Origin of the sequence: Microbacterium sp. A8/3-1, from assembly GCF_040267695.1 — a bacterium.
Lineage (GTDB): Bacteria > Actinomycetota > Actinomycetes > Actinomycetales > Microbacteriaceae > Microbacterium > Microbacterium luteolum.
In genome coordinates this window covers 4336230-4392825 of the sequence record NZ_CP158357.1, presented here as the reverse complement: position 1 = coordinate 4392825, position 56596 = coordinate 4336230, and the positions used below count along the sequence as shown (strand labels likewise).

The window sequence follows — 56596 nt, the reverse complement described above, 5'->3', positions numbered from 1 at the left end:
ACTTCGGCAAAGACAGTACGAGTCACGAGTCCATCGCGCTCCAAGCCTCGAAGGGTCTGCGTGAGCATCTTCTGGGAGATCCCCGCGACCGAGCGTCTGATATCCGAGAATCGCGCGGGCCGGTCGGCCAGCGTTCCCACGATGAGCACGGTCCACCGGTCACCGATCCGATCGAGGAGCCTCCGGCTGGGGCACCCCGCTCCGTACGGGTTCAGATAAGGGATTGAATTCTCCGCCGCAACAACAGAGTCGCCATTGGTTACCAAAAGGTGCCTACTTCCCAGAAGAGACTATGAGTCGTAGCCTAGCAACCGCACGAGCAATATGCACTAGTCAGGAGCACGCACATGACCCGTATCACCGTCCTCGGAGGCACCGGCTACGCCGGCAGCGCCGTCGTTCGCGAAGCACTCTCGCGCGGCCACACCGTGACATCATTCAGCCGGTCTCTGCCGGAGAGAGACACGCGAGTGAAGGGCGTCACGTACAAGACGGGATCGTTGCTCGATCCGGACGTGCGTGACCGCGCCGTCGAGGGTGCCGACGTGATCGTGTCGACCCTCTCCCCTCGCGGCGAGCTCGACGGGCGAATCGTCGAGGTCGACTCGGCGCTCGCAGACCTCGCCGCCCAGCACGGCGTCCGCCTCGTAGTTGTGGGCGGATTCAGTTCACTACGTATCGAGGCCGGAGGTCCGCGTATGGCGGAGGGCGATGACATCCCTCCTCAGTTCGCCAGCGAAGCCAGGCAGATGAACGAGGTACTTTCGGTACTACTCGCTGCTCCGGAACCACTCGACTGGGTGTTCTTCTCCCCCGCTGCCCAATTCGGCTCCTATGTACCGGGCGACGCTCTCGGCCGGTATCGTCTCGGCGGCGACGTGGCCTTCTATGACGAGGCTGGCGTCTCCGCGATCAGCGGCGCTGATTTCGCGCTCGCGATCATCGACGAGATCGAACGGGGAGATCATCGCCGCGTTCAGGTGAGCGCCGCCTACTAAGCCGCCTCTGCTGATCACACCTGGTCGGCTGAGCCCACGCACAGCGCCGGCGGACGAGAACGCATCGTCTCGTCCGCCGGCAAGATGACCTCAGGTCGCTCAGCGATTAGACAATCGCCGCACGAAGCTCCGCGGCAGCGGCACCCACGTCGGGGGCGCTGTAGATCGCGCTTCCCGCGACGGCGATCTGAGCGCCGGACTTCTGCACGGCTCCGATGCTCGCCGCGTTGACGCCGCCGGCGACAGAGAACGGCACTCCGGATGCTTCTCCGTCGCGGAGCAGCGTGTCGAAGGTGAAGCCGTCCTCGGCCTGTTCGTCGAGACCGGCGTGCATCTCTACGAACTCCGCGCCCAGTTCGAAGACTTCCTTCGCCCGCGCGGGCTTGTCCTTGACGCCGATGAGGTCGACGACGATCCCCTTGCCGTGCTCTTTCGCTGCCTTGACAGCTCCGGCGATGGTGCTGTCGCCCGCGGTGCCGAGCACGGTGACGAGGTCGGCGCCTGCCCGGAAGGCGATGTCTGCCTCGAGCTCGCCGGCATCCATCGTCTTCAGGTCGGCGAAGACGATCTTGTCCGGGTGAGCATCCTTGATCGCGGTCACGGCGCTGAGACCGGCGCTCTTGATGAGCGGGGTTCCGAGCTCGAGGATGTCGACATGGGGCGCGGCAGCTTTCGCCAGCGCGAGGGCCGCCTCGGTGGAGAGGGTGTCCATTGCAAATTGCAGCTTCATTGGGTTTCCTTTCGTTGCTGCGGTTATTCGAGATTGGAGTGGCGTGGCCACAGTTCGTCCGCGTCCTGCGCGCTCCTTTTCCAGAGCGCGTGGAACAGCGCGTCGCCGATGAGCACGATGGCCTGTTCGAAGAGGCTGCCCGCGTACTGGGTGGACGCCTCACCCGAGCGGTCGAGCTTGCCTGCTGCGGGCACGATGAGTGTCGCCGAGTCCGACAGCCGGGCGAGCGGGGACGTGCCGTCCGTGGTGATGGCGACCACTGTCGCGCCGACACGGGCAGCTGTTTCTGCTGCGCGAACGATTCCTGATGTCGTCCCGGATCCGCTCGCGACAAGGAGGAGATCACTCTTCGCGATCGCCGGCGTTGTCGTTTCGCCGACCACATACACGTCGAGCCCCAGGTGCATCAGTCTCATCGCGGTCATTCGGAGTGCGAGGCCCGACCGTCCTGCGCCAAGTACGAACACTCTCGGTGCGTCCGCGACTAGATCCGACACTCTCCCGAGCGCCACGGGGTCGGTTCGGATGACCGATTCGAGGACAGAGCTGACTTCCTTCGACACAAGCCCGAGGGAATGCCCCAGGCCGATTTCCATCACATCCATGACTTCATCTTGGGCGCGCTCAGTGCGTGAGGCACCCGCCCGCCAGCATGGTTTTCACTACCCGAAAGTATGGGTAGTGCATGATGGGTAGGTGTCTTCTCTCGAAACGACCCTGAGCATCGACTCGCCGGCCCTTCGTCGTGCACATCAGGAGCGCGCTCGAGCCCTGTCCGAGCTCGGCGACAGGCATGCCGTCGCCCTCGAATCGCTGCTCGCCATCCTTCGTTCCGAGAGACTCGACGACCGCGCGGCACGTACGCTCGCGATCGAATCGGCAGCGAACGCCCTGGTGGAACTTCGAGTCGTGAATGACCAGCAGAAGGAGGCAGCGCTCGAACCGGTCGTAGGCGCCTTTGCACGATTGCAATCTGACCTTCGGCCTCTGGAACGGTTCGGGAACCTTGATGTCCAGTTCGTCGAGCCGCCCGCGACCGGCCGCGCGCTCCCAAGCGAGATCGCGCACGCCGCCCGTGCGATCGTCCGGAACTCCGTGCTGGCTATCGTGGACGATGGCACTGCCCGCCGCGTGCGTATCCAGTGGGACTGCGATGGCCTGAACCTGCTGATCGGGATCCGTGACGATGGCCGCGGTGACCTGTCGGTCCGCGACGACTCACTTCGACCAGCCGCCGAAAGCGTGGTGGCGTTGAACGGCGACCTCGCCGTGTCGTCGACCGAGGGTTGGGGATCTGCCATCGACATCCGCCTCCCACTCGATCCTCCAGTCGCTCCCGAACCGCTTTCTGACATGACTCAGCTGTCGAATCGGGAACGCGAGGTGCTGCGCCTAATTGTGAACGGTTCACGTAATCGTGAGGTTGCCTCCGCGCTGGGGATCAGCGACAACACCGTGAAGTTCCATGTTTCCAACCTGTTGAAGAAGACCGGATGCCGATCTCGCAGCGAATTGGCTTCGCTCGCCCGCTGACTGTTCACCAACACCCAGGGTGGGCGGTCCGGAGATCGCCCTCTCTCGACGCTGCGGCTCAGCAAACACATCTCGGATGAGCCATCGACCCCTCGGCGGTCGCATCCGCCAAGCCGCAGCATTTTGGTCGGCCGCCGCGCTCCTCCCGCAGCGGGCGGCACTGACCGGTCTTGCGCTCGGGCGCCGGCGCGTTCACACTCGCCGCGAGATGCGCAAAGGGCTCACGGCACCGATCAGCGAACTCTCGCGCTGACGGATGTCGCCTTCTTTGCGCACCAGCACGTCGCGCATATCACCATCTCTCCATTCACGGAGCATGCGATGGAACACGACCGGCCCAGGAGAGAACGTGAATCCGGTGATCGCCTGGCTGCCCTCAGCGTTGTAATAGCCCGGCGTGCACTCCGCTTGGAACGCTGACACATCTCTCGCTGTCGCGTGGACGGTCTCGATCCACTGCCGCTCGGCTTCGGCGGACGGTTCGACGCGCAGTGCCCCCACCGACTCCGCGCGGCTGATGACGGCAGCGACGTGCTGAGCCTGCTCCTGAAGAATGTGTACGAAGTTGACCGAGTTGGCGTTCTGGATCGCGCCGAGCTGGAAGAGGTTCGGGAACCCATGCGTGTAGAACCCGTGCAGAGTTCGCGGGCCCTGGCCCCACGCGTGCAGCAGCGGCACGCCCGCCCGACCGATAACCGGCAGCGTGCCGGAGATGACGCCGGATACGCCAGCCTCGAATCCGGTCGCCATGATCACGCAGTCCACCTCGTACTCGTCGTCTCCCACGACGACGGCTGTCTCGGTCATAGCCGTGATGCCATGGAAGTCGGCGGTGTCGACGAGCGTGACATTGGGACGGTTGAACGCCTGCAGATACGTGTCGCTGAATCCGGGGCGCTTGCACATGTATCGGAACCAGGGTTTCAGCGCCTCGGCAGTGATCGGATCGGAGACGATCTCGCTGATGCGTGCCCGAATGCGGTTCATCGCCGCCGCATCTGCGAACTCGTCCCGCACCTCTCGCTCCTCCTCACTGACGCTGTCGTCGACGGAGCCCGAGAGGATATGTCGCTGGAGGGCCGGTGTCCGAGTCCATCCGTCCGTGACGAGAAGCTCGTCGACGGGCTCCCCCGCGAGCACGTGAAGGAAGTTGTCCATGCGCCTCTGCTGCCACCCCGGGGAGAGTGATGCGACCCACTCCGGATCGGTTGGTCGATTGTCCCGGATATCGACCGTGGATGGCGTGCGCTGCAGCACGATGAGCTCCTTCGCGCTCTTCGCCAGCTCGGGGATGACCTGTAAACCGGTCGCGCCGGTGCCGACGACGGCGACACGTTTGTCTGCCAGATTGTCGAGCGGGTCGCTCGGTGAGCCGCCGGTGTACCCGTAGTCCCATCGCGAGGTGTGGAACGTGTGCCCTTGGAAGGTCTCGATACCGGTGATACCCGGAAGCTTCGGCTGACTGAGCGTCCCGGAGGAGGTGACCACGTAGCGTGCACGGAAATCGTCTCCGCGGTCGGTCGTCACCTGCCACTCGTTGCTCTCCTCGTCCCAGGTCAAGGACGTGGCCCGGGTCTGGAAGAGCGTGTCTCGGTACAGGTCGTAGTGCTTCGCGATACGAACGGCATGCTGTCGAATCTCCTCCCCCGTCGCGTAGCGCTCAGAGGGCATCGCGCCCGTCTCCTCGAGCAAGGGCATGTAGAGATACGACTCGATGTCGCATCGCACACCCGGATACCTGTTGAAGTACCAGGTGCCACCCACGTCTCCCGCTTCATCCATGAGGCGGATGGATGCGCTGCCGGCATCGCGCAGGAACGCGCCGGCCAGCAGACCGCCGAATCCGGCGCCGATGATCAGAACGTCCACCCGGTCCTGTCTGGGTGCGCGCTCGGCTCGCTCGGAGTACGGGTCCTTGGCGTAGTAGCCGAAGTCTCCGGCAGCGCGACGATACTGCCGCGCACCATCTGGGCGGATCCGCCGGTCGCGCTCATGGCGATACTTCTCCCGGAGCGTGGCAAGCTCCTCTGGCGTGACGGGAAGGTCGGACTGCGGCATCATGCTCTCCTCCAGGCAGGGTGAGGTTGAGCTGACGCGAACCGTGTCGAAGGCCGTGAGCCCAACGCGACACCGAATTGGATCATCGCAAAAAGCTTAACCTCATGGAAACTAGTTTCTTAGGAGCTGGCTGGGAACGGCTAGCGTGAGGCCTATGCGAGACGACGAACGCCAGGCGCGGGAGAACATCGAGGCGCTCACCATTGCGATCTCGGTACGCTCGGTGCCCCTGATTCTCGGCTCCCTGCTGGAGACCCAGCTCACCATCCAGCAGCTCAAAGTGCTGACGAGCATCGTCGTCGATGACGGCGCCAGCATCAGCGCTCTCGCTGCGTCCTTCAATACCTCCCTCGCTGCGACGTCGAAGCTCGTAGACCGGCTCGAGGCGCAGGGCTTGGTGTGCCGGGTGACCGACTCGGAAGACAACCGGGTCAAGCGTCTGGAACCCACCCCTCTCGGTCGTGGTGTGGTGGGAACGATCGTCGCCGCGCGCCCAGAGCTGGGCAGCGACGTCCTCGACGGCCTGTCGAGCGACGAACTCCACGCGCTGGTCGTCGCACTGCGCGCAATCAACCGCGAAATGAAAACCAGTCAGACAGGCGATTCTCACTAGAGGACTGCCAGCACGGATCCGGCTGTCGAACTCAGGCTCACCTCGTGGCATCGATTCATTCTGCTTTGCGCGCTCGCACCCATCGCAGGGCTTTGACATCCGCCCGCACCCGTCGCATTCTCTTCGACCGGTCCGACGCGTAGTTCGTATCCGGTTCGACGACCTGCCCTGACAGGCGGCGCACGATCGCGTCCTGCAGCTCTTCTGACGCCGCCTCGCGTGATTGCTGAATCAGACGCGCCATAGGGTCGGCTTCCGAGGCATGAGATCGCAACGCCTCGGTGAGGGCTCGATACACGTCAGGTCCGCGGTCGACGGCGGCTCGATGCATCCTGGTCAGCGCATTGGTTCGTGAGAGCACCGGCTGACTTGACCACTCCATGGAACCAGCCTTCTCCGCCATCTCGGTCGCCACCCGGAGCAACTCCGATTTCGCAAACTCATGTACTCGTTGCTCGTCGTAGTCGCGGCGGTCTCGCAGTGCAGTGACAATGAGGAAGTTCTTCACCGAGAGCTTGACGCCCGCCAGGGCGATCAACAGACCGTCGGCGACCACACTTTCGATCGGAGGGAGTGCTCCGACCCCGCCCTCCTGATGTGCGCGCGACACCTCCGTCATCCTCGGTGGAGGCTCCGTATCACCGCGTCTGCACGGATTGTGTGGCCAAAGCCATCAGCTTGTTCGGATCGATGGCTCCGCCAGAGACGCCGACCAGCTGGATCATCGGCATCAAGCGCACCACGTCCGGCATCACTGGAGCTTCGGCGACCTGTGCGGCGACGGCGGAACTACCATCCTCGCGGTCCGAGGCTTGCTGCAGGAGAGCAGACAGCAACGGTCCGAGCGCGGGTCCGGCGACCGGGTGGCTCAACCACTCGCCAACCGATGACTGCAACGACAAGGCAGGGAGCAGGTCGTCGCCGCGGAGATCGATATGCTGCCGCGCAACCACCGTCGAGGCATCGGCCCCGATCTGGATCTCGTATACGCCCGACGCTACGACCCACCCGTCGCGCTCAATATCCCAATATGCAAAAGCGCTTCGATCCAGGTCGATCGAGACGACCTTGGTCTGACCGGCATCGAGATCGATCTTCGCGAAACCTCCGAGCGTTCGTACCGGCCGCCGCACCGGGCCCGCCTCGGTCCCAACGTAGACCTGCACCACGTGCTTGCCGCGCCGCTCGCCAACGTTGGAAACCGTGACCTGCACGGATGCTGTGTCGGGCCCGGTGGTGACCGTAACGAGCTCGCGGGTTTCGAACGCCGTGTAGCTCAGGCCGTGCCCGAACGGGTAGCGGACAGCAGCATCGACGGTCTCGTAGTGCCGGTACCCGACCATCACCCCCTCCCCGTACCGCACGTGCCCCTGCTCGCCCGGGAAGGTGGAGTAGGACGGGGTATCCTGCAGGCGCAGAGGAATGGTCTCGGCCAAATGGCCGGATGGGTTGACGACGCCGAAGAGGATGTCCGCCAGCGCGGCTCCGCCGCCCTGTCCGCGCAGGAACCCCTCGAGGACCGCATCCACTTCGTCGTGCCATCCTTCGAGAGTGACGACGCCTCCGTTGGAGAGGACGACCACTGTTCGTGGCGCGGCAGCGGCCACTTCACGGATCAGCGCGATCTGGTCCGACGGCAACTCGAGGCGGGTCCGGTCGTAGCCCTCCGATTCTTCGGAGTCGGGGTTGCCTGCGAAGACGATCGCGACATCGACATCGACCTCGGCTGCGGCAGCTACGGCAGTCGCGCGAAGCTGAAGTTCGTCATCCCGTTTCGTGTCGAAGCCGCGCTCGAACCGTACCTCGCAGTTGCGTTCGGAAGCGTGCGCACGGATGTGCTCCAGGGGCACGTCGACCTGCGTCGCGTTGACGTGGGAGCTCCCCCCGCCTTGATAACGCGGCGACTCGGCGAACTCGCCGATGACGAGGAGCCTCGAGTCTGCGGAAAGCGGAAGCGCACCCTCGTCGTTCTTCAGCAGCACCGCACAGTCCGCCGCCAGCTCACGCGCGATCGCGTGATGCTGTTCGACGTCGAAGGGTTCGACGGGTTCGTTCGAATACTCGCGCGACAGCGCCGTCACCCGCGAGGCGGCAGCGTCCACTTGATCGAGTCCTATGCTGCCGTCCTCCACAGCGGCGAGTACAGCCTGGGTCTGCCTGTCGCCGGGACCAGGCATCGCGAGGTCCAGACCCGCAGCCAGAGCGGCGACACGATCGTGCACCGCTCCCCAATCCGACACCACCACACCCTCGTATCCCCAGTCTCCGCGCAGGACATCATTGAGCAGCCAACGACTCTCAGAGGCATAGACCCCGTTCACCTTGTTATAGGAGCACATCACCGTCGCCGGGGTCGCGTTCTTGACGACGTGTTGGAACGGGGCGAGGTAGATCTCGCGAAGTGTGCGCTCATCGACATCCGAGCTGATGACCATCCGGTCGGTCTCCTGGTCGTTGGCGGCGAAGTGCTTCAACGACGCGCCGACTCCCCCGTTCTGCAGGCCCCGCACGTGAGCAGCCGCGAGAACGCCTGTCAGCACCGGATCCTCCGAGTAGTACTCGAAGTTGCGGCCGCCCAGCGGAGAGCGTTTGATATTCACACCGGGACCCAACAGCACACCCACGCCGAGTGAACGGCACTCGCGTGCGAGTGCCGTTCCCACTCGTTCTGCCACCTCGACACTCCAACTCGATCCGACCGCGACTGCAAGGGGGAAGCAGGTCGCGGGTTCGCTATGGTGCAGACCGAGGTGGTCGGTACCCTGCATCTGGCGACGGACCCCATGCGGGCCATCAGACAGGACGATCGGGGCAACATCACCTGCACGCGCCGTCTCCCAGAAGCCGCCCCCGGTGAGAAGAGAGGCTTGCTGTGCGGGGGTCAGGTCGGATGTCTCGGCTGAGGTCATGATGATGTGTCCTTGGATGGCGGGTGGTCGCACATGACTTTCACGTGTGCGTCGGTGAGGCGTAGGCGACGGTGTCGCGAGCTACCGGACGGCTTTGATGCGCTGGATGAGCAGCGCGCCGATCACTGCCAGGACCGCCGCGGCGATGTAGAGGACCACGTAGTTCTTCTCGTTCCCGGTGGCGCCGATCAGGATGAGTGCAGAGCCCAGCGCCGGGGCGATGGCTTGGGGCAATGACGTCGCGTACGCGAAGATGTTGACGAATCGCCCGGCGTCGGTCGCCTTCTCGGGCAGGACATCGAGCATGAGAGCCTGGTCGACTGCGCCGAACGCGCCGATACCCAGGTTTGTGATGACAGAGCCGATGACCAGCAGGAGAAGGGAGTCGGCGCTGATCAGGACGATGCTCCCTGCGGCGAAGATGATGCTCGAGGCGAGGACGAAGGGCTTACGTCGGCGCAGCTTGTCTGAGAGCCACCCGCTCAGGATCGCGCCCAGCGCGACTCCGAAGATGCTGATGATGCCGACTGTGGCGACGGCTCCCGCAGTTTCATCGACGGGGATGTCGAGGCGGCTGGCGTAGAAGAATGCGGTGAAGGTGCTTCCGAGCGTGATGCCGAAGAAGAACAGTACGCGCCCGATCCAGTTCCATCCGAAGTCGCGGTACTTCATGGGGTTGAAGACGAAGCCTGCGAGGGCGGTTCTGAGGGTGAGTGGCGCTTTGACCTCGAACTGGCGGCTGTCGGGGTCGCCCATGATCAGGATGAACGGAGTGAGCATCACAAGGGCGATTGCCGCGGGGATCATCATCAGCAGGACGGGATTGGCGGCAACGACACCGCCGATGATCGCTCCGAAGACCGGGGCGATCCCGGTCACGGCGCCGGTCATTCCGGCGACACGGCCACGCTGGTCCTCAGGGAGCTTCTCAGCCATGACGGTCGTGATGTTGTTCAGCACCTGGCTCCAGCCGAGCTGACTGATCACCCAGCCCACACCGATGACGAAGACGTTCGGGGCGAGGCCGATGACGAGGAGTCCGATGGTGCCGACGAGCGCTCCGCCGACGAGCCACGGGCGGCGGCGGCCGAAACGGCTGCGGGTGCGGTCGCTGAGCTGACCGGCGATCGGCCCGAACAGCACGGAGGCGAGGGCGCCGATGCTGATCACGTAGCCGAGGTATTCCTCATGGCCGGGCGCCACGTTGTCGACGCGATATGCGAGGGAGATCGCGATCGGCGTGACGAAGGCGATGTAGGCGCCGAAGAGGCCGACCACCAGGAGGGTGATCCAGCTCTTCTTGGCCCGAGGAACATCGAGTCCGGCATTCGGAATCGTGGTTGTCGCGTCTGCGGTTCCAGCGAGGTGCGCGGCTTTCTCAGCGGCACGGAACCCTTCGGGGATGGTCATTTAGGACTCCTTTGTCGGTGCCACAAGGGTGGCGGATGCACTGCGGGTGGAGAGAGCGAGGGTGGCGGATCCGTGCCGGGCGGATGACACCGAGAGAGTGATGTCGCCTGCGATGCTGTCGCCGCGGACGATGGCCAGCGCCCGTCCGCGGTATGTCGTGTGATGATCGCTGGTGAATGACTCGGTGGTGGACGGTGCAGCGGTGCCGAGCCCGTGCAGGGTGCCGGCGCCTTCGACCGTGACGGTGACGAGGTCGTTGGTATTCATGTCGACGGTTCCTGCGTCGTCAGCGAGCTCAATCCATACGTAGGCAAGGTCGTCGGGACCGTGTAGGCCGTTGGTCTCTGCTCGGAGCCGGAGGGTGGGAACGCCTGAGGAACGGAGAGCGGCCCGCCCGGCTTCCTTTCCGCGGCGGTAGCTGACCGCTACGAGCTCACCCGGTTCGTACGGGGTTCGGAAGCGCGAGATGAACCGCTTCCGCTTCCCCGCCTTCTTACGACCGAGGGAGCGTCCGTTGAGGAACAACTCGACTTCGTCGTCAGCAGAGTAGACCTCGATCTCGGCGGTTCCCGCAAGACCGCGCCAGGACCAGCTGGGGATCGCGTCGGAGGTTCGCCAGGGAGTCTTGTTCGCGCGGTTCCGGGATGTGTCCAGTGGTCGTACGGCGATACCCGGGGCGGCGCCTTTGTCCCACACGGCCCGGGCAAGGAGCGCGGCAGCGCCGGGGAGGCCGGTGATGTCGAACGCGCCGGACCCGGCGACCAGGTGCGGGTAGGGCTTGTTGATGCCGCCGGGTTCGGAGCCATAGCTCCAGGTGCCGATGCCGGCTTCGCCGAGGTAGTCCCACCCCGTCCACATGAAATCGCCGATCACTCCGGGTACAGTGACGGCCCGTTTCCAGATCTCGGGCAGGTCACCCGGCATGGATTCGCTGCCGACGATGACCCGCTCGGGGTACCGCTTACGATCGGCGGCGTACCGACCGTAGGCGTAGTTGTATCCGGCGACGTCGACGGCGGCGAATGCGCCGCGGCTGGCCTTGTCCGCTGCGGGCAGGCGGGCGGCCAGTTCCATGACCCGTCCCAGCTTGGCCGTCAGCATGTTCGCGGCGGTACTGGTCGCCTCTTTCTTGTTCTCGGACTTCTTTTTACGTTCAGGCTTCTTCTCACCGAGATACTGTTCCCGCTCGAAGGGCGAGGACCCTCGCTGAGCCATCATGTTCAGCAGCAGATTTACGGCCAGCGTCGTGGGGCGAGTCGGGTCGTTCTTCGCGAAGTACTCATCGATCTCGCGCGCAGCGGCGATGCCGGCCCCGCTTGAGGTTTCAGCGATCTCGTTGCCGATCGAGTACATAATCACCGACGGGCGACTGCGATCTTTCTCGATGAGAGAGGCGGCGTCACCTGGCCAGACCTCGACGAAGTCGTCGGCCGCGTCGTACTGGGTTTTGTGCTTGAGCCACACGTCTGTGAGTTCGTCCATTACGTACAGGCCGATCTCGTCGCATGCGTCCAGGAAGGCCCGCGAGAGCGGGTTGTGCGAGCTGCGGATCGCGTTGAACCCGGCGTCCTTGAGGATGCGCGCCCGACGGTGCTCTGCCGCACTGAATGTTGCGGCACCGAGGATGCCGTTGTCATGGTGCACGCACGCCCCGCGCAGTACCTCGGTGATGCCGTTGAGCTGCAGCCCCCGCTGTGCATCGACGGTGACGGTGCGCAGACCGGTGCGGATGCGCTGTTCGTCGATGTTGTCCTCGCCGACGACGGCTGCGACACGGACGTCGTACAGGTGCGGCGAGTCCGCGGACCACAGCTGCGGGTGCGGGATCGTGACGGGAATAGTGACGACGCCGTCGGCGGGGATGGGTGCGTGCTGTCGGGCGACGGAGTCGCCGGCGAAGAAGAACTCCACCTTCACTATCGCGCCGTGCGGGAGGGGACCCTCGATATGGGCGGTGACGTCGACGATCGCCTCTTCCCCGATCGACCGAGTGACGAGGCGAATGCCATCGCGAGAGATTCCCACCGGTCCCGTGTTCTCCAACCAGACGGGGCGGTAGATACCGGAGCCTGTGTACCAGCGGCTGTTGGGCACCTCTGTGTTGTCGACGCGTACTTCGATGACACTTGTCGCACCAGGGACGGCCCCGACCAGAGGAGCGGTGAACTCGCGGTAGCCACTATCGCATCGCGCGATCTCACGCCCATCGAGAAGCACGACCGCGCGGCCATAGACGCCTTCGAAGAACAGCGTGTAGCTACGCTCGTCAGCGTCAGTTGGGACGGTCCAGGGCTTGGTGTAGATGTATGACCCGCCGGGGAAGTAGCCGCCGTGGTTGCCGGTCGCAGCGTCAGCGGATCGTTCCTCGGAGATCATCGCGTCGTGTGGGAGGCGGACCTCCTGGGCCGACTCAGCGTCGGCGCGTCGGAAGCTCCAGCCTGCGGTGAAGAGGTCGCGCTCGCTCATGAGAAGTCTTCGACTCGCCATTCGTCGGCCCACTCGATCACCGGGTAGTCGCCGTCGAAGCGGATCGGGAGCCAGACGTAGTCTGCGATCGCGGTGTTCTCCTCGAGATTCGCCACCATCGAGGAGCGCTCGTCCGGTGCATCGGCAGATCCCGATCCGCTGTCCTCGGTGGGAAGCGTTCCGGCCGCTGCCATTCCTGCGATGACATCGAACACGTTGGGCATGTTCTCCGGCAGTTGAGGCAGCCACCGGTCGGCCATCGCGATGTAGAGGTCCTTCTTGTGCGGGTGCTTGAAGATACAGCTGATCTGCGATCGGAACGACGTTCGGGATGCGTCGGTCGGATGTGGGTCACCGAGAACTGTCCACGGCCCGTGATAGTCGGTCGCGGATGCGACTTCGCTGAAGTTCGGGAAGTAGCCGGTGGTGCCTGACGTGATCAGGTAGTGCAGCCCGTCTCGTTCGAAATGTGCAGGAGCTTCACGGGTGAACGGTGCGCCCGGCTGTGGGAAGTGGCTGGTGTATTCGCCGGTGACGTCGGTGTAGTCGTCGGTGAGGTCCGCGCAGATCAACTCGGTGTGGATCTTCTCGAAGTAGTAGTAAGCCTTCTTCGTTCTCGGGTCGACGACCAGGTCGAAGTCACCGGCGCTCATTCCCAGCGGCTCCAGTCCCTGGCGGACGATCTCGTAGGGTCCGAGCAGGTTGTCTGCGGTGAGAATGGTGGAGCGCTGAGTGTCGTGGCTGCCGGTGCCCATCACCTTGATCCAGCAGACGTACTTGCCGGTCTCTTCATTGAAGATGATGTGCGGCCGGTCGGTCTTCTGCGCAGGATGCAGAGGGGAATCAGGGTCGTCCGAGACGGGAGGAATGATCAGACCGACATCCTCCCAGTTGTAGAGGTCGGTGGAGGCATAGGCCCGGATGCCCCAGTGCCAGTTGCCGCTGCCGGGGGTGGTCTTCTCCTTGTTCTCGCCGTACCAGTAGAAGGTGCCGTTCTCGTAGAACATCGAGCCGCCGTGGGCCTGGATCCGCTCGCCCTTCGTGTCGAGCCAGACCTGGCCGGGACGGATGGAGTTCAGAGCGTGTGTTTCAGACATGGCTTACCTCTCGGGGACTGATGGCGGTTTCTAGATCACGGGCGAGGTCTGCACCGGCAACGCCGGGCATGCGCTCAGCTACGGCACTGAGCGGCATCGCTGCCAGATGGGCTCCGGCCGCGTCGATGGGAACACCGGGGAAGTACCTTTTGAACACTTCGACGACGGCTGCCCACACGTCCGGGTTGCTGGAGATCTCCTTGACGGGCGTGTCCATCGTGAAGATGGCCTCGCGTCCATAACCTGCCGGAGCTGGGTACCGCCATGAGTGTGTGCCCGCGGCGACTTCCTCCGTCGCATCTGCGGGGTGCAAAGGGAGCTTGACCGTGGCCGTTGCCCCCTCCGGGACGGTGACCTCGAGAAGCACCTCGCCATCCGTAACCCGCCAGTCCACGTCCGCCAGCCCCAGCGGAGTCTGGTGCGCGGTGCGCGCGAAGGTCAGCGAGCCCCCGGGCTGTGGTGCGATCAGGATCTTCTTCCAGCCTGGCTCGAGCTTGCTGAGCCCGCCGACGACACGGTGCAGCCAACTCGCGACAGCGCCGAGGGCATAGTGGTTGAGGGACGTCATGCCGGTGGAGTTCAAGCTCCCGTCCGGAAGGACGGAATCCCAGCGCTCCCAGATCGTTGTCGCCCCCATCGTGACCGGGTACAGGAAGGATGGGCAGTGCTTCTCGAGGAGGAGTTTGTATGCCTTTTCCAGATGCCCCGTGCTGCTGAGCGCATCGGAGACCAGCGGGGTGCCAGCGAAACCGGTGGAGATCGTGTAACCGGCGGCTTCGACGATCTCAGCCAGCCGCTGCCCGGCCTTCTGCTTCTGGTCCTCGTCGAGGATCTCGAACATGATCGTCAACGCATAGGCGGTGGCGGACTCGTTCACCACTCGACCGGACTCAGTCACGAATTCGCGGCGGAAGGCCGCCAATACCCGCTCGTGCAGCTCGGCGAAGTGCGCTGCGTCGTCGGTATGGCCGAGAAGCTCGGACGTCTTCGCCATCTCCCGTGTCGTCTTGCACAGGTAGGCGGAGGCCACCAGATGGCGATCGGTCTTGCCGCCGGCGGGGTTGTTGGCAGGGGCATCCGGGTCGAGCCAGTCGCCGAACTGGAACCCTTCGCTCCACAACCCGCGAGCGTCCAGAAGACCTTCGACCTGCCTGGTGAACGCCGTCATCGATGCATAGCTGGCACGGAGGATGTCCAGATCGGCATGCTCCTGATACAGCTCCCACGGCAGGCTCACCGCGACGTCGCTCCACACCGCGGTCGGCGATGAAGCTGTGGGCAGCACGTCCGGCACCACCCAGGGAACAGTGCCGGACGCCTGCTGTTCAGCTGCGAGGTCTTTCAGCCAGGACTGCAGCAGTCCCCGGGTGTCGTACAGGTAGTTGGCAGTGGGAGCGAAGGCGTTCAGGTCGCCTGTCCAGCCGAGACGTTCGTCGCGCTGCGGGCAGTCGGTGGGGACGCTGACGAAATTGCCGCGCATCGCCCACACGGTGTTCTCGTGAAGCTTGGACACCAGCGGATCAGACGTCTCGAACCATCCGGTGCGGACCATGTCGGTATGCACCACGATGGCGGTGACCGATGCAGGGTCCAGCTCGCCCGGCCATCCATCGATCTGCGCGTATCGGAACCCGTGGAAGGTGAATTCCGGCTCCCAGGTCTCCTCCCCAGCACCGCGGAGGGTGTATCGGTCTGTTGCATCCGCCTGTCGGAGCGTCTCTCGTTCGAGCTCCCCCTCGGGGGTGAGCAGCTCTGCGTGACGGAGGGTGATCGTGGTTCCTGCAGGACCATCGACGGTGAAACGCACCCAGCCGGACAGGACCTGACCGAAATCGACGATCGTCGCGCCGGACGGAGATGTGGTGATCTCTACCGGGCGAAGTTCTTGGATGCGTCGCACCGGTGGGGCCGCATCGAGCTCGAGCACAGAGAGGTCCCAATCGAACCCGGTCGCTTTCGTCCAACCGGAGGCGTCGAACCCTGCGCGATCCCATCCGGCCTGCTCGAGTCGAGCGTCGTAGTCTTCGCCGCGGTAGATCCCGTTCGCGCGGACCGCGCCCTCCCCGACCTGGAAGGCATCGTCCGTGCCGATGATCTCCACGCGGTCGGGGTAGTGCAGCGTGAGCTCTGCCCACAGCGCCGGCCGGTCCGCGTAGTTTCCCCGGGTGAGCTCCCAGGTGAGCGGACCGACGGCCCAACCTTCGCCGACGACCGCACCGAGGGCGTTCTCGCCTTCGATGACCAGATCGGTGACGTCGTACTCGCTGACATGCAGCCGATTCTTATAGGAGGTCCAGCCGGGCGCGAGCACCTCGTCACCGACACGGCTGCCGTTCAGGCGAGGCACGACGATGCCGAGCGAGGTGATCTTCAGCGTGGCTCGAACCAGCCCGACAGCGACAGGGAAGTCGCGTCGAAAGTACACGGCCGGTCCGTCGGCGGCGTACTCAGGACTGGTGATGAAGGAAGGGGTGCTCATCATGGAGTCTCTCTCTTGGGACACGTGCTCAGGGGGTTACCGTGATGCGAGCGCGGGCAATGTTCTGAACGCGGGTGTGCGAGTCGGATGCTGCATCCTCGCCGGTGTGTGCGGTGACGCGGGCGGCGAGGAAATACGTGCCGGGTGTTTCAAACGTCACGGCTTGCTCGAAGGCGACAGAGAGCGCCGGATCGACCTCGATAGGAGCGCCGAGGGCACCGTTCCCGGTTAGGTCGGTTGCAACCGACACGATCGATCCGACGGGCGCCTGCGCTGTGATGCGAACCTGCGCAGTGCTGCCGACAGCGACCGTCGCGTGCCGTGAACCGTCGACAGCGAGAACCACCACCGGCTGCACCCCTCCCCGCTTCGGATCGCTCGCCGAAACGATGACCTGGCTGTCAGCGATGTCGTAACTCGTGGAGGGCGCAGGTTCGATCCCGTGTTCGACCCAGCCGCTCAGCTGGCGAAGAGCGGTCTCGAGCACACCTACGTAGCCAACAGTGCGGGTTTCATGCTCCTGGATTCCGGTGTCATCACCGTGCAGAGCGTTGTCGGTGTACCAGAGGCGGAACCGGTCATCGGCTGCATCTCCCAGAAACGCCGTGACCTGACTCCGGTACCAATCCGCCTGCCACGGGAACGCTTCACGGTCCAGCAACGAGGCGACCACGATCATCTTCCCGGTGATCCGGCCAGTCTGGACGGTGCCGGAGGCCGCTGCGGCGAACATCGGACCGAGAAGCATCGGACGCTGCGGGTACCGAGGATCGCCCCGCTCGTCGCGAAACTGATCCCATGCAGCGAAGCCTTCCGGCGGCACCTGGTGCCGGTGATAGGTCTGCGCCGCGAGGAAATTCGAGTTGTCCACCAGGACCTCGGTCCCGACGGTGAGCGCCTCGATGGCCTGACCCGGCTCGAAGAACACTCGGTCTCCCTTAACATCCGAGAGTCGCAGCACGGCGCCGGCGGAGGTACCGGAGGACACTGACAGCTCTGCGCCGAGGGCCCACCCATTTGGCGCGTCTTCGAGCCGGACCCCGATGGTGGCGGGACCAGCTCCCGACGCAGACTTGAACGACTCGTCCACGCCGCCACCGTGATGGTCGATTTCAGGAGTTCCCTCAAGGATCTCCGCGATGCGCGTACGGAGGGTGATCCTGTCCCGGTGAACAGAGGCGGTGAGGTCTGCGCCGAGGTAGCCCTCTCTCTGCCAGTAGTCGCTGACATAGGACGGGTCAGCCATCAGGATGCTGGGATAGAGCACGCTGAACGCGTGCATTCCCATCGTCTCCCACCCGAACCAGGACCGAGGCGGAAAGCCCATGCTGGTCACTTCATCCAAGGCCGCCTGCTCTTCGGTCGAGAGATCAAGGGCCGCCGGGTCTCCTCCCACGTCGTATGCGTCGACGATCGCAGGGAACTTCTCACGGAGAACTCGCTGGGCGTGCATCCGCACCGCGAACACGTTCGGGATCGCCATCGGGCTGCCGATCACATAGGGGACGAAGCCGTCCCAGACATCGCGAGTGTTCTCCGACGCGCCAATGGTGCGGTATCCGCCACCGCTGCCTCCGTACAGGTATCCATAGACCCGCCCGGCACCGAACACTTGGCGAGCGATCTGCCTCGACAGACGAGCGACCGCCGCGTTCGCTCGGTATGCCCCGATCGACGGGTCCAAACCCGAGTACGGATTCGCCGCCTGTGGGCCCCCTCCGTTCGTCTCGACGAAGTACGCACCACTCGCGATCGAGAACGAAACCGGGTTCTGTTCTCGATCAGGGCTTTGCGACAGGTTCTCGCTCTGCGGTACCGGCGTGACATGCTGAAAGAAGCGACCCTCATACTGCTCCGCAGGCGGAAGGTACAGCGAGAATCGAGTGTCGTTGTACCGGAACCCGCCATGCACGTAGCGATGGCGAACTGGTGTTTCCCGCCACTGATCGATATCGACATACGGTTCGCGGAAGTCGGCGTCTTCCGGGTCAGGCTGCCACGACACGTCGGTCAGCGCTGGCGTGCTGGTGGTGGTGTCTTGATTCGCCACGGGCGGTCCTCCGACTCTCAGATCTGTTTGGGCTCGTGCGCGAGGTCGCCATCATGGCTCGCGGCTTCTACTCGGGCAGCGGACTCGGGTGCAGCGGACGCAGTATCCACGCCAGGCACAATCTCAACGGCGGGGGCGTCGACGTCGGGATCGTCCGCGAGGATCGCAGAAAGCTCCTCGGTGATCGTGGGGAGCATGAGCTCGAGCCGGCGGTAGCGCTGCATCACGATGATGACGCCCACCCAGAGCAGCGCAGGGACAGCGCCCGCGAACAGGACAATGGCAGTGATCGCAGAGTCGGCTTGCTTATCGAGGTTGCCGTCATAGCCTGCCAGGCCGAGAACCCAGCCGCTGATACCTACCGCGACTCCGGCCCCGACCCGGAGGCAGAAGTTGGTGATCGCGCCCATCGTGCTTTCAAGGCGGCGGCGTCCCGACCATTGGTTGTACGCGGCATTGTCGATGATCAGCACACCCGTGAGGAACGTGATGGGCAAGATGCCGACACCGGACAAAATGGTCGCTACGAACACGAGAGCGAGGTTTCCGCCGGAGAGACTCATAACGACGCCTCCCACGACGCCGCCGATCGCACCGTAGGTGATGATGCGGCTCGCCCCGATCTTCCTCATCAACCATGGGAACGCGAGCATGATGGGGAGGACAATGATGGGGACGACGGCCACGAGGCTCATCAGCGCGATGTCGCCGACGACATAGTTGAAGAAGTACACCGTCACGGTGGGCGCACTCGCGATAGCGGACACAAGGCTGATTCCCGCGACGATCCACAGGTAGCGGTTATTGCCGAGCACCTCCCGAATATCCCGGAACGTGATCCGGGGGGCATCGGCGGCCTCCGTCTGATACTTCTCCTTGACGAAGATGAATCGCCCGAGACCGAGCACGGCCATCGGGAGTGCGATGAACAAGACGGTCGTGGACCAGGCCGGCGCACTCTCCCCCGCCTGAGACACCAGCAGGGGAAGCACGACATTGAATGCCACCACCCCGAGGACGGTCAGGAACCCGGTTCGGGTCGACACCTTCGTGAAGAGGACGCGACCGCGGAAGGCCCGCGCCATGTAAAGGACGTCGTTGGCGCCCAGGAGCGAGATGAACACGACGTTCGCGAGCGAGTAGGCGACGAAGAGCCAGATTGCTTTACCTGTGTGATCAAAGTCTGGCGTCGAGAACAGCATGTAAGCGGCTGCCCAAACGCCGACGATCGCCAGTTCGTACGGTCGTGCTTTGCCCCAGCGCGTCTCAGGCGAACGATCCACGAGCCAGCCGGCGACGACGACGCCAGCTGCGCTGAGCAGCGTGCCGAGCAGGACGATCGTTCCGATGACAGCGGCCGGAAGACCGAGAACATTGGTTCCGTAGAAGGTGAAGTATCCGGATAGGACCACGAAGACGGCGGCGGAGATCCCCGTGGTGGTCCATGCGAGGGTCGTGCCCGCAGAAAGTCGGTCGGGCGAGTTCTTGCGCGTGAGCCGGCGTTCGGCCCGAGGCGTAGTCGTTGACATGAGCATCCTTGCTGACGGTCGGAACAACACTGTTGAAAGTACAGTGACATACCATTTTGATGAATGTCAAGCCGGAGAGGCATCTGCGATGCTGAAGTGGCACGCGCGAAACTTGTACTCTCCGACAGTTTTGGGGCATGCTGGATCAATGACGAGCACGACAACCCGCCGAGGGCCCTATGCGAAGACTGCTCAGAAGAAGGCCGCTGTCGCAGAGGCCGCTCTCGCCGTAGTACTGGAGTCGGGTCATCGGGCACTCACCACGGCCGCTGTGGCCGCCCAGGCGAAAATGAGTGAGCGCACGATGCTGTACCACTTTCCGACCCGGGATCACCTTCTGGTTGCGGCGTTGGAGCGATCAGATGAACTCGTGGAGAGATTGCCCGTCGATCGGGAGACTCTGCTGGAGGAAGGCCTGTTCGCCATCCCGCGAGTCACGCTCGGCGGGATCGGTGGACGAACTGCGGTGATGGAGTTGTATAACGCGTTGCGGGTCGAGTCCGACAATGCCGGACATCCTGCGCATGACTACTTCCGACGGCACTATACCCGGACCTTGGAGACGTTTCGCCAACTCGTGGTGGAGCAGCAGGAAAGCGGGGGCGCACACCCTGACCTCGATCCCGATCGAGTCGCCAGACAACTGCATGGCGTATGGTCCGGGTTGCAGTCGCTTTACGCGGTGGACCCTTCGTTCGACATCCTGGCCGACCTCGATGACGCCTTCCGCAGGCTGACCGGTCAACGTGAGCTTCGCGCCCGGACCGTGCTGGGAGAACTCGCAGGCCGCCTCTAGGGCCATCACCATCCGAGGCTTCGCTCAGCTGACCGACATCCGTCCGACCCGCTCCGCAATCGACTCCCCCGACTTGTCTGCAGCCCACCCGACGAGGGCGCCGCAGAAGGCGGAGTAGAGCCGACGAGACACATGCTTCTGGGTGAGACCGACCGTGTTCAGCAGGTCGAAGATCTCGCGGGGGTCGAACATGATGTTCCAGAGGAAGAGCGCCTCATCGGCGGGGTCGTCGACACCCAGCTCCTCCGACGCCTCAGCGATAGCGGGCAGCAGCGCGTCTCCCTGCACCGTGAGGTACTGCGTCGACGCACGGAGTCGCTCGAGGTACCCCAGCTCGGATCGCGTGTGAACCATCGCGCCACCGTGCTTCACGACGAGGCCGACCCAGTAGCCGCAGACGGCTTCGAGCTTCGCGAGGCCGTGATCCTCGCACTTGAGGCTGAAGGAGAGCAGCCGCTCACCGACGTCGAATCGGAACTGCGAGAGGATCTCGTCGACCGAGCCGAAGTGGCGGTACGCGGTCGCCGGCGATACCTCAGCACGCTCGGCGACATCGCTCATGCGCACAGACGAACCCCGGCGGGCGACGAGGTATGCTGCCGCCTTGATCAGTCGCCGTCGGTTCCGCTCGGTATCGCTGCGCATCTCTCCCCTTCGCTCAGGATGATCGTAGTGCGGTCAGAGCCTCGGCCATCCGCGCGACGCCGGTGCGGATGGCTTCGTCGGACGCCGCGTAGGAGAGACGGATGCGGCCTTCGCCGCTGGGTCCGAACTCCGATCCGGGGCGCACCGCCACACCACGCTCGCGCAGGTAGGTGACCATTTCGACCGACGAGAGCGGCGCATCGAAGCGCGGGAAGAAGTAGAACGCGCCCTCGGGCTCGCTGAGTTCGAGTCCCGGTACTGCGGCCAGCGCCTCGCGCATGACCTCACGCCGACGCAGGTATGACTCGCGCATGCGCTCGATGTCGACATCGCACTGGTCGAGGGCGACGATCGCAGCATCCTGCACGAAGGTGTTGAGCGAGCCGTTGAACGTGCCGTGCACGCGAGTGGCCGCCTCGATGATTGCGCTCGGACCCCACAGGTATCCCACTCGCCATCCGGTCATCGCGTAGTTCTTCGAGAAGGTCTGGCAGTAGATCGTGCGTCCTTCGAGCGCCGGGATCTCGAGGGCCGAGGTGAACGGCTCGTCGGTGTAGCTCAGGGCCGCGTAGGCCTCGTCGGCGAGGACGATCGTGTCCGTACCCTCGAGCATCTCGGCGAGCGCCTCGATCTCGGCCCTTGAGTGCACGATGCCGGTCGGGTTGCCGGGGTTGCAGAAGACGAACATGCGGGCTCCGGGAAGAGCCGCGCGCAGCGCATCGAGGTCCCAGTGCAGGTCGTCGGCGAGTGGCACGTGCACCGCGGTGGCTCCCGCGAGTGAGACGAGGTCGGCGTACAGCGAGTACGTGGGGTCGGGGATGACGACGCGGTCGCCGGGACCGATCGTCGCGAGGATCGCGGCCGACAGCCCGGCGGTGCCGCCCTGGGTCACCAGCACGTCGGCGGGGTCTGTGGGCATGCGGCGCAGTGCTGTGATCTCGGCGGCGAGGCGCTGGCGCAGCGCGGGGTCGCCCGCCATGGGTGCGTAGTGGGTGCGCCCTCTGGTCGCGGCGTCGTTGGCGGCATCCACGATCTTCTGCGGGGTGTCGAAGTCGGGCTCTCCGACGGCGAGCGAGACGAGGTCGCTCGTCGAGGCGGGCTGCTGCACGCGGCGCGACGTCGTCTCGACGCGCTGCACGGCGGGTGCGGCGGTGAAGGCGATGGGGGCGGCGAGGTCGACGGAGGTCATGCGGTGTGGTCCTGTTCCTTCGAGGGGCGTGCAGAATCGGGGGCACCGAGCCAGCGGCTGATCTCGAGATCGCCGGAGACGTCGCGCTGACGGGTGGGGGCGACGATGACCTCCTGCAGCACGGTGCGCGGGGGCAGGGTGGCGGCGAGATGCACGGCACGGGCGACGTCGATCGGCTGCACCATGTTGGCGCGTTCGTCGGCGCGGGGCGGGCGGGCGCGGTTGTCGAGGATAGGCGTGTCGGCCTCGCCCGGCAGCACCGTGATCGCGCGGATGCCGTCGCCGCGGAAGGTCGTGTGCAGGAAGGTCATGAAGTTGCGGACGCCGGCCTTGGCCGCGCCGTACGCGGCGCCGCCCAGCAGGTTCGGCGTGACGGCGGCGAGTGAGGAGACCGTGATGATGGTGCCGCCGCCCCGCTCGAGCATCGCGGGGAGCACGGCACGACTCAGCACGAACACGGCCGTGAGGTTGACGTCGATCACGGAGCGCCACTCGTCTTCGGCAAGCCACAGCGGGTTGAGCACCGACGATGAGCTGCCCGCGTTGTTCACGAGGATGTCGACGGGGCCGACGTTCTCGGAGACGCGTGAGACCAGAGCATCCGCTGCTCCGTCTGCCGAGATGTCGGTGACCTCGACGACGGCGGCTCCCCCGGCTGCGACGATCTCGTCTCGGAGCGTCTCGAGCGGCGCGAGACGACGCCCCACGACGACGAGCGTCGCACCGCTCGCTGCGAGCAGCAGTGCGATCTCTCGGCCCATGCCGCTGCCTGCGCCGGTGACGAGCGCCACCTGGCCGTTCAGTTCCGTCATCGGATTCTCCTTCTTCTCACGTCTGAGGTTCTTCTCGCGCCTCGGACGCGGTCGCCTGTCATGCGGATCACTGGGTCAGCCCTGCAGAGCGGATGCGGTCGGCGTCGACCTCGAGCCCGAGATACGAGAAGGCGCCGAGCGCTGCGGCGGCGAGCTGCGTGAGCTCTGCCTCGAAGCGCAGCGCGGCCTGTCGGGCCGCTGCGCGATCGGTCCACGCGAACCGTAGCTCCTGGCCGGGGCGCGCCTGGCCGATCAGATCCTGCGACTGCCTGGTCACGAAACCGACGATCGGGTAGCCGGCGGTCAGTGTGCGATACCGCCCGAGCACGATCAGCTCGTCGGAGTGCGGGATCTCGATCGCGCCGATCGGCACGCCGTGCGACACGATCTCCCGATCGTGAGCCAGATGCAGCACGGGCCCGTCGAGGCGGATGCCGACGTGGTCGGAGCGGTCCGTCACCGTGTACACGGAGCCTGCGAGCAGCTCGCGGATGCCGTCGATCTCGTCGGTGTAGGCGCAGTCGACGATGCGGATCACACCGTCGCGCGATGTCGCCACGAGCTCGGGAACCGGCATCCGGAAGAGTGCGCGGCCGAGGTACGGCTGTTCGATCAGGGTGATGTTGGTGGCGAGGTCGGCGTCGGAGCCCGCGGTGATGGCCTGGGTGAATCCCATGCGCGCATCGGGTGCTGCACTGCCGAGGAACCGCTCGGTCGCCAGAGTGCCGTTGAAGGCGATGTACGTGCGTGCGGCGTTCGCGCCGGCCTCGACCCGCACGACCGCCTCGGCGGGGATCGCCAGCGGCTGCCCCTGTTCGACGACGACGCCGTCGATCGAGATCGAGCCCACGGAGCCCGTCATGCTCACGAGCACATCGGTCGAGGCGTGGAACGCGACGGCACCTCCGAGGGATTCGATGAGGGGTGCCGTGTCGGGGTTGCCGACGAAGATGTTGGCGACGCGGGCCGCGCCCTGATCGGCCGCTCCGCCTCGCGGAACGCCGAAGCGCTCGGTGCCGGCTCGCCCGAGGTCCTGGAACGTGGTGCGCCAGCCGACCTCGTGGAAGTGGATCGCGGTGGTCATCGAACACCCCGTTCGAGGAAGACACCGTCGAGAGCCTCGGCCTCGGCCTCGCTGATGCGGCGGAAGGAGATGCGATCGCCAGGTGCGAACGACACGGGCGCGTCGCGGGTGATGTCGACGATTCGCAGCGGGCTTCGTCCGATGACCCGCCAGCCGGTGGGTCCAGGGAAGGGCTGGATGATCGCGTTGCGGCCGGCGATCATCACCGAGCCAGGGGGCACGTCCGTGCGCGGGGTGGCCTGGCGGCGCACGGGGTTCGGGACTTCGAGGCCGTCCATCATGGGAGCCATCGCGGCCGCCAGGAGGTTGACGGTCAGCGTCGAGGATTCGAGCCGGCCGATGACCTCGTCGGGGGTGATGCCGAGTTCGCGCGCGACCTCGATCAGGTCTGGAGCAGTCTCGTCGTTCACCACGATCGGCACCACCAGGAGCGAGGGCTCGCTCCTGGTGATCGATGCGATGTCGGCTCTGCCGAGCGCACCGAGCGCGAACGAGACCTGCTCGGACGTGGCCACCAGCGGGTCGAACTCGACCAGCAGTGATTCCAGCCCTGACACGACGTCGTCGACGCCCGGCGGCAGCTCGGTCAGCACCCGCTCACGGAACTCGCCGATGAGGTGGCGGCGTTCCGCCACCTCAGGGCTTCGGACCGTGACCATCACGGCGCCGTCGCCGTATTCGGCGATCGCGAGCGGGAATGCAGACATCGGGGACTCCGATCAGCGCGCGGCGAGCGCGGCCTTCTCAGCGAGGACGTCGCGCAAACCCGTCGCGCGGATCCCCTCGGCGTCGAGAGCGGCACGCAGAGCCGTGCCGTTCTCGAGCACCGTGGGGTGGTCACCGTGCAGAAGCACGATGTCGGCGTCGTGGCCGAGAGGAACGACCTCGCCGTCGACGGTTGTCACGGTGCCGTCACGCACGACCTGCGCCACACGGTCTCCGATGGCTTGGGGATCGTAGATCAGGCCGCCGGGGTGCGAGCGGGCGACGGGCCAGCCGTCGGCGCCGTACCCGCGGTCGGCGAGGAAGACGTATCCGACCTCGAGTCCGCGCTTGCGCGACTCCTCGGCGAGAAGGCCCTGCTGGCAGATCACGATGTACGACGGGTCGTACGCTGCGACCGCATCCGTGATCGCCCTGGCGTGTTTCGCATCGGTCTGCGCGATGCTGCCCATGCGGCCGTGAGGTGCGACATGGCTGATCTTTCCGCCGTGCACCCGGGCGAACGCGTCGAGCGCACCGATCTGGTACAGCACGTCGGTGCGGATCTCCTCCTCCGACGCCTCGATGAGGCGGCGGCCGAAGCCCACCAGATCGGGATACCCGGGGTGCGCCCCGAGCTCGATCCCCCGGCTGACGCACTCGGCGACCGTCTTGTCGAGGACTCGAGGGTCACCGCCGTGGAAGCCGCACGCGATGTTCGACGACGTCACGAGCTCGAGCAGAGCCTCGTCGTTGCCGATGGTGTAGTTGCCGAAACTCTCGCCGAGATCGGCGACGACGGCGACGGAATTCACGCCCATGTCCTTCTCCTTCTTCTCAGAGTCAATGCTCTCGCGGGATCACTCCGCGCGGAGCGCGGTTCCGCGGGTCTCCGCGACGAAGATCAGCGACACGAGCGTGATACCGGCGGTGATGATCGCGGCGAAGGCCGGAACCATGCTGCTGCCCGTCGCGTTGATGATCGCGGTCATCACCAGCGGAGCGCTTCCGCCGAAGATGATCGTCGAGAGGCTGAACCCGATGCTGTACGCGCTGTAGCGCACCGTGGTCGGGAACATCTCGGTGAGGACCGTGTGGATGACCGCGGCGTGGCCCGAGAACGCGATGGCCATGACGATCGTCGCGATGATCGCGAGTCCGATCTGGCCGGTGGTGATCATCGCGAACGCCGGGTAGGCGACCACGGCCGTGGCAACGGCGGAGAACGCGAGCACCTTCTTGCGGCCGATGCGGTCGGACAGACGGGCCATCAGCGGGATGCAGATGATGATCGCGACCAGGCTGCACGCGGTCACCATGAGCGCCTGGAGCATCGTGAAGTTCTGGCCCTCACCGAGCGAGGTCTTCAGGTACGTGGGCATGTAGGCGAACAGCAGGTAGTAGCCGGGACCGTTCAGTGCCGGCAGGAAGATCGTCAGCACGATGGCGAGCATCGTGCGCTTCGAGGTGAAGACGGCCTTCAGCGGGTTGCGAGCGACCGACTTGCGCTCACGCAGAGCCTCGAAGTGCGGGGTCTCCTCCATGCGGCGACGGATGTAGAAGCCGATGTAGCCGAGAGGGGCGGCGAACAGGAACGGGATGCGCCAGGCCCAAGCAGACATGGTCTCGTCACCGAGTGTGGTGATCAGCACGGCCGAGAAGGCCGAGCCGAACATCAGCGCGAGGAACGAGCCGACGGCAATGAACGACATCGAGAAGTTGCGCGTCGCGTTGTGGGCATACTCGCCGACGAATGCCATCGCACCGGCGACCTCGCCACCGGCCGAGAAGCCCTGCAGCACGCGCAGCGCGATGAGCAGGATGGGGGCGGCGACCCCGATGACCTCGTGCGAGGGGACCAGGCCGATGCAGGCGGTGGCCACCGAGATCAGGATCAGCAGCGCGGCGAGCAGCGTCTTGCGGCCCATCCGGTCGCCGAGGTACCCGCAGATCACGCTGCCGAACGGACGAGCGATGAAGCTCACCAGGAATCCGACGTTCGTGAGGAAGAGCGCTCCGGTGTCTGCGCCTCCCATGATGTTGATCGCGAGGTACGTAGCCAGCAGTCCGTAGATGCCGTAGTCGTACCACTCGACGAAACTTCCGATAGCCCCGGCGACGGTTGCCTTGCGGACGACCTTCCCGTCAGCCGTCACGACAGCGACCTGTTCGGTGCTGAGTGGTTGCGCTTCTGCAGTCATTGCATGTCTCACCTTCGAAATCGGGCAACCCTGGGGCGTGAGGAGATTCTACGCCCTCGAACCTGCGAACAGGGTCGCATCTGAGAATAGAGTTGCATTTTGATTTGGTCAAGCTTCACCCGTCAAGGGATTCGAAGGGTGTTGGCTGATGACCATAGAATCCCTATATTTCCGGGATGTTTCAGGCGGATGCCCGTCTTTCGACGATTCTGGCCGGGGTTGTGCTCGACTCAGGAGTGGGGCATGATCGTCATACAAAATGAGATTCGCTTCGCATTTCGCGTGGAGGCAAGGATGCTGCTCGACACACCGGTGACTTCGGTCCCGACGCCCCTCACCGACGCCAGGCGCCAGCTGCGGCAGGCACTGAACATCCTCGAATACGGCGACGACGTCTTCGAGATGCTCGTGACGCCTCGTCGGGAGCTCTCGGTCGCGGTACCGCTGCGCACCGACGACGGCACCATGCTCACGCTCCGCGGGTATCGCGTGCAGCACAGCCTCACCCGCGGGCCCGCGAAGGGCGGGCTGCGTTTCGCCCCCGGCGTCAACCTCGATGAGGTGCGTGCACTGGCGATGTGGATGACATGGAAGTGCGCGCTCGTCGACCTCCCCTACGGCGGAGCGAAGGGCGGCATCGCGATCGACCCGACCCGGCACTCGCTCGGCGAACTCGAGCGAGCGACGCGGCGCTACACGAGCGAGATCCTTCCGATCATCGGTCCGGATCGCGACATCCCCGCCCCCGACATCGGCACGAGCGAACAGACCATGGCTTGGATCATGGACACCTACTCGGCGAACGTCGGCTACACCGTGCCCGATGTCGTCACCGGCAAGCCCCTCAGCCTCGGCGGCTCGCTCGGACGCGCGACGGCCACGTCTCGCGGCGTCGCGCTGGTGGCGATCGCCGCACTCGAGCACCGGGGAATCCGCGTCGAGGGCTCGACCGCATCCGTGCAGGGCTACGGCAAGGTCGGACGCTCGGCCGCACGCTTCCTCGCCGATGCCGGCGTGCGCGTCATCTGCGTCTCCGATGAGCACGGCGCCGTGCACCGCGCAGGCGGCCTCGACCTCGATGCGCTGGATCGTCACGTCGACATGCATCGCACGGTCCTCGGGTTCGACCGGGCAGACGCTCTCGCCGCGGGTGACGCGCTGACGCTCGAGGTGGATCTGCTCGTGCCAGCCGCGGTCGAGGGCGTGATCACCGCCTCCAACGTCGACGAGGTGCGGGCGCGCATCGTCGTCGAGGGTGCGAACGGTCCGACGACGACCGACGCTGATGAGCGGCTCGCCGAGCGCGGCATCCTTGTGGTCCCCGACATCCTCGCCAATGCCGGAGGCGTGGTCGTCTCGTACTTCGAGTGGGCGCAGGGTCGACAGACCTACCGCTGGTCGCTCGAGACCGTCGAGCAGCGACTCCGCGAGCGGATGACCGCTGCGTGGAACGAGGTTCTGACCCACTCGATCCGCCACCGCACCACCCTCCGCCAATCGGCGATGACCATCGCGGTGGCTCGCGTCTACGACGCGCACCTCAACCGCGGCCTGTACCCCTGATTCGAAGGAAGACATCATGACCGAGACCAACATCGCCATCGCCCCCACCTGGGAGCGCCCCTCCGCCGAGACGCTCGCCCGCTTCGCCGCGCACTCCACCGCCAACCTCGGCGACGGACTCGAGCGGCTCGACATCGTCGACGCCGGCATCGCGCCGATCTGGCCCGGTTCGCGCATCGTCGGCAGCGCCCTCACCGTGCTCACCACCGCCGGAGACAACAAGGCCGTGATCGAGGCACTCGACCACATCCAGCCGGGCGACGTGGTCATCATCAACGCCGGCGGATACGACGGCCGCGCGATCCTGGGCGACAACCTCGCCCAGCGCTTCGACCTCTTCGGCGCCACCGGCGCCATCGTCGACGGATGCGTCCGCGACCGCGACATCATCGAGTCACTCCGGTTCCCGGTCTTCGCTCGTGGGCTGACCCCCGCAGGCCCCTACAAGAACGGTCCAGGACGCATCGGTGTCCCCGTCGCACTCGGCGGCGTGGTCGTCTCGCCGGGAGACATCGTGGTCGCCGACTCTGACGGCGTGATCGTGATCCCGCCGTCTCGGGTCGAGGCGGCTCTCGCCGGGGCCGATGCCATCGTCGCGCTCGAAGCAGAGAAGGACGCCGAGGTCGTCGAGCTGCGCGCGGCTCGCGAGGCGCAGCGATGACCCCGGACCGACTTCGCGTCGTCGTCGCCGCACCGCTCTCCGATGAAGACGCCGCACGGATCGTCGAGCTCGAGCCCCGCATCGACCTCGTACACGAGCCCGCGCTGCTGCCGCCGATGCGGCACGCCGCCGACTTCTCGGGAGACCCCGCCTTCCGCCGCAGCGCCGAGCAGCAGCAGCGGTTCGAGGACTTGATCGACGGCGCGGACGCGCTGTACGGCATCCCCGACGTCGACCCCGCAGCCCTGGCCCGCGCCGTGCGCGCGAACCCGTCGCTCGCCTGGGTGCAGACGATGGCAGCGGGTGGCGGTGCACAGGTGCGCGCCGCCGCCCTGACCGACGACGAGCTGCAACGCGTGACCATCACCACGAGCGCAGGCGTGCACGGAGGTCCGCTGGCGGAGTTCGCCGTCTTCGGCATCTTCGCCGGCGCGAAGGACCTGCCACGCCTCACGGCCCAGAAGTCCGACCGGGAGTGGAGCGGACGCTGGGCCATGCGCCAGGTGTCCGACCTCACCGTTCTCGTACTCGGGCTCGGCGGCATCGGCACCGAGACGGCTCGTGCGCTCGTCGGGCTGGGCGCCAACGTCGTCGCGTTCCACCGCAGCGGTGACGGCGTCGTCGACGGCGCCCAGATCGAGCCCCTCGCGAACCTCGGGCAGCACCTGCCGCGGGCCGACGCCGTGGTCGTCACCCTGCCCGGCACCTCATCGACCGAGGGAATGCTGGACGACGAGTTCTTCGGCGCGCTCAAGCCGAGCGCCACTATCGTCAACGTCGGCCGCGGCACCGTCATCGACGAGGCAGCCCTCATGCGCGCCCTCGCGAACGGACAGGTCGGCTTCGCCGCACTCGACGTCTTCGCTGTCGAGCCGCTCGACGCATCGAGCCCGCTGTGGACTCACCCCGCCGTGGTGATCAGCCCGCACACCGCAGCCCTGGACCCGCGGGAGGAGCGCCGGATCGCCGAGCTCTTCGCAGACAACGCCGCACGGTTCCTCGACGGTCGCGAGCTGCGCAACGTCGTCGACACCGTCGAGTTCTACTGAGGACCAACCATGACTGAATCGCTGTTCAACCTTGCGGGCAAGACCGCGCTCATCACCGGATCCACGCGCGGGATCGGAGCAGCCCTCGCCGAAGGGCTCGCTCGATCCGGCGCCGACATCGTGATCAACGGCACGACCGATGCGGGGGTGGCAGATGCCGTCGCGCGTCTCGCGGCATCTGCCCCCGACGTGACCGTCTCGGGCCGCGCCTTCGACATCACCGATGACGTCGCCGTCGAGGCCGCGATCGCCGCGATCGAGTCCGAACAAGGCCCGATCGACATCCTGGTGAACAACGCCGGCATCCAGCACCGAGTGCCGATGGTCGACCTCGATGTCGCCGACTGGGAGCGGGTCGTGGCCGTGAACCTCACGGCGCCCTTCCTGGTCGGGCGTGCGGTCGCCCGCCGCATGCTCACCCGCGGGGCGGGGAAGATCATCAACATCTGCTCGATCCAGACCGAGCTCGCGCGCCCGTCGATCGCCCCCTACACGGCGACCAAGGGTGGTCTTCGCAACCTCACCCGCGCGATGACCGCCGAGTGGGCGAAGCACGGGCTTCAGATCAACGGCATCGCGCCCGGCTACATCCGCACCGAGATGACGCAGGCGCTCATCGACGACCCCGCCTTCAACTCGTGGGTCGTCGGCCGCACCCCCGCCGAGCGCTGGGGCGAGGTGCAGGATCTCATCGGCCCGGCCGTCTGGCTCGCCTCGGACGCCTCGGCCTACGTGAACGGCCAGGTCGTGTTCGTGGACGGAGGGATGAGCGTTGTCGTCTGACCTCTCCCCCGTCCCCCCAGCATCCGTGCGGGCGATCGTCGCCCACGCCACCGACGACGTCCGCGTCGAGACCGTGCCGCTGCGCGCACCGTCCGCCGACGAAGCCGTCATCCAGGTCATCTACGGCGGCATCTGCGGATCGGATCTGCACTACTGGAAGCACGGCGCCGCCGGACAGTCGATCCTCCGCGAGCCGATGGTGCTCGGGCACGAGGTGGTGGGCACAGTGGTCACCCCTGCGCGCGACGGGTCAGGGCCCGCTGCGGGAACTCCCGTGACGGTGCACCCGGCTCGCTACGCCGAATCGCCCGTGCGGTTCCCGGCCGACCGGCCGAACATCTCAGGTGGCGTCACCTACCTCGGCTCCGCCGCGCGTCTTCCACACACAGCCGGCGGCTTCGCCGACCACGTCGCCCTGCCGACCGGCATGCTCCGAGAGCTTCCGGCGGGAGTTCCCCTGCGCACAGCCGCGCTCATCGAACCCGCGAGCGTCGCCTGGCACGCCGTCAACCGTGCCGGCGACCTCGCCGGCAAGCGGGTGCTCGTGATCGGCGCTGGCCCGATCGGCTCTCTCATCGTCGCCGCAGCACGGGCACGAGGCGCGGCCGAGATCATCGCCGTCGACCTGCACGAGCGGCCGCTGCGCGTCGCCACCGAGGTCGGCGCCACGACCACCCTGCTGGCCACCGAGACAGAGGCTGTCCTCGCGGTCGATGCGGACGTAACTCTCGAGTCGTCGGGAAACCCGCGCGGGCTCGCCTCGGCGATCGGCGGAACCACTCGAGGCGGCAGGGTCGTGATGGTGGGCCTACAGCCCGACGGCAACCAGCCGGTACCGATCGCGACCGCCATCACTCGGGAGATCGATCTGGTCGGCTCCTTCCGCTTCCACGACGAGATCGATGACGTGATCCGGGCACTCGGCGACGGGACCCTCCACATCGACCCGGTCATCACCCACGAGTTCGCGCTCGATGACGCTCTCGCCGCGTTCGAGGCGGCGCTCGACTCGACCGCATCCGGCAAGGTCCTGGTGAAGTTCTCATGACGGCATCCGCCTCTCCCCCCGCCCCGCTCGTCGTCGTGATGGGCGCCTCCGGCTGCGGCAAGTCGAGCGTCGGCGCGGCCTTGGCCGCGCGACTCGGAGTGCCTTTCCAGGACGCGGATGACCTGCATCCGGCCTCGAACATCGCGAAGATGTCGGCGGGCGTCCCGCTCACCGACGAGGACCGTGCCCCGTGGCTTCGGATCGTTGGAGCCGAGCTGCACCGCCAGGAGAACATCGGTCTCGTGATCGCTTGCTCCGCGCTCCGGCAGGTGTACCGCGACACGATCCGCGAGCATGCGCCCCGCGTCTTCTTCGTGCATCTCGACGTCAAGAAAGAGGTCCTCGCCGCGCGGCTGTTCATGCGCAGCGAGCATTTCATGCCGCTGGACCTGCTCGAATCGCAATTGGCGACCCTCGAGCCGCTCGCCCCCGAGGAACCCGGCATCACCGTCGACGCGACGCAGAAGATCCATGCGATCGTGAGCGGTGCCGAGGACGTGGTGAGAGAGCGCGGCCGCACCCGCGCCGCCGCGCCGCTGATCTGAGCCGACCGAGCAACGATGACAAACCGCATCCCCCACGGCAGCCCCGCAGGGTACGAGGCCGGATGCCGCACGCGCTCCGCGTGCCCGCACGGCGACCTCTCGCCCTGGGTCACGTGCGCCGAGGCATCTGTGCGCAGGCGCTCGGACTATCGCCTGTGGCAGCTGCCCCTCGACCAGCCGATCCCCCGCACCGGCACCGTGGACGACGCCCCGCGTGCGCCTGAGGCCCCGCAGCCTTCACCGACCGCCAGCGACCTCGACGCTCACGGCACGCTCGGCGGGTATCGTCGCGGATGCCATCGCGACCGGCTCTGCCCGAACTGGACCATCGGGCGCACGACCTGCGCCGGTGCACGACGGGAGTACATCCGCGAGTACCGCGAACGCCGGTTCCGGAGCGAGGGCCACACCATCACGCACGGCACGACCTACGGCTACTACCTCGGATGCCGCGACCGCCGCACCTGCCCCGGCGGAGCCGACGCAGTCACATGCTCCGATGCGCAAGCCGCCCGCAAGCGCGAGATCGCCGCGGCTGCCGGCATCCCTCCCAGGGTCGACCCCGTCGACTCCCTGCCCGCCTCCGAGCGGGTCTGGGCGCTCCGAGCGGAGGGGTACTCGCTGCGTGAGATCGCGCGACTCACGGGCTGCGGGCACACCACCATCGCCGAGCTCGCCAAGACGGGATCGGGGCGCCGATCGCAGATCACCCCGGAGACGCTGCAGCGGATACTCGGGTCACGGGTCGAGCGCTGATTCGAGGGAGTCCAGATTCCGAGCGGTGCGAGATCAGATGATCGCGCTGATGCTGCACCCTGACCGTGGAGAAAGCCGGTTCCCCATGCCCTCTCGTCGGGGTGGGACTACTTGCTCGAGGCAAACTTTACCAAACGGATGGTATAGTTTGAGTCGCAATCAAGAAAGATCTGGTGGAATGAATCTCTCGAAGCGCCAACGCTGGGCTCTGCTGGCGACGGTCGGAGCAGGTCTCCTGCTCATCACTCTGGACAACTCGATTCTCTACACGGCATTGCCCACCCTCGAAGAGGATCTCGGCGCAACCGGTTCTCAGAGCTTGTGGATCATCAATGCGTACCCGGTGGTGATGGCGGGTCTCCTGCTGGGTTCCGGCACCCTCGGCGACCGAGTCGGGCATCGTCGGATGTTCTTGATCGGCCTGGTCATCTTCGGACTTGCATCGCTCGGCGCTGCCTTCTCCCCTTCGCCCGGGACGCTCATCGCAGCACGCGCGGTGCTCGCTGTGGGCGCCGCCGCCATGATGCCCGCCACGCTCGCGCTGATTCGTGTCTCGTTCACCATCGAGCGAGAGCGGAACTTCGCGATCGCGGTCTGGGGCAGCCTGTCCGTCGTCGGCGCAGCCCTGGGGCCGATCGTGGGCGGTGTGCTCCTCGAGCACTTCTGGTGGGGCTCGGTCTTCCTCATCAATGTGCCTGTCGTCATCGTCGCTCTCATCGCAGCTCTCGTCCTTGCCCCTGCGAATGACCCCGATCCGTCGAAGAAGTGGGACTTCATCTCCTCACTGCAGGCCATGATCGGTCTGGTGGGCGCGGTCTTCTTCATCAAGGAGCTCGCACACTCACCGCAGAACTGGGCTGTCGTGGCCGGCGGGGCACTCGCCGCCACGGTAGGATTCTGGCTCTTCGCACGGCGCCAGCGGCAGTTGAAGGAGCCCCTCGTCGACTTCGCGATCTTCCGCAACCCCGCATTCACCTCGGGCGTTGTAGCGGCCGCCTTCGCGATGTTCGCGATCGGTGGCTCGCAGCTTGTTACGACCCAACGTTTCCAGCTCGTCGAGGGTTTCACTCCCCTGCAGGCGGGCCTCCTGGTAGCGACAATCGCCATCGGCTCTCTGCCGACCGCGCTTCTTGGAGGCGCGTTTCTTCATCGCACCGGGCTTCTCCCCCTCATTTCGGGCGGGCTCGCCGCAGCTACTCTCGGTGTCGTTCTCATCATCGTCAGCGTCCAGACCGATGCCTTCGGATTGCTTATCGCCGGCCTTCTGGTCACGGGTGCGGGCCTTGGCGCGGCCATGTCCGTGGCATCGACAGCGATCGTCGGCAATGTTCCCCCGCGACGTGCGGGAATGGCAGCGTCGATGGAAGAGGTGTCATACGAGTTCGGCTCCCTCACGGCCGTCGCGTTGCTCGGCAGTCTGCTCTCCTTCGTATACACGGCTACGGTGACCCTGCCAGGCGGTACATCCGATGCAGCGCGTGAGAGCATCTCGTCCGCGTTGGCGGTCGCAAACGGCGATCAGTCGGTTATCGACGCGGCGAACGCCGCTTTCGAGAACGGGTTCCTCGTCACCATGATCATCCTCGCCGTCGTGCTGGCGATCGGTGCGACTGTCACTGCGCGGCTGCTCCGCCACCACGGACCCGGTACGCAGTCACAGGCGTTTGCCGGTAACCACTGAAGCAAGGGGATAAAGAAGATGCGTCTGAGCAAACGAGATCACATCCTTGACGCGGCACTCTCCGTGGTCGAGCACAACGGCGTGGCAGCACTTACTTACGAAGCCGTGTCGGAACGCTCAGGAATCACGAAGAGCGGCCTTCTTTACCACTTCTCGTCGAAGGAGGCTTTGCTTGTGGCGTTGCATGAACGGCTCGCAGAACTCTGGGAGGACGAGCTTGTGTCCTCGCTCGGCGGCCCGCCCGAGGCTGCTACCGCCACGGAGAGGCTGCGCGCGTATGCCGAAGTGAGCGCGAGGAGCGCCTCTGGTCCAGAGCTACGGCTCATGCTCGAGGCGACCATAAACCCGGAGTTCGATCGACCCTGGAAGCGTGTGATCGCTCGCTGGCTGCCGGATCCATCTGGGATCGACCCCGAGGATCCCGATGCCATGCAAATCCTCATCGCGCGGCTCGCAGCCGACGGGCTCTGGATGGCGGATTCCCTGAACACCCTCCCCCTCGCGTCGTCCTTGCGGACCGCCATCGCACGGCATCTCACCGAGAAACTACTGGGCTGACCCGACCGGCTCTTCTTTGTTCATGGTGGCGCGCCCATCGCGCTGCCGACTTCCGCGTCCACATGGAGCACCCAACATGACTGATTCGCCTCCGATCACACACAGCCCCAATCTTCCGTTCGACCCGAAAGTCGCGCTGTACTCGAGCTCGCTCGGAAGCTTCACCCCCTATGAGTTCAGCGACTTTCGAACGGAAGAGGAGTCCTGGAAGAACACCGCCTACCTGCACGCCGGACTCAACCCGCCGTCCCCGTTCCGGTTAAGCGGCCCCGACGCACTTCGATTGCTTCGCGACGCATCCATCAACGACTTTACGAAGTTCTCGATCGGAGCCTCGAAGCACGCGGTGATGTGCAACTCACAAGGTCACGTGATGGCCGACGGCATGGTACTGCGTACGGGCGACGAGGAGTTCATCAGCTTCTTCCTCAACCGTACATCGACTACCTCGTCGATTCAGGGCGGTACCAGGTGTCTGGCGAAGACCTCAGCGGCAAGCTCTTCCTGTTCCAGGTGGGGGGCCCGCTCGCGCTGGACGTCATTCAGGCCGCCACCGGCGAGGACTTCGCCGATCTCGACTTCATCTGGCATCGCGAATCCACTATCGCCAAGCCAGATGGCTCGCTGATGAATGTCCGCGTGTATCGCCTCGGAGTCGCAGGCACTCTCGCGTATGAGGTCCATGGATCGATCGATGATGCTCCGGATGTATATCGAGCGCTCCAGAAGGCAGGAGAACCGTCGGGGCTTGTCCGACTGGGGCTGCGCGCATACGGGTTGAACCACACCGAGAACGGATTTGCGCAGTCTTTCCTCCACTTCCTTCCGGCTTACACCGAAGACCCCGACTTCCTGCAGTACCTGGGCGCTGAGCCCGAGGAGGTCTTCGCAGCCCTTCCAGGAAGCGCGGGTTCCGACCCGTCCAAGCCGTACTTCACGCCATACGAACTCGGCTGGGGGCACATGATCACCTTCGACCACCCGTTCGTGGGAAGCGAAGCTCTGAAGTCGACCCGCACGACGCGCGGACCCGTGACCCTCATATGGGAGCCAACTGACGTCGTTGATGTCTATGCGTCGCAGTTCACCCCGGGCGCCGAGGCCCAATTCATGGACTTCGCCGCCAACCCGATCTGGACAGGTGACAGCACCATCGTCTTCAGCGATGATGTGCGCGTCGACGGGGAGCTCGTGGGAATCTCCTCCGGACGCATGTTCAGCAGCAGTTACAGTTCGATGCTCTCCCTAGCGATCCTGGACCTCGAGCACTCCGCAGAGGGAAACCGGGTCGAGATCACCTGGGGCGACCCCAGCACACATCAGATGACCATCCGGGCGGCGGTGGGCCGCTACCCCCGCCTGGAACTGCCGAAGAACCGCGACATCACTCTTTCGGGCAGCGCGACGTGAGCCGCACGGGCAGGCTCTTCTCCTTCGTCGCGCTGGGTGAGGCGGTCACGTGGGCGGGGCTTCTCATCGGGATGTTCCTCAAGTACGTCACGGACACGACAGATCTCGGCGTTTTCATCTTCGGCCGCTTACACGGCGGCATGTTCCTCGTGTACTTCGTCGTCGCCGTTTACGCCGCGGTGAAGCTCCAATGGCCGTGGTGGGTGAGTGTTCTGGCGATTCTGGCTGCGGTCCCTCCTCTCGTCACACTTCCGCTCGAGGTAGCCCTCCGGCGTCATAACCTTCTTCACGCGCGCAATGATCGACGACCGAGCAAGCTCATGAAGCGGCGTCGTGGCGCAGTCGACGACGCGCCGTTGTCGGGTGTCGGTTCCGAGTAGACGGCTCTCTGAGATCTTGGAGACGGCCGTTGCACAGACCGGACTCTCGCGGCCGACCGTTGACATCTCAGTGCATCACCCACATCACGATGAGGCCGCTCGTCATCGCCGGGGATTCCGTCTTGAGCACTCTGCTCCCGCGCCTCGAGGACTGGCCGATCATGCCCGTCGACTATGCAGGGTTTTGGTTAAAGCCGTACGGTTTCCTCGATCAGAACCCCGCGATGGACGTCCCGGAGTCGTCACAGGCGCACGGCGCGAACAGCTCGCGGGTGCCGCGGCGGCGGAAGCACGTGCACCTGCGAGCACTGAGCGCGTTCACCGGAGCGTTCGCACCGTGAATCTCTCGCGGTGATGCCTCGGATGCTCGAGCTCGTCGACGAACGCGACAGCGAAGTCGCCGGTGGTCACGAAGCTTTCCCCGTCGCGGCCACGAAGCAGCGTGTCCTCTCCGAGAACCACGGCGCCAGTCGCCGGCCCCGGACCGATGACGTCGGACGGCGAGAGGTAGACCCAGTCCACAGCGTCGCCTCGCTCGCGGAGCGCCTCGAGAGCAGCCTTCTGAGCGAGCGCGGAGGGCCGCGAGCCCGGGTCGAAGTCGCTCGCATCGAGGCGCTGCTTCGGTCCATCGAAGAGGCTCCCCGCACCCCCGACGACGAGCAGGCGCCCGCTCCTCGTCTGCTTTGCGGCCGTGAGCAGAGGGGCCACCGCGTCGACCACGACGTCGTGATCACCTCGCCCGGCCCCGCCGATGCACGACATGATGGCGTCGGTTTCCACAGCAGCACGCACGAGGGTCGCCTCGTCCCGCACGTCGACCACGACGCTGCGGGGGTGCTCCGAGGTCGAGTTCGAGCGCACTCCCGCGATGACCTCGTGTCCGCGAACAATGAGCTCAGCCGAGACCGCCGTGCCGATCATCCCGGACGATCCCAGAACGAGAACCTTCACGCGCGCGTCTGCCGCTCGGCCGGTTCGAGACGGATGATGACAGCCTTGGACGCGGGAGTGTTGCTGTAGTCGGAGACACTGAGAAGAGGAACGAGAACGTTCGCCTCCGGATAGTAGGCGGCAGCGCAACCGCGGGCCGTCGGGTACGAGACCACGCGGTAGTTCCTCAAGACCCGATCGGGGTCGTCCTTCCATTCGCTGAAGATGTCCACCCGCTGACCGTCGTGCAGCCCGCGTTCCGCGAGATCGTCGGGATTGACGAAGATCACGTCACGCCCCTTCTTGATGCCTCGATACCGATCGTTCAAGCTGTAGATGGTGGTGTTGAACTGATCATGGGAACGCATCGTCTGGAGGATCAATCGACCCGCGGGCCGTTCGAGCGGCTCGAGATGATTCACCGTCACCATCGCCTTGCCCGACGCCGTGTCGAAGCGGCGGGCGTCGCGAGGGCCGTTGGGCAGGATGAAGCCGCCCTTCCGACGGATGTCCTCGTTGAACGATTCGAACCCCGGAACGACCCGGCTGATTCGGTCTCGGATGAGGTCGTAGTCCTGCTCGAACCCCTCCCAGTCGATGTCCACGGACCCGTCGAGCGTCTCTCTGGCCAAGCGGCAGACGATGGCGACTTCAGAGAGGATGCCCGGCGCGACAGGGGGCACCTTCCCGTGGCTGGCGTGCACAGCACAGACACTGTCCTCGACCGAGACGAACTGCGGTCTCCCTCCCTGGAGATCGATCTCCGTGCGTCCGAGCGTGGGGAGGATCAGCGCCTCTTCGCCGGTCACGACATGGGAACGGTTGAGTTTGGTCGACACCTGCACCGTGAGGGCGGTGCCCCTCATCGCCGCCTCAGAGACCTCGGTGTCCGAGATCGCGGCGATGAAGTTGCCTCCCATGGCGAAGAACACCTTGATGTCTCCGTTCTGCATCCCGGCGACGGTCTGCAGCGCATCGGCGCCGTGAGCGCGGGGCGGAGCGAAGTCGAACTCCTCGGCGAGCGCGTCCATGAACGGTTCGGGCATCTGCTCCCAGATGCCCATGGTGCGGTCTCCCTGCACATTGCTGTGACCGCGGATGGGCGATGCCCCCGCACCGGGCTTGCCGATGTTCCCCCTCAGCAACAGGAGATTGATCACCTCTTTGAGCGTGCCCACGGCGTTCTTCTGTTGCGTGAGGCCCATCGCCCAGGTGATGATCACCCGCTCCGACCGGATATAGAGGTCCGCCACGAGGTCGATCTCCTCCAGCGTGAGCCCCGTGGCCTCGAGAACTGCCGCGTCATCGACATCTCGGATGTGCTCCATGAACTCGCCCAGCCCGAGCGTGTACTCGGACAGGAAGTCGTGATCCAGCACAGTCCCGGGCGCCGCGTCTTCCGCTTCGACGACACGCCGAGCGACAGCCTGCAACAGTGCCATGTCACCACTCGATCGGATCTGGAGGAAGTGATCCGCGATGGCGGTCCCCTTCCCGAGAATTCCGCGCACCTTCTGCGGGTTCTTGTAACGGATGAGGCCGGCTTCGGGGAGAGGGTTCACGGCGACGATCGTCGCACCGTTGCGCTTGGCATCCTCGAGAGCGCTCAGCATTCGCGGATGATTGGTACCGGGATTCTGGCCCATCACGATGATGAGGTCCGAGTTCTCGAAGTCCTCGTAGGCGATGGTCGACTTGCCGATGCCGATGGTCTCCGTGAGCGCCGTGCCCGTGGACTCATGGCACATGTTGGAGCAGTCGGGCAGGTTGTTGGTGCCGAACGCGCGCGCGAACAGCTGATACGCGAAGGCGGTCTCGTTCGCGGTACGGCCACTCGTGTAGAACGCTGCCTCATCCGGCGACCTCAGCGCCTTCAGATGTCCGGCGATGATCTGGAATGCACGATCCCAGGAGACAGGCTCATAGTGATCGGCCCCCCGAGGCTTGTACACGGGTTCCGTCAGCCTTCCCTGCATCCCCAGCCAGTATTCCGATTTGTCCAGCAGGCTGGTGAGCGAGTTCTCCTCCCAGAAGGCTCGAGGCACGATCACAGGGGTGGCTTCCCATGTGACGGCCTTCGCACCGTTCTCGCAGAATTCGAGCATGTTTCGGTGACCGGGATCGGGCCAGGCGCAGCTCATGCAATCGAAGCCGCTCTTCTGATTGATGGCGGTCATCAACCTCGCGGTGCGAAGGGCACCCATCTCCTTGATCGCCGGCTCCATGGAGTGAAGAATGGCCGGCACGCCGACCGCCCACTCCTTGTTGTGCCCGACCTCGAGGTCCGGATAATCGCCACCTGTGGGAATGTGCTTGTCAGACATCACACGACCGCTTTCTGTGCGGCGACGATACGCCGCGATTCGGAGTACACGACCATCGACGATCCCCGGAGGAATCCGACCACGGTGAGACCGACATCGCGAGCGAGGTCGATCGCCAAGGAGGAGGGAGCCGACACGGCGGCGAGCACGGGAATACCAGCCATGGAAGCCTTCTGCACGAGTTCGAAGCTCGCTCGACCGGAGACCATCAGCACGGTTCCGCTCAACGGAAGACGCCGCTCGAGGAGGGCCCAGCCGACGACCTTGTCGACCGCATTGTGGCGTCCCACGTCTTCCCGCAGCACGAGCATCCTGCCGGACTCCGCGTCGAACAGGGCCGCCGCATGCAGTCCACCCGTCCGGTCGAACACCTCCTGCCCTTCGCGCAATCTGCCCGGGAGGGTGATCAGGAGATCCTCGGCGACGACAGCGTCGTCCTGATCCACCGCATACGCCGACCGCGTGCGCACCGCGTCGATGGAGGCCTTGCCGCAGAGCCCGCACGAACTCGTCATGAAGAAGTTGCGCTGCGTGTTCGAGTCGGGGAGCGGCACTCCCGGGGCCAACACGATGTCGAGGACGTTGTAAGTATTGCCCTCGTCAGCGCTCTCGCCGGCGCAATAACGAACGGAGAAGAGGTCATCGCCTCTCGAGATGATCCCCTCGGAGATGAGGAAGCCCGCCGCAAGCTCGAAGTCATGACCGGGGGTTCTCATCGTGATCGCGAGCGGCGCACCTGCGACCCGGATCTCGAGCGGTTCCTCGACAGCGAGGACGTCCTCGCGGTTGGCGCGCGACTCGCCGACCACGATCCGCACCACCCGCTTGCGAGCTATTATTCGACCCATAGAGACCGATTATCGCACAACCAAATCGATCAGGCATATGCTTTCGGGATGGAGTTCGATGCGATAAACCCCGCCGGCGGCCGAGGCTCGCGCCTCGGCGGAGAGCGGAAAGAGCGGCTCGTCCGTGCCGACGAACCTCTTCTCTCCCTGGCCATCCGAGCCACCGAGAGTGCGCGACGCATTGTCATCGTCGGCGACGTCGCGGCGCGAGAGGGCGTGATGACGACGAGGGAGGACCCCCCGTTCGCTGGTCCGGTGGCTGCGATCGCGGCGGGTCTCGCGCAGATCCCCCGCGAGGACGAGTCCTTCGTACTCGTCCTCGCATGCGACGTTCCGGATGCCGTCAAGGCGCTGCCCTACCTCCGGAGGCAGGTCGGCAAGGAACGCTCGGCAGACGGCGTGATCGCGGTCGATGAGCACGGTGTGGATCAGTACCTCCTCGCCATCTATTCGACCCATTCGCTGCGACACGCCCTGCGGACGGAACGTCCTTCCTCGATGCGACAGGTCATCGAGGGCCTCACTCTCACGCGTGTTCGCGTACCGCCCGGTTCCACTCGCGATGTTGACACGTGGACGGACGCCGCGGAGCTCGGCGTGAGCAAGCAGGAGGAGACTCATGCTCTCAGCTCGGCGCTCGGGGATCTCGCATCGTGACCACGCGCCTCCCCTGGGCCGAGGCCAGACAGGCCGCCCACGCAGCGGGACAGTCGCGCTCGCTCCTTCCCGAGCTGCTGCCTCTCGACAAGAGCATCGGGAGGCTGCTCGCCGTCGACGTCACCACATCGATCGACATCCCTCACTTCGCATCGTCGGCGATGGACGGCTGGGCCGTGACCGGGGAAGGACCATGGCGCGTCACGAGGGCCGGCCGACGCGCCGGCGAAGCCCGCAAGGTCGTCACGGGCGACGTCGTCTTCGACGATGAGTTCGCGGTGTTGCGCCTCGAGAGTGGAACGACGGACGAGGACATCCTGTTCTCGGCCCGCCTCGACGAGCCCCGACCGGGTCAACATGTCCGGCCGACGGCCGCAGAGGCCGACCATGGTGAAACCCTCATCCGCAAGGGAACTCTGCTCAACCCCGCGCACATCGCCTTGGCGGCATCTGCAGGTATCGACCACCTCGAGGTGAGTGCGGAACCCGGGGTCCACCTGCTTCTGACCGGTGACGAGGTCATCACCCAGGGCGTGCCGGGGGTCGGTCAGGTCAGGGACAGCTTCGGAGTTCAGCTGCCCGCGGTGTTGCGGCTGCTCGGCGCCGAGGTTCGGGAGTCATCGAGAGTCCGAGACGACCTCACGGCGACGTCGCAGGCCATCGAGGAATCCACGGCACCCCTCGTCATCTCGACGGGCGGCACCGGCAGCTCATCAGCCGACCATGTACGCCGCGCACTGCGCGGGCTTGGCGCCGACATCCTCGTGGACGGAATCGCCATGCGCCCCGGCGGACCCTCTCGAATCGCCCGACTACCCGATGGGCGCCTCATCGTCTGCCTCCCCGGGAACCCGCTCGCCGCGATGGTCGTCGCCATTTCGATTCTCGAGCCGCTGATCGCGGGCATGGCGGGACGCGACCCCCGCGCCTTCGACCTGACGCGCGGACTTCATTTCGAGGGTCGCCCCGGATCGACCTTGCTGGTCCCCGTCCAGGTTCGAGACCAGCGGCCTTCTCCCGCCGCATGGCGGGGTGCAGCGATGATGCGGGGCCTCGCCGATGCTGACGCCCTGCTGGTCGTGCCCGAGGCAGGATGCGGGCTCGACGACCCCGCTCGACTCCTCACTCTGCCGTGGCGGCAGGCGTCACCAGCCTGGCTCCTCGGTGCGCGATGAGTTCGAGCTCGAACTTCAGGAACGGCTCCACGAGCTGACCGATGATCAGGATGCCGCACGCCGGTCGCGGTTCGGGGAGAAGCTCTTTCATCACGTCGTTGACCGTGTCGACATCCGCCCGATCGGTCACCACGATGCGGTAGAACACGACCTCCGCGAGCGAACTCTGCACATCGGCCAAGAGCTCGCGAACGGTATCGATGGTCGAGCGGACCTGCTCCTCGACCGTGTCGCCGGAAGCTGCGACACCGCTCAGGAAGATCAGATCATCTCCCGCCACCACGTTGGCGAAGGGATGAATGTGCGCGGGTCCCGGAACCGCAGCGTAGGTCGTCATGGGATTCCCTCCTCAGAAGCGTTCGGTTTGCCAAACGCTAGCATCTACAGCCACCCTGGTGGCTATTATTTAAACTATAAAGCTCTAATATCGGCAACAAGGGATGAGTAGAGGATGCTGCAGGACGACATCGTGGTGGTCGGCGCAGGGCAAGCCGCTGTACATTTCGCAGATTCGATGCGGAAGCTGGGGTTCGACGGGAGACTCACCATCATCGGAGATGAGACGGACCTGCCGTATCAGCGTCCACCGCTGAGTAAGGAATCGCTCAAGAGCCTCGATGAGGCGCCCAGCGCGCTGCCCCTCCGCGGACCGTCGTTCTTCGAACAGAAGCGAGTGATCCTGAGAACTCCGCATCGCGCGGTCCGCATCGCTCGCGACCGACACGACGTGGAGCTCGAGTCCGGGGAGATGATTCCGTACGCGAAACTCGTGATCGCCACAGGCGTGCGCAACCGCAGACTCGGCGTTGCGGGAGAGGACGCGGTCGGCGTCCACAGCATCCGGACGGTCGATGACAGCCGCGCCGTATGGGCGCACCTCTCGACCGCACGCCGACCCGTCGTGATCGGCGCCGGCTTCATCGGACTGGAGTTCGCCGCCGCAGCGGCTCACCGAGGGCTTCCGGTGACGGTCATCGCGTCGTCACAAGCGCCGATGCGTCGCTCACTCACCCCACACATGTCCCAGTGGTTCCGCACCGAACTGGCGCGACGTGGAATCTCCGTCCTGTACGGGCAGCAGGTGCACTCGATCTCCGTCGATGCGCGGGGCAATGCGTCCGGGGTGCGACTCCTTTCGGGTGAAGTGATCGAGGCCGATCTGGTTCTCGTGGCCGTCGGCGTCCACGCCAACGACGAACTCGCCGTGTCATCAGGATTGCAGGTCGACGATGGGATCGTGGTCGATTCCGACCTCGTCACCTCCGATCCGGACATCTACGCCCTCGGCGACTGTGCACGGTATCCGAGCCGCCATGCCCGCCGCTTCGCTCGCCTCGAATCCGTGCAGAATGCCTCAGGGCACGCGGAGCACCTGGCTGCTGTTCTCGCCGGAGGCGGGGAGGGGACCCCTGATGGATACAGCGAAGTGCCGTGGTTCTGGAGTCATCAAGGCGACCTGAAGCTGAACATCGTGGGCATCCCCGGACCGGAATCGGTGACCATCGTTCGCGGCGACGAACGCGACGGGTCCTTCTCGGTGTTCGCCTTCACGGAAGGAGAGCTCGTGTGCGTGGAGTCGGTGAACGCGACGGGCGACCACATGGCCGCCCGTCGCATTCTCACGGCTCGCCGACTGCCTTCCATGCAGCAGATCGCCGACCCGGAGTTCGACCTCAAGGCGTTCTCGAAGTCAGAATCGCGCGTCGCTGAAAATCATTGACCTTGCCGATAATCGTTGCTACCGTTCCGTAAAACGATCACGGGTATCGAGTGGGGCATCCCGTGACTCCCTATCGAGTCAGGAGGTTCCCGAGATGAAAATGAATCGAGTTCGACGTTGGGCCATGGTGGGCGCAGTCGCCCTGCTGCCCGTGCTAGCGGCATGTTCGACAGGCGGACAGACGTCGCCCACGGATGATGGTTCCGACGGCACCAAGCCGGTCAACATCGCTTTCCTCGGCTACATCGGAGGCGACTTCCCTGAAGCCGTCGCCCAGGGTGCGGAGGACGTCGTCAGCGCTGACGGCGGAACAGTCACGTCGTTCGATGCGCACTTCGATCCGCAGGAGCAGATCTCCCAGTGCCAGGACGCGATCACGAGCGGAAGATTCCAGGCGATCATTCTCGTGCCGGTCGACCCGGCGACGGGCGTTCCCTGCGCCGCCGCAGCTGCCGCAGCAGGGATCCCCGTGGCGACGATGGAGACCGCCGTCGGCACGGATCCATATGCGCTCGAACCTCAGGTCGACGGCGTGGTGGCGGTAGCGGTGACGCCGTTGGAGTCACAGGTCTCTGTCGACGTGGAGCTCATCAAGGAGGCGTGCGCTGGCGCGAGCCCGTGCGAGATCATCGCCGAGATCTCCTCGCCCACAGACCGATGGACCAACGACCTGATCAACGGAATCGAAACGGCTCTCGGCTCTGACGCCTCAGTCGTACAGAAAGTCGTCAGCCAGTACGACCCGGGCCAGATCGCGAAGGCCCTGCCCGACGCGCTCAATGCTCACCCGGACGCTCAGGTATTCTTCGCTGTTTCCGACCAGAGCGCCCTTGCCGCGATTCCCGTGATCGCGCAAGCGGGGAAGACAGAGCAGGTGAAGATCATCGGCCTGGGGGGCAGCGGGCAGGCGACCGAGGCGGTGGCGGATGGAACCCTGTTCGGCACGACCGCGACCTGGCCGCTCCAGACCGGAAAGCTCCTGGCCGAAGCGTTGATCGAGTCCGTCTCCGGCAGCGAGATCACGCAAGCCTCCGTCGACCTGCTGAAGATCGACACTCCTGTGCTCATCACCGGCGAGACCGTCGGCGAGTTCAAACCCGAGTGGGGCTGAGCGGCGCAGCTTCAGCCGCAGATTGACCCACCACGAGGGGCGGGTGCGTGATCCCGCGCACCCGCCCCTCGTTGATCGAGAGAAAGCGACGCAATGGCAAACGTGACGTTCCTGGTCGACGGCGACCCCCGAACGATCGAGATCCCCGATGGAACGAGCCTCATGAAGGGCGCGGTGGGATCGAACGTACCGGGCATCATCGGGCAGTGCGGAGGCAACGCGATGTGTGCGACCTGTCACGTCTACACCTCGCCGGATGATGCAACACGACTTCCCGAGGTCAGCGAGGACGAGGACGAGATGCTCGATTCGACCGCCGGAGAACGACGCGAGGGCAGCCGGCTCAGCTGTCAGCTCGTCAGCTGCTCGGCGCTCGAAGGGCTGACGGTCATCGTTCCGGAGGAACAGTTGTGAGACGGCTGGGCTGGGGAGTGAAGGCGAGTCTGCGGCACTACGTCGAGGACTCGTCCTCGGGGCACATCGAGAGCCGCGACGGTGCAGAGCGTGACGGCCGTTCAGTCTTCTGGTTTCCTTCCGTCGATGCAGTCGACGACGCCGACTCGCGGATCGATGTCCTTCGATTCGCCGGTTCGGTGGAGTTCGTAGGACACCACGGGATGCTGTCGCTTCCTATCAGGGACCCGTGGTTGGAGAGTCGACGATCAGGTTACGTCCTCTCGATCGTCGACCCCGACGACCGGGCCGCGCGGGTCGATTTCGTGACCGTCGGCCACATCGGCACCGGTCCGACCGGGATCATCGGCGGGCGGGTCGCGCTCACTGCGGACGGCGCCGACCTGATCCTCGGTCCCTACGAAGAGGGAACAGAGTTCGACGATCTGGAGGTCGAGTCATGACCCGGGGCACGCTCGACGAAGAGCTTCAGACGATCACGGTCGGTCAGCTCGAGGATGATCCCTACCCGCTGTACGAGAGGCTCCACGCCCAGGCGCCGGTAGCGTTCATCCCTGCAGCCGGCGGATGGACGGCGACCGGCTACGAAGCCGTCCGACGCGTACACGAGGATGTGGAGAGTTTCATGCCGGCTTTGCCGGCCGAACCGTTGGAATGCCTCGGAGAGCACAACATCCTCAGCCTCGAGGGCCCCCGCCACCGCAGATACCGGAAGGCTCTCCACGCTGCGCTCTCGCGGCCCGCGATCGACGGCTACGCGGATCGGGTGATCGGAGAGGTGATCGACGAGCGCCTGCGTCTTCTCGACGAGCGTCAGCACGTCGATCTCGTCGCCGACTTCTTCGAGCCTGTCTCCGTGCTCAGCGTCGGCCGGGTGATCGGAGTGCCTGAACTGGATGCGGCGACTCTGCAGCATTGGTTCCGCGGCATAATCCTCGGTTCGTCCAACGTGACGATGGATATGGATATCGCCGTCGAGGCGAACGCGGTCAGCCGAGAAATCGATGAGTACATGTTCGACGTCTTCGCGCGGGTGGAGAAGAACCCCGACGATTCGATCGTCAGCCATCTTCTCCAGGGCGCAGCCGGCGACACGCTCGTCGAACGTGTGCGCGACATCACTCCCACGCTGAAAGTCGTCATCGGTGGTGGCCTGCAGGAGCCCGGCCACGGAGCGAGCACGCTCGCGGCTGCGCTGCTCGCCGACGACGGTGCCCGTGCGGACTTCAACACGGATCCCGCGGGGCTCATCAAGCCTGCGATCGAGGAGGCGATCCGATGGGTCTCGCCTATACAGGTGAATATCCGCCGCACTCGGATCGATACGGAACTCGAGGGCGTCACTCTCCCGGCAGGAACCTATGTGAATGCCGCCGTCGGCGCCGCGAACCGCTCGGTGTCGGTCTTCGGCGATGACGCCGCCGAGTTCGATCTGCGTAGAGCCGTGCGGCCCCATCTGGCGTTCGGCACCGGTATGCATTTCTGCGCCGGAAACTATTTCGGCCGTGCGGCTATCAGTCGATCGATCCGGGGCCTCTTCGAGAGGTTCCCCGAGATGCGGCTGGATGAATCGGACGGCCCGGTCCGCTTTCGCGGATTCGTGTTCCGCTCTCCAGCTGCTGTGCGAGTCCAGCTTCGCGGGTAGGTCCGCGTTGAGGGCTTCGCATACGGGAGGATGCGGAGCCCTCAATGCGTGTTCCTCAGAGCGTATGCAGATCCACGCGTGCGCGGTTCTCCTTGTAGGGCGCCGGTGCGATCGTGGCACGGATCTCGCGTTGCGGCGTGCCGGGGTTCCCCCAGATCACCGTGACCTCGTCGCCGATCGCGAAGTGCTCGACGTCGATGACCGCGAGGGAGATCATCTCCCGGAAGTAAGCGCTGTAGCCGCGGGAACTCGTGACGCCGACCAGTTCTCCGTTCTTCAACACCTGATCGGCATACACATATCCGCGGGGCTCCTGTGGCAACTCCATGAAGTCGGGCATCGGCTCGCCCTTGCGGAAGAGGGATGCGTACACATCCACCACGTCATCTGCGTTCCAGACCAACGTCGCGCCTGTGCGTCGCGGATCCGCGAGCTCGGCCCGTAGCGCCTCCGCGCCGGCGAAGTCGTGATCGAAGTTGATCCGATTGCCCCATCCGAACTCGACCGGGCTGCGGTACCAGTCTGCGACATCATCTGACTCGAAGCTGCCGGCGATACGGTAGTAGAGGTCGAGCCATCCCTGCTCTTCGAGTTCGGCGACATAGCCCTTTGCGCGTTCGTCCGAGTAGATGGCGGGAAGATAGTCGAGACCCTGAGTGGGATAATAGGCCTCGAGGTGGTTGATCATCGCGGTGCGCCCGCCGAGTTGGCGGATGCCGTATTCCTCGCCCACTTTGAGAAGGGTTCCCCATACGCGCTCGGCATGCTCCTTCGGATACTGCAGCTCGAAGCCCACCTCGCCAGTCATGCCTTGACGAAGGGCCACCACTTCGACCCCGTCGATCACGACGTTCACCGACCGCATGAACTTCACGTCCCGGAGACTGTGGCCGACCGCTTTCTCGAGGATGTGCAGAGATCTGGGCCCCTGGAGATGGTGCTTGGCCAGGTCGACCCACTCCGCTTCCACGTCGTAGTCGCCGTTGCGGCGGATGTAGTCCACCCACGAGGTGCTGAAGGAGATGTACTCGTCTTCGCTCGAGCGGCTCAGGATGGCGTCGTCGATGATCTTGCCGTTCTCATCGCACTGGATGATGTGCTTGGACTGGCCAACGGCGAAGTTCTTCATCGTGTTCACGGAGGTGTCAGAGAAGAGACGGAGGACGTCCGGTCCTCGGAACTTGAGCGTGGGGAGGAAGGACCAGTCCCCGAGGTAGGCGGTCTGCTTCCACGAGAGGCTCTCGTCGATCCAGTCCGTGTACTGCGGAGGCCCCCAGGACTCGCCGACGGTCGACGTCAAGGGACGCCGTCGAAGATCGGCGACGGTCGCGGCTGAAGATGTTGCGGACATCACACTCTCTGCTTTCTCGAGGAGGGAATCGATCGACCGGTTCAGCGAGGCCACACCGGGGGCACACCGTCGACCGGCTTCCGCAGGTCGTCCACGTGCCAATGGTGCACGTTGTAGAGGTCGTCGCCGACCTTTGCGATCGCATCCCGCGGCACTCCGGGCCAACGCGCGCCCGCTTCGGAGAGCGTGGCGTATCCCGGCTGACGCTCCTCGTCGTCCCAGACCGGCCGTCCGCCCTCGGGACGGAACTTCGGCATGACCTCGCGAGCGAACAGCTCCATCGACTTGCGTACCATCCACTCGGGCGAGCCGCCGCCGTCACCGATGATGATCATCTGCCCGACGCCACTCTCCTGACGCAACTCCTCGAGCTTCCTCGCCACCGTCTCGGGCGACCCCACGACCGCGACACCTTGGTCCATCATGTCGTCATAGGTCATGTCTTCGGGCTTAAAGGCGAAGCCACCCTTGAGCAGCCCTTGCAGAGACTGCCACGATGTGGCCCCGGGCGGGAACGAGTCCTCGAAGTTGCCGCGGAGGACGCTCTGGTAGAACCACAGCAGACCCGCCTCGTACTCCTTGCGCGCCTGCGCGTCGGACTCGGCGACGTAGACGTTCACGCACGCGGCGAGCTGGCTGGGCGGCGGCGTGTAGCCGAATTCCTCTTCAGCGATCTTCTTGAATTGATCGATGTATCGGATGATCCCCTTCTTGCTGCTCAAGAAGGTGACGTAGGTGTGACGACCGCGCGCGGCCTCGACCTGCGACTCGCGAGACCCGGACGCGGGGAGCCACGTCTCGATCTGGTGGAGCGGCTTCGGCCACAGGTTGACGTACGGCAGGTTGAAGAACTCACCTCGGTGCTCGAACGGCCCCGGTTCGTTGAGAGCGCGGCTGATCAGCCTGATCGACTCATGGTGACGCCGCCGCGCGGTCGTCGGATTGGCCCCGGTCTGGTAGTACACGGGCCCCGTGCCCATCGGGAACGCCACGAAGATGCGGCCGCCCGACAGGACGTCGAGCATCGCGAGCTCCTCTGCGAGCTTGATGGGGGTCGCGTACGTGGTCGACGTCGGGCCGAGCGCACCGATCGGCATTCGGGATGTCTTCGCCAGCAGCCAGGACGCGATGATCATGGAGCTCGGATAGATGGCGGGTACCCGCTGCTCCATCGTCACCGCAGAGTCGAAGCCGAGCAGCTCGCCGGATGCGAGGTTCGACACATACCTGCGCATCTGATCCTGGGCGAGCATCGGACTGCTGAACTCCTCGTTCGGCAGGTCGATGTAGTTCGTATCACGCTTGCCTTCCAGCATGTGCGGCATGTAGCCGTCGTTGCCGTTCATGAAGAGGTGGAAACGAAGCGTGCGTTCTTTCTTGTAGTGGCTCATGGTGACCTCCGAGTGACGAGCCGCACTGGGGGCCCGAACTTGTGGATGGAAAGGCGAGTGTTCGTTCGCGACGGATCAGGATTCGGTCGCGGTGAGGGTGGTGACGGCGTGAGCGATCTTCTCCGGCTCCTGGATGACGACCATGTGCTGGCTTCTTCTTCCGTCGCCGGAGATGGTGACGGAGCTCGCGACGGTCGGAAGGAGTTCCGCGAATCGTCGCGCCACCGAGGGGCCGATCAACGCATCCTCGTCGGGCACGAGCACCTGAGCCGGCGACTTCACTCGCTGAAGCCGGTGCTCCAGCGCGAGGCTGTATCGAGGATTCCACGCCACCCGGGCGATGCCGATACGCTCGCGGTAGTCGGTGAGCACCCTGTTGGCGCCATCCTCGTCGGCATCGATGATCGGCGCCCATTCGGACCTGTCGGCTCCCAGCGCGGCGTCGAGCCACTTCTCGCGATCGAGGCGGAACGAGTCCACCATCGGTTCGTCTTCGTCGGGGAGCATTCCGGTAGGGGCGACCAACGTGAGCGACGTCACCCGCTCGGGATAGACCGCCGCGAACTCGGCGGCTATCCAGCCACCGAACCCATGTCCCACGACGTGCGCATCCTTCAAGCCCAGGGCGTCCAGGAATTCCGCGTAGTGGACGACGAGGTCGGTGAATGTCATCAGGCCGTCCGGGATGTCCGTCCCGCCGAAGCTGGGATGGTCGGGCACGATGACGTCGAATCGAGACGCGAGCGAGTCGAAGAGCGGGATCCAGCGTCCCGAGTAGCCCTGATCCCCGAGGTAGATCAACGGCTCTCCCGCTCCCACACGCCTGTAGGTCGTCGCAAGCCCGAGAACGTCGATGGTCGAGGATGGCGTGAACACGGTGGTGTCAGTCATGATGGGTCATCAACCCTTCGCTCGCTGCGAGAGTGCGACGATCGCGCCCACGTACTTCTCTGTCTCCTGCTCGGTCAGCATGTGGCCTGTCGATGCGCTGGCCCCCGAGATGGTGACGATCGGCGCATCTGCCCAGCGCGACCAGTCGGCACCGGTGGTCTCGCCGATCACCTGGTCGCGATCGGGCAGCAGGATCTGGCGGGGCGCGGTGATGCGGGACAGTCGACGGTAGAGACCCGGTGCCGGATCGAACTTCCACGCACTCGGATCGGAGAACTCGTCGTCCGGCTCATCGACGAACAGCCCCAGGTCCTCCGGCGGATCGTACTCGGAATACTGCTCGAAGGATTCGTTGAACAGGAGCTCCATGAGGTTCGGGGGCGCTTCTCCTTCATGGCTGCCCTCCTCAGAGGAAGGACGCACTACCGGCAGAGGCAGAGGCGCGACGAGCGTCAGGCTGAGAATGCGCTCCGGATACGTCGCCGCGAAAGCCGCGCCGAACAGTCCTCCGAATGAATGCCCCACCAGGTGCGCTCGGGAGACGCCGAGGGCATCGAGCACATCGGCGTAGTGCGCCACCGAGTCGTCCAGCGATCGGTACCAGGCAGGCCGCGGAGTCCGGCCGAATCCGGGATGTTGCGGCGCGATGACGTCGAAGTGCTCAGCCATCAGCGCATGCGACTTGAGCCAGCTGTTCGCGAGCCCCATCCCGTGGAGGAAGACCAAAGGCTCCCCGGTTCCGGAACGACGATAGGCCGTCTTCAGCCCGTTCACGGTGATGTACTCAGGCTCGGAGAGGCCCTGAATATCGACACTTTGAGTACTTGCTTCAATGCTCATCTTCAACCCTTTCGGATCGTCGGGCTACTTACCTTCCAAAAGGTACAGTAGCGATGGGTGGAGCACAACGATTCTTCGATTTTCGAACTCGAGAGTTCGAATGCCTTCGACGTCAGTGCGGAAATGTGGGGTACTCAGTCCGATTCAGGAGGTGACCGACCGCGCCGAACTGATGATGCAGGATCGAGCCGTCGTGACGATCCAGCCCGAACATGCGCCCGTAGGTGCGCATCGCCTTGAGATCGACGAACATCGCGGTCTCGACGACGAAGACGTTCTCCGTCCAGTAGAAGAAGAACAAGCCGTCTGCGATCTCGTAGGCCCTGGTCCTGTCGAGTTCCGTAAGCCCCTTCTCTACTCCCGAGACGCACTGCCACGCGAAATTGCTCCCATTGAGGTACACGTGGTCGTAATGATCGGTACTGCTGTAAAGCCAGTAGACGCGATGGCCGGCCATCCCCGCACTGCGCGGATGAGGTCGCAGATCGGTGCCTCGGAAGGCCCAGGATTCGTGATCCGTCCGCGCGCGCAACAGGGCGCCGTGCGCATCGTGATCCGCGATCACGATGCCGGAGACGGCGATCATCATCTGGCCCGCGTTGAGGTCGAGAGCCCAACTGACCGACCGCGGCCGATCCTCCACAGCGCCATCCATCGGCCAGGCGTCGTGAAGCAGGTCGACGAGATAGATCCCCTCTCGCACTCGAGTGGCGTCGTAGCGACTTTCGGACGAGAGACCCTCAGGAGAGAACGTGAGATGCACTGTGTGGGCATCGACGAAGTTCGCGACGATGTTCCGGCCGCCAGCATCGACGAGATCGAGCTGCACCCCGACGAGGTCATCGACGAAAGCGGGACGATACGCCACTTGACCGTCTGTGAACGCGTCGAGAGGAGGGAGATCTGCCAAGGTGCGCCACTCTTCGAGCGTGCCCTCCGAACTGTACGGCCGGACCGCGCTCATGCGAACACGATCGTATGATTCGCGAATCGGATGACCCGATCCTCGCTGTGCCACCTCACCGCACGCGAGAGCACGCTGCGCTCGACGTCGGCTCCGCGGCGCTGCAGATCGGCGACCGTCTCGGAGTGCGTCACTCGCACGACGTCCTGCTCGATGATGGGACCCTCGTCCAAGTCGGGCGTGACGTAGTGCGCTGTCGCTCCGATCAGCTTGACGCCGCGTTCCTTGGCTTTCGCATAAGGCCCGGCGCCGATGAAGGCGGGGAGGAACGAATGGTGGATGTTGATGATCGGAACGCCTACTTCGTTGATGAAATCCTCGGAGATGATCTGCATGTAACGAGCGAGCACCACGAGGTCGACGTTTCCCCGCAGCAGACGGAGGTTCTCCGCCTCGGCGGCCGACTTGTCCGGACCTTGCGACGGGACGTGATGGAAAGGGATACCGAATCCCTCGACATCACGCTGGGTGTCGGTGTGGTTGGAGATGACCATCGTGATCTCGATCGGCAACTCACCTCGCCGTTGCCGCCATAACAGGTCGAGGAGGCAGTGGTCCGACTTCGATGCGAACACCGCGACGCGCAACGGGGTCGAGAGGTCACGGAGCGTGAACTCGAGCCCGAGATCTTCGGTGAGCGCCGAGAAGAGGTGCTTCTCCAACTCGGGCATCACCCCCATGTCGTCGAAATGCACGATCGTGCGCTGAAAGAAGTGACCGCCTTCCGGGTCATCGGAGTACTGGTCGAGGGAGACGATATTGCCACCGTGCGCGCTCAGAACCGCGGTGACAGCGGCCACGATGCCTGAACGGTCGCGACCGTGAATGATCAGGGAGGCCCGGTTGGCGGGAGTGATCTCTCCGGCCACAGGCCTCAGGAGTGTGTCGGTCGCGGTCATTTCATGTCCTTCTCGTTCAGGGATTCGTGCGTCGGATGTGGGACTGGTCGGCGGCCTCGGCCGCTCGGAGCGTGTTGCGGAGGAGCATCGCGATGGTCATGGGCCCCACGCCCCCTGGAACCGGGGTGATCTGCGACGCTCGAATCTCAGCCGCCGCGAAGTCGACGTCACCGACGAGGCCGGTACCGGTGCGGTGGATCCCCACATCGATCACCACCGCACCCTCGGCGATGTGTTCCGCTCCGATCAGCTCCGGGACACCCGCGGCCGCCACGAGGATCTCCGCCTCGCGCGTCACCGCTGCGAGATCGACGGTTCGGGAGTGCGCGATCGTCACCGTGGCATCGCGTTGCACGAAGAGCTGCGCCAGTGGCCGACCGACGAGGGCCGAGCGACCCACGACGACGACGCGTTTGCCGCCGATCTCCACTCCGCTCTGATCGAGGATCTCGATGACCCCGAGCGGAGTGCACGGGCGCAGTCCCGGCTTGCCCGCGCTGAGTGCTCCCGCGCTCACCATCGTGAGTCCGTCGACGTCCTTCGCTGCCGGAATGCGATCGATGAGCGCGCCTGCATCGAGATGGTCAGGAAGCGGAAGCTGGAGGAGTATTCCGGACACACGATCGTCGGCGGCGAGTTCGTCGATGACCGCTGAGACCTGGTCTTGAGTCGCCGAGCCCGGAAGCTCCCGATGATGGTCGGTCATACCGGCGGCGACGCAAGCCTTTCGCTTGCTCGCCACGTAGACGCGCGAGGCAGCATCTGCTCCTACCAGGATGGTCGCGAGGCCCGGAGTTCGGCCCACGCGAGTGATGAGATCTGACACGCCGTCTGCGACCTCGGCTCGTACCGATGCAGCGATGGCAGACCCCGAGATGACTGTTGCCATGTTGGACTCCTTCACGACGGACGGTTCAGCGGGCTACGCGCTCGCCGCGTTCTCTATATGGGCGATGATCGAGCTCTGATCGGGCGAGATCCACTGCTTCGATCGGGCGAACGCGACCATCTCGTCGAACCCGTCCCGCCATTCCGAGGTGACCGCTCGAGGGCCGGCCTGAGACAGCACGAACCGGATCGCGACCTCGGCCCGTCCCTCAGTCACCCGACCTGCACTCGCTCCTCGGAGGAGTGAATCGATCTGCTCGAGCGACCGCCCCCCGGCGTCGACCGAGAATGCGTCGAACACGCCGATCTCACTGACTTCGGCGGTGCCGTCCGAGCCGAAGTTCACTCGCATCGCTCTGACCGCCTCAACGGACTTCGGCGATCACGGGATTCCTCAGAGTGCCGAGACCCTCGACGGTCACCTCGATGACGTCACCGGCGCGGAGGAAGACGGGCGGGGTCCGCTTGAAGCCGACACCTGCGGGAGTGCCCATCGGGATGATGTCTCCCGGTTCGAGCGGGATGAACTCGGAGATGTGCTCGATGATCGTCGGGATGTCGAAGATGAATTCCTCGGTGCTCGCGTCCTGCATCACCTCGCCGTTCAGCCGGGTGACGATCCGTGCATCATGCGGATCGATGCCCTCGTCCACCAGTGTGATCGTCGGCCCGATCGGACCGGAGGCGAAGAAGTTCTTACCTCCCGTGTACTGCGTGACTCGGAACTGGTAGTCGCGCACGGACACATCGTTGAAGATCGTGTACCCGGCGACGTGAGCGAACGCGTCCGCCTGGGAGATGTGCTGCCCGCCG

The 56596-nt window shown here is 65.1% G+C and carries 55 protein-coding genes and 1 pseudogene (2 of these 56 only partly in view); 24 read left to right on the top strand and 32 right to left on the bottom strand.

What is annotated here, in order from left to right:
• Positions 1-140 carry the start of a helix-turn-helix domain-containing protein gene (locus ABS642_RS21570; RefSeq protein ID WP_350351718.1) on the bottom strand. Its footprint begins 145 nt before the window's first position, so 140 of the gene's 285 nt are visible here — the first part of the coding sequence; its start codon is at positions 138-140; the stop codon falls past the left edge of the window.
• Positions 141-347: 207 nt separating this feature from the next.
• On the opposite strand from ABS642_RS21570, the gene ABS642_RS21565 reads away from it, so the two are divergent.
• Positions 348-998, top strand: coding sequence for an NAD(P)H-binding protein (locus tag ABS642_RS21565; RefSeq protein ID WP_350351717.1), 651 nt, complete (start codon positions 348-350; stop codon positions 996-998).
• Between the two features lie 106 nt (positions 999-1104).
• Here ABS642_RS21565 and hxlA read toward each other — a convergent pair whose 3' ends face one another.
• Both hxlA and hxlB read right to left on the bottom strand, forming a co-directional pair.
• Positions 1105-1728, bottom strand: a complete 624-nt coding sequence (gene hxlA / locus ABS642_RS21560; protein WP_350351716.1) for a 3-hexulose-6-phosphate synthase — start codon at positions 1726-1728, stop codon at positions 1105-1107.
• A gap of 23 nt (positions 1729-1751) precedes the next feature.
• Positions 1752-2333 (bottom strand): 6-phospho-3-hexuloisomerase, encoded by a 582-nt coding sequence (gene hxlB / locus ABS642_RS21555; RefSeq protein WP_350351715.1) that lies wholly within the window; start codon positions 2331-2333, stop codon positions 1752-1754.
• Positions 2334-2424: 91 nt separating this feature from the next.
• On the opposite strand from hxlB, the gene ABS642_RS21550 reads away from it, so the two are divergent.
• Complete coding sequence (locus tag ABS642_RS21550) at positions 2425-3261, top strand: LuxR C-terminal-related transcriptional regulator (protein ID WP_350351714.1); 837 nt, start codon at positions 2425-2427, stop codon at positions 3259-3261.
• A 192-nt stretch (positions 3262-3453) separates the two neighbouring features.
• Here the strand turns inward: ABS642_RS21550 and ABS642_RS21545 are convergent, their stop codons facing one another.
• Positions 3454-5319, bottom strand: coding sequence for an NAD(P)/FAD-dependent oxidoreductase (locus ABS642_RS21545; protein ID WP_350351713.1), 1866 nt, complete (start codon positions 5317-5319; stop codon positions 3454-3456).
• Positions 5320-5473: 154 nt separating this feature from the next.
• Here ABS642_RS21545 and ABS642_RS21540 point away from each other — a divergent pair, with 154 nt between their 5' ends.
• Positions 5474-5932, top strand: a complete 459-nt coding sequence (locus ABS642_RS21540) for a MarR family transcriptional regulator (protein ID WP_350351712.1) — start codon at positions 5474-5476, stop codon at positions 5930-5932.
• A gap of 55 nt (positions 5933-5987) precedes the next feature.
• On the opposite strand, the gene ABS642_RS21535 is transcribed toward ABS642_RS21540, so the two are convergent.
• From ABS642_RS21535 to ABS642_RS21500, 8 genes are all read right to left on the bottom strand, one after another.
• A complete protein-coding gene (locus ABS642_RS21535) occupies positions 5988-6551 on the bottom strand; it encodes a hypothetical protein (RefSeq protein WP_350351711.1) in 564 nt (187 codons plus the stop codon).
• Positions 6552-6570: 19 nt separating this feature from the next.
• The gene (locus ABS642_RS21530; RefSeq protein WP_350351710.1) at positions 6571-8841 is read right to left on the bottom strand and encodes a glycoside hydrolase family 3 C-terminal domain-containing protein; all 2271 of its coding nucleotides are present in this window, start codon (positions 8839-8841) and stop codon (positions 6571-6573) included.
• 81 nt (positions 8842-8922) lie between these two features.
• Entirely contained in the window at positions 8923-10251 is a 1329-nt protein-coding gene (locus ABS642_RS21525) for an MFS transporter (RefSeq protein ID WP_350351709.1), read from the bottom strand.
• The gene (locus ABS642_RS21520; protein ID WP_350351708.1) at positions 10252-12717 is read right to left on the bottom strand and encodes a DUF4982 domain-containing protein; all 2466 of its coding nucleotides are present in this window, start codon (positions 12715-12717) and stop codon (positions 10252-10254) included.
• On the bottom strand, positions 12714-13814 hold the full coding sequence (locus tag ABS642_RS21515; RefSeq protein ID WP_350351707.1) for a family 43 glycosylhydrolase: 1101 nt from the start codon (positions 13812-13814) through the stop codon (positions 12714-12716). Before ABS642_RS21515 ends, ABS642_RS21520 begins: the two co-directional genes overlap by 4 nt.
• Positions 13807-16293 carry a family 78 glycoside hydrolase catalytic domain gene (locus ABS642_RS21510; protein ID WP_350351706.1) on the bottom strand — a complete coding sequence of 829 codons (2487 nt, stop codon included), beginning with the start codon at positions 16291-16293 and terminating at the stop codon, positions 13807-13809. The genes ABS642_RS21515 and ABS642_RS21510 overlap by 8 nt, the downstream gene beginning before the upstream one ends.
• Positions 16294-16321: 28 nt before the next feature.
• Positions 16322-18343 carry a hypothetical protein gene (locus tag ABS642_RS21505; RefSeq protein ID WP_350351705.1) on the bottom strand — a complete coding sequence of 674 codons (2022 nt, stop codon included), beginning with the start codon at positions 18341-18343 and terminating at the stop codon, positions 16322-16324.
• Between the two features lie 17 nt (positions 18344-18360).
• A complete protein-coding gene (locus ABS642_RS21500) occupies positions 18361-19872 on the bottom strand; it encodes an MFS transporter (RefSeq protein WP_350351704.1) in 1512 nt (503 codons plus the stop codon).
• Positions 19873-20020: 148 nt separating this feature from the next.
• Here ABS642_RS21500 and ABS642_RS21495 point away from each other — a divergent pair, with 148 nt between their 5' ends.
• Positions 20021-20668 carry a TetR family transcriptional regulator gene (locus ABS642_RS21495; RefSeq protein WP_350351703.1) on the top strand — a complete coding sequence of 216 codons (648 nt, stop codon included), beginning with the start codon at positions 20021-20023 and terminating at the stop codon, positions 20666-20668.
• A 24-nt stretch (positions 20669-20692) separates the two neighbouring features.
• On the opposite strand, the gene ABS642_RS21490 is transcribed toward ABS642_RS21495, so the two are convergent.
• The 7 genes from ABS642_RS21490 to ABS642_RS21460 all read right to left on the bottom strand — a co-directional run bounded on the left by ABS642_RS21490 (position 20693) and on the right by ABS642_RS21460 (position 27301).
• Entirely contained in the window at positions 20693-21313 is a 621-nt protein-coding gene (locus ABS642_RS21490) for a helix-turn-helix domain-containing protein (protein ID WP_350351702.1), read from the bottom strand.
• Between the two features lie 13 nt (positions 21314-21326).
• Complete coding sequence (locus tag ABS642_RS21485; RefSeq protein ID WP_350351701.1) at positions 21327-22502, bottom strand: aminotransferase class I/II-fold pyridoxal phosphate-dependent enzyme; 1176 nt, start codon at positions 22500-22502, stop codon at positions 21327-21329.
• Positions 22499-23314 (bottom strand): SDR family NAD(P)-dependent oxidoreductase, encoded by an 816-nt coding sequence (locus ABS642_RS21480; protein ID WP_350351700.1) that lies wholly within the window; start codon positions 23312-23314, stop codon positions 22499-22501. The genes ABS642_RS21485 and ABS642_RS21480 overlap by 4 nt, the downstream gene beginning before the upstream one ends.
• 67 nt (positions 23315-23381) lie before the next feature.
• On the bottom strand, positions 23382-24398 hold the full coding sequence (locus tag ABS642_RS21475) for an allophanate hydrolase (protein WP_350351699.1): 1017 nt from the start codon (positions 24396-24398) through the stop codon (positions 23382-23384).
• Complete coding sequence (locus tag ABS642_RS21470; RefSeq protein WP_350351698.1) at positions 24395-25105, bottom strand: carboxyltransferase domain-containing protein; 711 nt, start codon at positions 25103-25105, stop codon at positions 24395-24397. Before ABS642_RS21470 ends, ABS642_RS21475 begins: the two co-directional genes overlap by 4 nt.
• Positions 25106-25117: 12 nt before the next feature.
• Complete coding sequence (locus ABS642_RS21465; RefSeq protein ID WP_350351697.1) at positions 25118-25921, bottom strand: 5-oxoprolinase subunit PxpA; 804 nt, start codon at positions 25919-25921, stop codon at positions 25118-25120.
• Between the two features lie 39 nt (positions 25922-25960).
• A complete protein-coding gene (locus ABS642_RS21460; RefSeq protein WP_350351696.1) occupies positions 25961-27301 on the bottom strand; it encodes an MFS transporter in 1341 nt (446 codons plus the stop codon).
• Between the two features lie 294 nt (positions 27302-27595).
• On the opposite strand from ABS642_RS21460, the gene ABS642_RS21455 reads away from it, so the two are divergent.
• From ABS642_RS21455 to ABS642_RS21395, 13 genes and pseudogenes are all read left to right on the top strand, one after another.
• Complete coding sequence (locus tag ABS642_RS21455; RefSeq protein ID WP_350351695.1) at positions 27596-28864, top strand: Glu/Leu/Phe/Val dehydrogenase; 1269 nt, start codon at positions 27596-27598, stop codon at positions 28862-28864.
• A 16-nt stretch (positions 28865-28880) separates the two neighbouring features.
• The gene (locus ABS642_RS21450) at positions 28881-29525 is read left to right on the top strand and encodes an RraA family protein (protein ID WP_350351694.1); all 645 of its coding nucleotides are present in this window, start codon (positions 28881-28883) and stop codon (positions 29523-29525) included.
• The gene (locus ABS642_RS21445; RefSeq protein ID WP_350351693.1) at positions 29522-30574 is read left to right on the top strand and encodes a D-2-hydroxyacid dehydrogenase; all 1053 of its coding nucleotides are present in this window, start codon (positions 29522-29524) and stop codon (positions 30572-30574) included. Before ABS642_RS21450 ends, ABS642_RS21445 begins: the two co-directional genes overlap by 4 nt.
• 9 nt (positions 30575-30583) lie before the next feature.
• Positions 30584-31357 carry an SDR family oxidoreductase gene (locus ABS642_RS21440; RefSeq protein WP_350351692.1) on the top strand — a complete coding sequence of 258 codons (774 nt, stop codon included), beginning with the start codon at positions 30584-30586 and terminating at the stop codon, positions 31355-31357.
• Positions 31347-32405: an L-idonate 5-dehydrogenase gene (locus ABS642_RS21435; protein ID WP_350351691.1), complete on the top strand. Its 1059-nt coding sequence runs from the start codon at positions 31347-31349 to the stop codon at positions 32403-32405. The genes ABS642_RS21440 and ABS642_RS21435 overlap by 11 nt, the downstream gene beginning before the upstream one ends.
• Complete coding sequence (locus tag ABS642_RS21430; protein ID WP_350351690.1) at positions 32402-32950, top strand: gluconokinase; 549 nt, start codon at positions 32402-32404, stop codon at positions 32948-32950. Before ABS642_RS21435 ends, ABS642_RS21430 begins: the two co-directional genes overlap by 4 nt.
• 15 nt (positions 32951-32965) lie before the next feature.
• Positions 32966-33706 (top strand): hypothetical protein, encoded by a 741-nt coding sequence (locus tag ABS642_RS21425; protein WP_350351689.1) that lies wholly within the window; start codon positions 32966-32968, stop codon positions 33704-33706.
• A gap of 178 nt (positions 33707-33884) precedes the next feature.
• Positions 33885-35387, top strand: coding sequence for an MFS transporter (locus tag ABS642_RS21420; protein ID WP_350351688.1), 1503 nt, complete (start codon positions 33885-33887; stop codon positions 35385-35387).
• Positions 35388-35405: 18 nt separating this feature from the next.
• Entirely contained in the window at positions 35406-35945 is a 540-nt protein-coding gene (locus ABS642_RS21415; protein WP_350351687.1) for a TetR family transcriptional regulator, read from the top strand.
• A 22-nt stretch (positions 35946-35967) separates the two neighbouring features.
• Positions 35968-36303 (top strand): annotated as a pseudogene (locus ABS642_RS21410) (hypothetical protein); the annotation flags it as partial.
• A gap of 113 nt (positions 36304-36416) precedes the next feature.
• Positions 36417-37355 (top strand): hypothetical protein, encoded by a 939-nt coding sequence (locus ABS642_RS21405; protein ID WP_350351686.1) that lies wholly within the window; start codon positions 36417-36419, stop codon positions 37353-37355.
• Positions 37352-37735, top strand: a complete 384-nt coding sequence (locus ABS642_RS21400) for a DUF3817 domain-containing protein (protein WP_350351685.1) — start codon at positions 37352-37354, stop codon at positions 37733-37735. The genes ABS642_RS21405 and ABS642_RS21400 overlap by 4 nt, the downstream gene beginning before the upstream one ends.
• Positions 37736-37824: 89 nt before the next feature.
• Positions 37825-38076 carry a hypothetical protein gene (locus ABS642_RS21395; RefSeq protein ID WP_350351684.1) on the top strand — a complete coding sequence of 84 codons (252 nt, stop codon included), beginning with the start codon at positions 37825-37827 and terminating at the stop codon, positions 38074-38076.
• Here the strand turns inward: ABS642_RS21395 and ABS642_RS21390 are convergent.
• Genes ABS642_RS21390 through fdhD form a run of 3 tightly spaced genes read right to left on the bottom strand, consistent with a single transcriptional unit; the run spans position 38054 to position 41798 of the window.
• Entirely contained in the window at positions 38054-38686 is a 633-nt protein-coding gene (locus ABS642_RS21390; protein ID WP_350351683.1) for an NAD(P)H-binding protein, read from the bottom strand. The genes ABS642_RS21395 and ABS642_RS21390 overlap by 23 nt on opposite strands.
• Positions 38683-40989, bottom strand: coding sequence for an FdhF/YdeP family oxidoreductase (locus ABS642_RS21385; RefSeq protein ID WP_350351682.1), 2307 nt, complete (start codon positions 40987-40989; stop codon positions 38683-38685). Before ABS642_RS21385 ends, ABS642_RS21390 begins: the two co-directional genes overlap by 4 nt.
• Complete coding sequence (gene fdhD / locus ABS642_RS21380) at positions 40989-41798, bottom strand: formate dehydrogenase accessory sulfurtransferase FdhD (protein ID WP_350351681.1); 810 nt, start codon at positions 41796-41798, stop codon at positions 40989-40991. The genes ABS642_RS21385 and fdhD overlap by 1 nt, the downstream gene beginning before the upstream one ends.
• Here fdhD and ABS642_RS21375 point away from each other — a divergent pair.
• Positions 41688-42494 (top strand): NTP transferase domain-containing protein, encoded by an 807-nt coding sequence (locus tag ABS642_RS21375; protein WP_350351680.1) that lies wholly within the window; start codon positions 41688-41690, stop codon positions 42492-42494. The genes fdhD and ABS642_RS21375 overlap by 111 nt on opposite strands.
• Entirely contained in the window at positions 42491-43669 is a 1179-nt protein-coding gene (locus ABS642_RS21370) for a molybdopterin molybdotransferase MoeA (RefSeq protein ID WP_350351679.1), read from the top strand. Before ABS642_RS21375 ends, ABS642_RS21370 begins: the two co-directional genes overlap by 4 nt.
• Here ABS642_RS21370 and ABS642_RS21365 read toward each other — a convergent pair.
• Complete coding sequence (locus tag ABS642_RS21365; RefSeq protein WP_350351678.1) at positions 43617-44006, bottom strand: Rid family hydrolase; 390 nt, start codon at positions 44004-44006, stop codon at positions 43617-43619. The genes ABS642_RS21370 and ABS642_RS21365 overlap by 53 nt on opposite strands.
• Positions 44007-44120: 114 nt before the next feature.
• Here ABS642_RS21365 and ABS642_RS21360 point away from each other — a divergent pair, with 114 nt between their 5' ends.
• The 5 genes from ABS642_RS21360 (at position 44121) to ABS642_RS21340 (ending at position 48559) form a co-directional block, all read left to right on the top strand.
• Entirely contained in the window at positions 44121-45389 is a 1269-nt protein-coding gene (locus ABS642_RS21360; RefSeq protein ID WP_350351677.1) for an FAD-dependent oxidoreductase, read from the top strand.
• 124 nt (positions 45390-45513) lie between these two features.
• The gene (locus ABS642_RS21355) at positions 45514-46500 is read left to right on the top strand and encodes a sugar ABC transporter substrate-binding protein (RefSeq protein ID WP_350351676.1); all 987 of its coding nucleotides are present in this window, start codon (positions 45514-45516) and stop codon (positions 46498-46500) included.
• 162 nt (positions 46501-46662) lie between these two features.
• Positions 46663-46914 carry a ferredoxin gene (locus tag ABS642_RS21350; RefSeq protein WP_350351675.1) on the top strand — a complete coding sequence of 84 codons (252 nt, stop codon included), beginning with the start codon at positions 46663-46665 and terminating at the stop codon, positions 46912-46914.
• A complete protein-coding gene (locus tag ABS642_RS21345) occupies positions 46911-47357 on the top strand; it encodes an HtaA domain-containing protein (RefSeq protein WP_350351674.1) in 447 nt (148 codons plus the stop codon). Before ABS642_RS21350 ends, ABS642_RS21345 begins: the two co-directional genes overlap by 4 nt.
• 335 nt (positions 47358-47692) lie before the next feature.
• Positions 47693-48559 carry a cytochrome P450 gene (locus tag ABS642_RS21340; protein ID WP_350351673.1) on the top strand — a complete coding sequence of 289 codons (867 nt, stop codon included), beginning with the start codon at positions 47693-47695 and terminating at the stop codon, positions 48557-48559.
• Between the two features lie 55 nt (positions 48560-48614).
• Here the strand turns inward: ABS642_RS21340 and ABS642_RS21335 are convergent, their stop codons facing one another.
• The 9 genes from ABS642_RS21335 to ABS642_RS21295 form a co-directional block, all read right to left on the bottom strand.
• Positions 48615-49910, bottom strand: a complete 1296-nt coding sequence (locus ABS642_RS21335; protein WP_350351672.1) for a hypothetical protein — start codon at positions 49908-49910, stop codon at positions 48615-48617.
• Positions 49911-49951: 41 nt separating this feature from the next.
• Positions 49952-51301: an LLM class flavin-dependent oxidoreductase gene (locus ABS642_RS21330; RefSeq protein WP_350351671.1), complete on the bottom strand. Its 1350-nt coding sequence runs from the start codon at positions 51299-51301 to the stop codon at positions 49952-49954.
• A 75-nt stretch (positions 51302-51376) separates the two neighbouring features.
• Positions 51377-52192, bottom strand: a complete 816-nt coding sequence (locus ABS642_RS21325; protein WP_350351670.1) for an alpha/beta hydrolase — start codon at positions 52190-52192, stop codon at positions 51377-51379.
• A 9-nt stretch (positions 52193-52201) separates the two neighbouring features.
• The gene (locus ABS642_RS21320; RefSeq protein WP_350351669.1) at positions 52202-53032 is read right to left on the bottom strand and encodes an alpha/beta fold hydrolase; all 831 of its coding nucleotides are present in this window, start codon (positions 53030-53032) and stop codon (positions 52202-52204) included.
• Positions 53033-53144: 112 nt separating this feature from the next.
• Positions 53145-53996: a MoaF C-terminal domain-containing protein gene (locus ABS642_RS21315; protein WP_350351668.1), complete on the bottom strand. Its 852-nt coding sequence runs from the start codon at positions 53994-53996 to the stop codon at positions 53145-53147.
• Positions 53993-54895, bottom strand: coding sequence for a formyltetrahydrofolate deformylase (gene purU / locus ABS642_RS21310; RefSeq protein WP_350351667.1), 903 nt, complete (start codon positions 54893-54895; stop codon positions 53993-53995). Before purU ends, ABS642_RS21315 begins: the two co-directional genes overlap by 4 nt.
• Positions 54896-54911: 16 nt before the next feature.
• Positions 54912-55784, bottom strand: coding sequence for a bifunctional methylenetetrahydrofolate dehydrogenase/methenyltetrahydrofolate cyclohydrolase FolD (folD, locus tag ABS642_RS21305; RefSeq protein ID WP_350351666.1), 873 nt, complete (start codon positions 55782-55784; stop codon positions 54912-54914).
• Between the two features lie 33 nt (positions 55785-55817).
• Positions 55818-56135 (bottom strand): hypothetical protein, encoded by a 318-nt coding sequence (locus tag ABS642_RS21300; RefSeq protein WP_350351665.1) that lies wholly within the window; start codon positions 56133-56135, stop codon positions 55818-55820.
• A gap of 13 nt (positions 56136-56148) precedes the next feature.
• Positions 56149-56596 carry the 3' end of a fumarylacetoacetate hydrolase family protein gene (locus tag ABS642_RS21295; protein ID WP_350351664.1) on the bottom strand. 500 nt of this gene lie beyond the right edge of the window, so the window shows 448 of its 948 coding nt (coding positions 501-948); its start codon lies off the right edge, out of view; its stop codon occupies positions 56149-56151.

Bases quoted from the DNA above. Each gene is read 5' to 3' on its own strand.
- ABS642_RS21565 (WP_350351717.1), top strand. From the start codon at position 348: ATGACCCGTATCACCGTCCTCGGAGGCACCGGCTACGCCGGCAGCGCC.
- hxlA (WP_350351716.1), bottom strand. From the start codon at position 1,728: ATGAAGCTGCAATTTGCAATGGACACCCTCTCCACCGAGGCGGCCCTC.
- hxlB (WP_350351715.1), bottom strand. From the start codon at position 2,333: ATGGATGTGATGGAAATCGGCCTGGGGCATTCCCTCGGGCTTGTGTCG.
- ABS642_RS21545 (WP_350351713.1), bottom strand. From the start codon at position 5,319: ATGCCGCAGTCCGACCTTCCCGTCACGCCAGAGGAGCTTGCCACGCTC.
- ABS642_RS21540 (WP_350351712.1), top strand. From the start codon at position 5,474: ATGCGAGACGACGAACGCCAGGCGCGGGAGAACATCGAGGCGCTCACC.
- ABS642_RS21535 (WP_350351711.1), bottom strand. From the start codon at position 6,551: ATGACGGAGGTGTCGCGCGCACATCAGGAGGGCGGGGTCGGAGCACTC.
- ABS642_RS21530 (WP_350351710.1), bottom strand. From the start codon at position 8,841: ATGACCTCAGCCGAGACATCCGACCTGACCCCCGCACAGCAAGCCTCT.
- ABS642_RS21525 (WP_350351709.1), bottom strand. From the start codon at position 10,251: ATGACCATCCCCGAAGGGTTCCGTGCCGCTGAGAAAGCCGCGCACCTC.
- ABS642_RS21520 (WP_350351708.1), bottom strand. From the start codon at position 12,717: ATGAGCGAGCGCGACCTCTTCACCGCAGGCTGGAGCTTCCGACGCGCC.
- ABS642_RS21515 (WP_350351707.1), bottom strand. From the start codon at position 13,814: ATGTCTGAAACACACGCTCTGAACTCCATCCGTCCCGGCCAGGTCTGG.
- ABS642_RS21510 (WP_350351706.1), bottom strand. From the start codon at position 16,293: ATGAGCACCCCTTCCTTCATCACCAGTCCTGAGTACGCCGCCGACGGA.
- ABS642_RS21500 (WP_350351704.1), bottom strand. From the start codon at position 19,872: ATGTCAACGACTACGCCTCGGGCCGAACGCCGGCTCACGCGCAAGAAC.
- ABS642_RS21495 (WP_350351703.1), top strand. From the start codon at position 20,021: ATGACGAGCACGACAACCCGCCGAGGGCCCTATGCGAAGACTGCTCAG.
- ABS642_RS21490 (WP_350351702.1), bottom strand. From the start codon at position 21,313: ATGCGCAGCGATACCGAGCGGAACCGACGGCGACTGATCAAGGCGGCA.
- ABS642_RS21485 (WP_350351701.1), bottom strand. From the start codon at position 22,502: ATGACCTCCGTCGACCTCGCCGCCCCCATCGCCTTCACCGCCGCACCC.
- ABS642_RS21480 (WP_350351700.1), bottom strand. From the start codon at position 23,314: ATGACGGAACTGAACGGCCAGGTGGCGCTCGTCACCGGCGCAGGCAGC.
- ABS642_RS21475 (WP_350351699.1), bottom strand. From the start codon at position 24,398: ATGACCACCGCGATCCACTTCCACGAGGTCGGCTGGCGCACCACGTTC.
- ABS642_RS21470 (WP_350351698.1), bottom strand. From the start codon at position 25,105: ATGTCTGCATTCCCGCTCGCGATCGCCGAATACGGCGACGGCGCCGTG.
- ABS642_RS21465 (WP_350351697.1), bottom strand. From the start codon at position 25,921: ATGGGCGTGAATTCCGTCGCCGTCGTCGCCGATCTCGGCGAGAGTTTC.
- ABS642_RS21460 (WP_350351696.1), bottom strand. From the start codon at position 27,301: ATGACTGCAGAAGCGCAACCACTCAGCACCGAACAGGTCGCTGTCGTG.
- ABS642_RS21455 (WP_350351695.1), top strand. From the start codon at position 27,596: ATGCTGCTCGACACACCGGTGACTTCGGTCCCGACGCCCCTCACCGAC.
- ABS642_RS21450 (WP_350351694.1), top strand. From the start codon at position 28,881: ATGACCGAGACCAACATCGCCATCGCCCCCACCTGGGAGCGCCCCTCC.
- ABS642_RS21445 (WP_350351693.1), top strand. From the start codon at position 29,522: ATGACCCCGGACCGACTTCGCGTCGTCGTCGCCGCACCGCTCTCCGAT.
- ABS642_RS21440 (WP_350351692.1), top strand. From the start codon at position 30,584: ATGACTGAATCGCTGTTCAACCTTGCGGGCAAGACCGCGCTCATCACC.
- ABS642_RS21430 (WP_350351690.1), top strand. From the start codon at position 32,402: ATGACGGCATCCGCCTCTCCCCCCGCCCCGCTCGTCGTCGTGATGGGC.
- ABS642_RS21425 (WP_350351689.1), top strand. From the start codon at position 32,966: ATGACAAACCGCATCCCCCACGGCAGCCCCGCAGGGTACGAGGCCGGA.
- ABS642_RS21420 (WP_350351688.1), top strand. From the start codon at position 33,885: ATGAATCTCTCGAAGCGCCAACGCTGGGCTCTGCTGGCGACGGTCGGA.
- ABS642_RS21415 (WP_350351687.1), top strand. From the start codon at position 35,406: ATGCGTCTGAGCAAACGAGATCACATCCTTGACGCGGCACTCTCCGTG.
- ABS642_RS21395 (WP_350351684.1), top strand. From the start codon at position 37,825: ATGAGGCCGCTCGTCATCGCCGGGGATTCCGTCTTGAGCACTCTGCTC.
- ABS642_RS21385 (WP_350351682.1), bottom strand. From the start codon at position 40,989: ATGTCTGACAAGCACATTCCCACAGGTGGCGATTATCCGGACCTCGAG.
- ABS642_RS21375 (WP_350351680.1), top strand. From the start codon at position 41,688: ATGACCGGGGGTTCTCATCGTGATCGCGAGCGGCGCACCTGCGACCCG.
- ABS642_RS21365 (WP_350351678.1), bottom strand. From the start codon at position 44,006: ATGACGACCTACGCTGCGGTTCCGGGACCCGCGCACATTCATCCCTTC.
- ABS642_RS21360 (WP_350351677.1), top strand. From the start codon at position 44,121: ATGCTGCAGGACGACATCGTGGTGGTCGGCGCAGGGCAAGCCGCTGTA.
- ABS642_RS21355 (WP_350351676.1), top strand. From the start codon at position 45,514: ATGGTGGGCGCAGTCGCCCTGCTGCCCGTGCTAGCGGCATGTTCGACA.
- ABS642_RS21350 (WP_350351675.1), top strand. From the start codon at position 46,663: ATGAAGGGCGCGGTGGGATCGAACGTACCGGGCATCATCGGGCAGTGC.
- ABS642_RS21335 (WP_350351672.1), bottom strand. From the start codon at position 49,910: ATGTCCGCAACATCTTCAGCCGCGACCGTCGCCGATCTTCGACGGCGT.
- ABS642_RS21330 (WP_350351671.1), bottom strand. From the start codon at position 51,301: ATGAGCCACTACAAGAAAGAACGCACGCTTCGTTTCCACCTCTTCATG.
- ABS642_RS21325 (WP_350351670.1), bottom strand. From the start codon at position 52,192: ATGACTGACACCACCGTGTTCACGCCATCCTCGACCATCGACGTTCTC.
- ABS642_RS21320 (WP_350351669.1), bottom strand. From the start codon at position 53,032: ATGAGCATTGAAGCAAGTACTCAAAGTGTCGATATTCAGGGCCTCTCC.
- ABS642_RS21315 (WP_350351668.1), bottom strand. From the start codon at position 53,996: ATGAGCGCGGTCCGGCCGTACAGTTCGGAGGGCACGCTCGAAGAGTGG.
- purU (WP_350351667.1), bottom strand. From the start codon at position 54,895: ATGACCGCGACCGACACACTCCTGAGGCCTGTGGCCGGAGAGATCACT.
- folD (WP_350351666.1), bottom strand. From the start codon at position 55,784: ATGGCAACAGTCATCTCGGGGTCTGCCATCGCTGCATCGGTACGAGCC.
- ABS642_RS21300 (WP_350351665.1), bottom strand. From the start codon at position 56,135: ATGCGAGTGAACTTCGGCTCGGACGGCACCGCCGAAGTCAGTGAGATC.